The 57,671-nt window shown below is 51.4% G+C and carries 38 protein-coding genes and 1 tRNA gene (2 of these 39 cut by a window edge); 10 read left to right on the top strand and 29 right to left on the bottom strand.

The features are described from left to right. From ABD852_RS01370 to ABD852_RS01345, 6 genes are all read right to left on the bottom strand, one after another. Positions 1-745, bottom strand: the 5' end (the start) of a protein-coding gene (locus ABD852_RS01370) for a RagB/SusD family nutrient uptake outer membrane protein (protein ID WP_345026192.1). Its footprint begins 1,076 nt before the window's first position; the window shows 745 of its 1,821 coding nt (coding positions 1-745); the start codon lies at positions 743-745; the stop codon falls past the left edge of the window. Between the two features lie 90 nt (positions 746-835). Next, entirely contained in the window at positions 836-3,949 is a 3,114-nt protein-coding gene (locus ABD852_RS01365) for a SusC/RagA family TonB-linked outer membrane protein (protein ID WP_345026191.1), read from the bottom strand. A gap of 19 nt (positions 3,950-3,968) precedes the next feature. After that, a complete protein-coding gene (locus tag ABD852_RS01360) occupies positions 3,969-5,633 on the bottom strand; it encodes a RagB/SusD family nutrient uptake outer membrane protein (RefSeq protein WP_345026190.1) in 1,665 nt (554 codons plus the stop codon). A gap of 15 nt (positions 5,634-5,648) precedes the next feature. Next, complete coding sequence (locus ABD852_RS01355; protein ID WP_345026189.1) at positions 5,649-8,456, bottom strand: SusC/RagA family TonB-linked outer membrane protein; 2,808 nt, start codon at positions 8,454-8,456, stop codon at positions 5,649-5,651. Between the two features lie 429 nt (positions 8,457-8,885). Beyond that, complete coding sequence (locus tag ABD852_RS01350) at positions 8,886-9,599, bottom strand: DUF1003 domain-containing protein (RefSeq protein WP_345026188.1); 714 nt, start codon at positions 9,597-9,599, stop codon at positions 8,886-8,888. A 730-nt stretch (positions 9,600-10,329) separates the two neighbouring features. Continuing rightward, entirely contained in the window at positions 10,330-10,677 is a 348-nt protein-coding gene (locus ABD852_RS01345; protein WP_345026187.1) for a zinc ribbon domain-containing protein YjdM, read from the bottom strand. A 372-nt stretch (positions 10,678-11,049) separates the two neighbouring features. Between ABD852_RS01345 and ABD852_RS01340 the strand changes: the two genes are divergently transcribed. After that, positions 11,050-11,247: a CsbD family protein gene (locus ABD852_RS01340; RefSeq protein WP_345026186.1), complete on the top strand. Its 198-nt coding sequence runs from the start codon at positions 11,050-11,052 to the stop codon at positions 11,245-11,247. Positions 11,248-11,414: 167 nt separating this feature from the next. Then, a complete protein-coding gene (locus tag ABD852_RS01335) occupies positions 11,415-11,648 on the top strand; it encodes a hypothetical protein (RefSeq protein ID WP_345026185.1) in 234 nt (77 codons plus the stop codon). Positions 11,649-11,800: 152 nt separating this feature from the next. Here ABD852_RS01335 and ABD852_RS01330 read toward each other — a convergent pair. After that, a tRNA-Val gene (locus ABD852_RS01330) sits at positions 11,801-11,875 on the bottom strand. A gap of 179 nt (positions 11,876-12,054) precedes the next feature. Here ABD852_RS01330 and ABD852_RS01325 point away from each other — a divergent pair. Together ABD852_RS01325 and ABD852_RS01320 are read left to right on the top strand one after the other, a co-directional pair. Further along, entirely contained in the window at positions 12,055-12,525 is a 471-nt protein-coding gene (locus tag ABD852_RS01325; protein ID WP_345026184.1) for a hypothetical protein, read from the top strand. After that, the gene (locus tag ABD852_RS01320) at positions 12,515-12,721 is read left to right on the top strand and encodes a helix-turn-helix transcriptional regulator (protein ID WP_345026183.1); all 207 of its coding nucleotides are present in this window, start codon (positions 12,515-12,517) and stop codon (positions 12,719-12,721) included. Before ABD852_RS01325 ends, ABD852_RS01320 begins: the two co-directional genes overlap by 11 nt. A gap of 74 nt (positions 12,722-12,795) precedes the next feature. On the opposite strand, the gene ABD852_RS01315 is transcribed toward ABD852_RS01320, so the two are convergent. The 14 genes from ABD852_RS01315 to ABD852_RS01250 form a co-directional block, all read right to left on the bottom strand. Continuing rightward, a complete protein-coding gene (locus ABD852_RS01315) occupies positions 12,796-13,806 on the bottom strand; it encodes a 3-hydroxyacyl-CoA dehydrogenase family protein (RefSeq protein ID WP_345026182.1) in 1,011 nt (336 codons plus the stop codon). Then, positions 13,806-14,888 (bottom strand): Gfo/Idh/MocA family oxidoreductase, encoded by a 1,083-nt coding sequence (locus ABD852_RS01310; protein ID WP_345026181.1) that lies wholly within the window; start codon positions 14,886-14,888, stop codon positions 13,806-13,808. Before ABD852_RS01310 ends, ABD852_RS01315 begins: the two co-directional genes overlap by 1 nt. Before the next feature lie 85 nt (positions 14,889-14,973). Beyond that, positions 14,974-15,762: a 3-keto-disaccharide hydrolase gene (locus tag ABD852_RS01305; protein ID WP_345026180.1), complete on the bottom strand. Its 789-nt coding sequence runs from the start codon at positions 15,760-15,762 to the stop codon at positions 14,974-14,976. Positions 15,763-15,879: 117 nt separating this feature from the next. Then, positions 15,880-17,352 (bottom strand): hypothetical protein, encoded by a 1,473-nt coding sequence (locus tag ABD852_RS01300; protein WP_345026179.1) that lies wholly within the window; start codon positions 17,350-17,352, stop codon positions 15,880-15,882. Between the two features lie 42 nt (positions 17,353-17,394). Continuing rightward, positions 17,395-18,861, bottom strand: a complete 1,467-nt coding sequence (locus ABD852_RS01295; RefSeq protein WP_345026178.1) for a neutral/alkaline non-lysosomal ceramidase N-terminal domain-containing protein — start codon at positions 18,859-18,861, stop codon at positions 17,395-17,397. A 120-nt stretch (positions 18,862-18,981) separates the two neighbouring features. Next, on the bottom strand, positions 18,982-20,454 hold the full coding sequence (locus ABD852_RS01290) for a neutral/alkaline non-lysosomal ceramidase N-terminal domain-containing protein (protein ID WP_345026177.1): 1,473 nt from the start codon (positions 20,452-20,454) through the stop codon (positions 18,982-18,984). Between the two features lie 24 nt (positions 20,455-20,478). Continuing rightward, positions 20,479-23,439: a PVC-type heme-binding CxxCH protein gene (locus tag ABD852_RS01285; protein WP_345026176.1), complete on the bottom strand. Its 2,961-nt coding sequence runs from the start codon at positions 23,437-23,439 to the stop codon at positions 20,479-20,481. A gap of 259 nt (positions 23,440-23,698) precedes the next feature. Further along, positions 23,699-25,288 (bottom strand): hypothetical protein, encoded by a 1,590-nt coding sequence (locus ABD852_RS01280; RefSeq protein ID WP_345026175.1) that lies wholly within the window; start codon positions 25,286-25,288, stop codon positions 23,699-23,701. Positions 25,289-26,054: 766 nt separating this feature from the next. Continuing rightward, positions 26,055-27,686, bottom strand: a complete 1,632-nt coding sequence (locus ABD852_RS01275; RefSeq protein WP_345026174.1) for a RagB/SusD family nutrient uptake outer membrane protein — start codon at positions 27,684-27,686, stop codon at positions 26,055-26,057. 13 nt (positions 27,687-27,699) lie between these two features. Next, entirely contained in the window at positions 27,700-31,140 is a 3,441-nt protein-coding gene (locus tag ABD852_RS01270; RefSeq protein ID WP_345026173.1) for a TonB-dependent receptor, read from the bottom strand. A gap of 186 nt (positions 31,141-31,326) precedes the next feature. After that, positions 31,327-32,805 (bottom strand): RagB/SusD family nutrient uptake outer membrane protein, encoded by a 1,479-nt coding sequence (locus tag ABD852_RS01265; RefSeq protein ID WP_345026172.1) that lies wholly within the window; start codon positions 32,803-32,805, stop codon positions 31,327-31,329. A 153-nt stretch (positions 32,806-32,958) separates the two neighbouring features. Next, a complete protein-coding gene (locus ABD852_RS01260) occupies positions 32,959-36,264 on the bottom strand; it encodes a TonB-dependent receptor (RefSeq protein WP_345026171.1) in 3,306 nt (1,101 codons plus the stop codon). Positions 36,265-36,485: 221 nt separating this feature from the next. Beyond that, positions 36,486-37,565, bottom strand: a complete 1,080-nt coding sequence (locus ABD852_RS01255; protein WP_345026170.1) for a FecR family protein — start codon at positions 37,563-37,565, stop codon at positions 36,486-36,488. Between the two features lie 127 nt (positions 37,566-37,692). Beyond that, positions 37,693-38,283: an RNA polymerase sigma factor gene (locus ABD852_RS01250; RefSeq protein ID WP_345026169.1), complete on the bottom strand. Its 591-nt coding sequence runs from the start codon at positions 38,281-38,283 to the stop codon at positions 37,693-37,695. 547 nt (positions 38,284-38,830) lie between these two features. On the opposite strand from ABD852_RS01250, the gene ABD852_RS01245 reads away from it, so the two are divergent. Then, complete coding sequence (locus ABD852_RS01245; protein ID WP_345026168.1) at positions 38,831-38,986, top strand: hypothetical protein; 156 nt, start codon at positions 38,831-38,833, stop codon at positions 38,984-38,986. Between the two features lie 162 nt (positions 38,987-39,148). Here the strand turns inward: ABD852_RS01245 and ABD852_RS01240 are convergent, their stop codons facing one another. Beyond that, positions 39,149-41,500: an alpha/beta fold hydrolase gene (locus tag ABD852_RS01240; protein ID WP_345026167.1), complete on the bottom strand. Its 2,352-nt coding sequence runs from the start codon at positions 41,498-41,500 to the stop codon at positions 39,149-39,151. 149 nt (positions 41,501-41,649) lie between these two features. On the opposite strand from ABD852_RS01240, the gene ABD852_RS01235 reads away from it, so the two are divergent. From ABD852_RS01235 to ABD852_RS01220, 4 genes are all read left to right on the top strand, one after another. Beyond that, positions 41,650-43,071 (top strand): APC family permease, encoded by a 1,422-nt coding sequence (locus ABD852_RS01235; protein ID WP_345026166.1) that lies wholly within the window; start codon positions 41,650-41,652, stop codon positions 43,069-43,071. Positions 43,072-43,187: 116 nt separating this feature from the next. Continuing rightward, the gene (locus ABD852_RS01230) at positions 43,188-43,547 is read left to right on the top strand and encodes a DUF4180 domain-containing protein (RefSeq protein WP_345026165.1); all 360 of its coding nucleotides are present in this window, start codon (positions 43,188-43,190) and stop codon (positions 43,545-43,547) included. Positions 43,548-43,635: 88 nt separating this feature from the next. Further along, the gene (locus tag ABD852_RS01225; protein ID WP_345026164.1) at positions 43,636-45,981 is read left to right on the top strand and encodes a DUF2339 domain-containing protein; all 2,346 of its coding nucleotides are present in this window, start codon (positions 43,636-43,638) and stop codon (positions 45,979-45,981) included. Then, entirely contained in the window at positions 45,965-47,194 is a 1,230-nt protein-coding gene (locus ABD852_RS01220; protein ID WP_345026163.1) for a DUF3999 family protein, read from the top strand. The genes ABD852_RS01225 and ABD852_RS01220 overlap by 17 nt, the downstream gene beginning before the upstream one ends. Positions 47,195-47,265: 71 nt before the next feature. On the opposite strand, the gene ABD852_RS01215 is transcribed toward ABD852_RS01220, so the two are convergent. Continuing rightward, positions 47,266-48,099, bottom strand: a complete 834-nt coding sequence (locus tag ABD852_RS01215; RefSeq protein WP_345026162.1) for a hypothetical protein — start codon at positions 48,097-48,099, stop codon at positions 47,266-47,268. A 304-nt stretch (positions 48,100-48,403) separates the two neighbouring features. Between ABD852_RS01215 and ABD852_RS01210 the strand changes: the two genes are divergently transcribed. Next, positions 48,404-49,204, top strand: a complete 801-nt coding sequence (locus tag ABD852_RS01210; RefSeq protein WP_345026161.1) for a ThuA domain-containing protein — start codon at positions 48,404-48,406, stop codon at positions 49,202-49,204. Between the two features lie 262 nt (positions 49,205-49,466). On the opposite strand, the gene ABD852_RS01205 is transcribed toward ABD852_RS01210, so the two are convergent. From ABD852_RS01205 to ABD852_RS01180, 6 genes are all read right to left on the bottom strand, one after another. Further along, positions 49,467-52,622, bottom strand: a complete 3,156-nt coding sequence (locus tag ABD852_RS01205; protein ID WP_345026160.1) for an efflux RND transporter permease subunit — start codon at positions 52,620-52,622, stop codon at positions 49,467-49,469. A gap of 73 nt (positions 52,623-52,695) precedes the next feature. Continuing rightward, positions 52,696-53,760, bottom strand: a complete 1,065-nt coding sequence (locus ABD852_RS01200) for an efflux RND transporter periplasmic adaptor subunit (protein WP_345026159.1) — start codon at positions 53,758-53,760, stop codon at positions 52,696-52,698. Positions 53,761-53,809: 49 nt separating this feature from the next. Continuing rightward, positions 53,810-55,171 (bottom strand): TolC family protein, encoded by a 1,362-nt coding sequence (locus tag ABD852_RS01195; protein WP_345026158.1) that lies wholly within the window; start codon positions 55,169-55,171, stop codon positions 53,810-53,812. A gap of 122 nt (positions 55,172-55,293) precedes the next feature. Continuing rightward, a complete protein-coding gene (locus tag ABD852_RS01190) occupies positions 55,294-56,052 on the bottom strand; it encodes a LytR/AlgR family response regulator transcription factor (RefSeq protein ID WP_345026157.1) in 759 nt (252 codons plus the stop codon). A gap of 173 nt (positions 56,053-56,225) precedes the next feature. Continuing rightward, positions 56,226-57,302: a sensor histidine kinase gene (locus ABD852_RS01185; RefSeq protein ID WP_345026156.1), complete on the bottom strand. Its 1,077-nt coding sequence runs from the start codon at positions 57,300-57,302 to the stop codon at positions 56,226-56,228. A 90-nt stretch (positions 57,303-57,392) separates the two neighbouring features. Next, positions 57,393-57,671 carry the 3' end of a hypothetical protein gene (locus tag ABD852_RS01180; RefSeq protein ID WP_345026155.1) on the bottom strand. Its footprint extends 1,656 nt past the window's final position, so only the last 279 of its 1,935 coding nucleotides appear in the window; its start codon lies off the right edge, out of view; it ends in the stop codon at positions 57,393-57,395.

The following is a 57,671-nucleotide window of genomic DNA, read 5'->3' as shown; positions in this document are numbered from 1 at the left end:
AATCGTTCCAGAGCGGACTGGCCGCATACAGGAGCATGCGCGCCTTCAGCGCGAGGGCCGCACCCTTTGTTGCCCTGCCGTACTCTATTTCCGGATGCGCCAGGGGCAAATCAGCTGCGGCTTCGTCACACAGCTGGGCGATGTAAGCGATCGTTTCATCGAAAGAGCTCCGGGGAATCATCATCGACTGATCGGTAGGCGTAGCCACCTCTTTAATCAGCGGGAGACCGCCAAACTGCTTGGCCAGCTCCGCGAAATTGAACGCAAGCAGGAACTTCCCCTCCGCTTTCCTGATTTTCCTGGTATTTTCATTGAAGTTGTATTGCGGATCGGCAGGTACATTGTCAATATTGGCCAGGAAAAGATTGGCTGCCCTGATAGCGGCAAAACAGTTAACCCAATCATAGTACCAGAACATATTGGTAGAGGCCGCCGTCATGGTGCCCGAATTAAACATCCGGACGTTATTGCTCCCGGCCATAATCGTCGACCCGTTGTCGGTCGCTACCTCCAGGTGAGCCAGGTTCCGCCAGCGGGGACCCGCAAAATCGGTATGCGCCAATATGGGTATAATCTGGCGATAAACGTCCAGCAGAAAACGTTCGCTGTATTGCGGACTGGCAAACACGTCTTTTTCCGTCAACCCGGTAGTGACCGGATCGAGCAGGTCCGAACCGTCCTGGCAGGCCGAGAGGCAAAGGCTGATCGTGCAAAAGGCCAATGCTATCTTTTTCATCCTTTTCATCTGTATAAGAGGTTTGAGGGGTGAGGTATGAGGTTTGAGGCGTAAGGTGTGAGTTCTCCCTCACCCCTCAGACCTCACACCTCACCGCTATTAAAAAGTTGCGTTAAGTCCGATTGCGTAAAACTTGTTTTGCGGGGAATAAGCGCCTGTGCCCGCACCGTTTGAAGACCCCCGGTTCGTAAAATACTCCGGGTCTACGTTGTACTTTTTAAGGTGGTCGAACGTAAGCAGGTTAGAGCCGTTGACAAAAATCCGCAGGCCTGACATCCCTACTTTCTTGGCAAGATCCGCCGGCACGATATAACCGAATTCTGCCGTTTTAAGCCGCAGGTACTCGGCGTTCAGCAGGTTAAAGGTGGATGCCTCACGGGTATAGGTGGATGCACCGATCTGCAACGCCGGATAGGTGGCCGTCGCACGGGTATCAAGCCCGCGGTCAGGATCGTAGACCCAGCGGCCTTCCTTGTGGAAGGGCTGTACATTCGGCCCGAACTCGAAGCTCAGCGGCCCCGACAAACGCATGTTTACGTTAGACGCCCCCTGCCAGAACGAGGACAGGTAGAAGTTTTTATAGTCAAGGCTCAGGTTGAACCCGAATATTTTTTCGGGCATATCGGAATAACCGATGTAGGTACGGTCAAATGCGTCGATTACGCCATCCCCGTTCAGATCCTTGAACATCAGGTCGCCGGGTATTGGCGCTGCTCCCATAGGTTTGGGGATTTCCGGGTTGCTCAGCTCAGGCGTATCGTAGAACTTACCCGTCCAGATATAGCCCATAGGCCTGCCGATCGAGTTCCCGGCCTGGACCTGGTAGGCATATCGTTGCGGCACTTCCGCAATGTAGTCAATCGTGTTGCGCACGAAGGTATAGTTCGCCCCTACCGTAAAACCGAAGTCCCCGATCTGGTCACGGTAGCTCAATTCAAGTTCGTAACCACGGTTGGTGACGATGCCGATGTTCATGGCCGGCAACTTGGAAGCAGTCAACCCCGAGTAGAGCGGCAAATCATTACGCCTCGCGAGTACATTGTCGCGTTTTTCCCGGAAGAAGTCGGCGGTGAAGCTGAGCCTGCTGTTAAAGAAGCGCATGTCCACCCCTATATTCGATTTTTTGGCGATCTCCCACGAAACCTGGTCATTACCCAGCGGTCCTTCGATAAGCCCGATCTGCGGCACCGGCGATACGCCCAAGGCATAGTAGCTCGGGTTGGTATTGGAAGTAAGGGGCTCCGGCGGATTACTGAATTCGTACCGGTACAGGTACTGAAACCCTGCAATCTGGTCGTTCCCTACCTGCCCGTACGACCCCCGTATTTTCAGGAAATCGAGGAACTTTACCTTGTCTTTCAGGAAGCCTTCTTCAGAAACCACCCAGCCCAATGCGGCGGCGGGGAACAGTGCATAGCGCTTGTGTTTACTGAACCGGTCAGAACCGTTGTAACCCACGTTACCTTCTACCAGGTACTTGCCTTTGTAGCCGTAAGTTACCCTTCCGGAAACCCCGCGGAAAGAGTTTGGAATTTGATACTGGATTTCGTTTTTGTTCTGTATAAAAACCGCCATACCCGTCAACTGGTGTACTTCCGAAAAAGTACGGTCGTAGTTAAGCGAGGCCTCAACGTATTCCGTACGGCTATAATCCTGGAAGCCGCTATTGACCGAATAGGAAGGTACAATACGGGCACGATACATGGAATAAGTATCATTGGCCGGGTTATACTTCCAGATATCGGGCTGCGCGTAGAAGTACTTAGTTGCGCCCGATCCGAAGGAATTGGCGTACTTACCCCTGAACGAGAGCCCGGGGGTAACAAAATCCAGTTTCTGAGTCAAAGCAAAGTTCGCCTCCAGGGTGTTGAACAAGCGCCGGTAGAACCCGCCGTCGTAAAGGTCCGAAAGCGTATTCCAGCCCAGAACACCGTCTCCGGCGGCATACGTCCCGTTCGGGTTGTAAAGCGGGCTGGTATTGGGCAGCCTGTTTACAATATCACCCCAGGCAGTTGCATTGACCCGCTGACCGCTGCTTTCACCTTTCGCGGCAAAGTTAAGATCATTAAGCCGGGCGTTGATTTTTACATCGAGCTGGGTCGTGGGTGTGAGTGTGAAATCGAGGTTGCTCCTCAGGTTAAAGCGGCGGTATACATATTCATTCTGCTTGCTTCCTACGAAGAGCCCGCCGGCCTTATTGAATTCCCCGGACACATAATAGCGTACTTTTTCGGTACCGCCGGTAATATTCGCGATGTGCTGCTGCTCGGTAGTGTACTTTTTAACGAGGAGATCATACCAGTTCACATCCGGGTGAGTAAAGGGCTGGTCTCCCTTCCGGTAATGTTCTAGGTCCTCATCCGAATACATCGAAGAAAGGCCCATATTACGACGGGCTTCGTTATGCAGCGAAGCATAGTCATACGAACCGAGGAACTTCGGGAACTTGAGCGGCTGCAGGAACCTGAACTGGCTGATGATATTGATCTTGGGCTTGCCCACTACCCCCTTTCGGGTGGTGATCAGGATCACGCCGTTTGCTCCCCTCACACCGTATACGGCGGTAGCGGAAGCGTCTTTCAGGACGCTGAATTGCTCAATATCCTCGGGGTTGATCCTGGAGAATGATCCCTCAACCCCGTCAATGAGCACCAGCGGCGACTGCCCGTTGGTGGTTGCCTTACCACGGATAAAAAACTGCGCGTCGTCCTGGTCGCCGTTGCTGTAGCGGTTCTGCGTTCCGCCTATGGCGCCGTCCATCATACGGGTTACAACGCCCGGAATGCGCCCGCCAATGGCGTTGGTCAGGTTGCTTGGCGATGCCTTGCGGAGCTCTGTCATGTCCGCATTGGCGATGGCGCCCACCATACTCGCTTTTTTCTGGGTACCAAAGCCTACCACCACGACCTCGTTAAGCGACTGGTTGCTTTCCACCAGTGTTACGTCAATGCTCCGCCGTCCTTCCAGCGGGACCCGTTGCGTATCAAACCCGACAAAAGAGAAAACGAGGATCGCTTCCGCGTTATTGGGGACTATCGAATACTTTCCATTGAGGTCGGTCATGGTCCCGATGCTGGTTCCGTGAACCAGTACACTCACCCCGGGAAGCGCCGTTCCCGTATGGTCCTTGACGGTGCCGGATACCTGTCTTTCCTGCGCAAACAGGTGATTGAGGCCCAGACCGAATATCAAAATCATCAGAAATTTCTTCATAAGTATGACTGATTTTAAGCTACCAACCTAAATTTTGATTCAAGCTTGTATTTCTGCTCGTTTCCTCCTGCGGGAACGGATAGCGGTACATTTTCGGCTGAAACACCCGGTTCTCAACCACTTGCGCCTGGTAGGTAAAAGTGGTTTCGTCTACTTTTGTGATTTTCAGTCCTGATACAGGCTTGTTAAGCACCTCTTCCGCCAGTTTCCAGCGTCTCAGGTCCATATGCCGGTGCTCTTCAAACGCCAGCTCGATGCGCCGCTCCTTCCTGATGGCCTCCCGCATTTCTTCTTTTGTCGTGGCTGCGGCTACGCCCAGGTTACCGGTCAAACCCGCTCTTTTGCGGATCAGTGTCAGCGCCTCTCTGGCGGTCATGGTAAAAGCACCTGCATGGTCAGGGCCATTCACTTCGTTCATCGCCTCGGCATAATTGAGAAGGACCTCGCCATAGCGGAGAATCGGGAAGCAGTGATCGGCTACGCCGGTGGGCGCGACAAAGCGGGCGTTCTGGCTAAGGAATTTTCTCAGGTAAAAACCAGTGCGGGTCGCATTGATCGTCTGCCGGTCTTTTCCCCCCTCAAAGGTTTCAACCTTGGTATCCATCCAGGTTGCACCATTAAAAAGAATGCTCTTGGCCAACCTTGGGTCCCGGTTGGCGAACGGAGCTTCCGCATGCATAGGGTTGTTCCAGTCGAAAGGCGTTCCGTCTAACCGCTCGTAGGCATTCACCAGGTCAAGGGTAGGGTTGGTCCCTCCCATGCCCCCCACCAGGCTCACCAGGCCGTTCAGTCGCTCGAGGTTATTGCTTCTCACTTCCATCTTAGAGAAGATAATCTCTTTATTACCCGCCAGTACATTAAAGAATGCGTCATACCCGGTCCCGGCGGTGTAGAGATCGTAAACCTTGGCGCCGTTATCAGTGAAGCTGATTACCTTTTCAGCGGCTTCGGCGGCTGCCTGCCACTTCGCTACGTCGTCACCGGGGTTATTCAGCGGACTGGCGGCATACAGCAGCAGTCTCGCTTTGAGCGCCATAGCACTCCCTCTTGTGGCCCGGCCGAAATCGGCGGTAGGATAGCTGATGCGAAGCAACGGAGCCGCTTCATCGCAGAGGTCGGCAATGTATTGCACACACTCCTGGTAGCTGTTTTTAGGGATGGTCATATTGTCGGTCGGCTTGAAGGCCTGCCTTACAATCGGGTACTCACCGTAGCGCTTCAACAGCTCAAAATTCAGCAGCGCCCTGATAAACAATACCTGGCCGTAGTGGGCATCGCGCTCGGCCTTGTTCATTACCGCGTCCACGATAAACGGGTGCACTTCTTCCGAATAAACATACGTTGCACGTATACCCGTGTGGAGGAAAGCAAACATATCGTCTCTTTGCGTTCCCGGGGTAGTTCCCCAGGAGCCGGTTCCCCAAAGCTCGGCCTCGGAACCGCGGCTGGCGTGAACTGCCTCATCCGTAGCCGAAGCCACCATGGAGACCCCGCCCAGGCGATTGAACCCGCCCGGGATGTGCGTATACAGCCGGTTTACAGCCTGCGTGATGTACACCGTATTCCCGTACACAATGTCGGAACTGATATATTGTACCGGCTTGAAGTTGATATTTTCATTTGAGCATGACGATGAAAATCCGATCAACGCCAATGTCGAAAAGAAGTAAGCTATTTTTTTCATGATCAACAGGCTTGCTTAAAACTTGACATTCAGACCAAGGCTCACCGTTTTCAGGATCGGGTAGGCCAGACCGTTGTCCTGGATTTCCGGGTCTTTTTGTTTCACTTTATCCCACACCATCAGGTTATGGCCATTGAGGTAAATCCTGGCCCCTTTCACCCCTACTCTTTTCAGGAACCCTTCGGGCGTGGTATACCCGATCTCCATAAATTTGAGCCGGACAAAAGAATTGTCGCGCACCCAGAAAGAGTTGGCTACAAAATTGTTCGGATTGCTCAGGGTAAGCCTTGGATACCCGGCTGATTGCCCGGCGCCAGGGACCCAGCGGTCAAGGTGGTGCTCGGCGGCGTTCCCGGTCCGGCTCTGAAATTCCCAGAAGGCGCTGCCCGAGTTATACGTGGAGCTTTTGCCTGTTCCCTGGAAAAGTACGCTGAAATCAAAGTTTTGGTAACCGAATCCTACCTGCGCACCGTAATTGATCCGCGGCATTTTCGCATTACTAATTCTGGCTATATCGTTTTCGTCAATTACGTTGTCCCCGTTAAGGTCCTTGTATTTGAGGTCACCCGGCTTCTGGCTACCGAGCATAGACTGGTTAGGCAGCGTAGAAAGATCGTCATTCTCCGTAAAATACCTGTCAAACACATATCCCATTCTGATCCCGTAAGGCTGGCCGGTCTCGTACATCCAGGGATGCTCCCGCAATTGTTCTGCCATGTACACAATCTTGTTGCTGGCATTTGCATAGTGAACGTCAACAAAATAGCGGAACGACTTCACCTGGTCGTCCCAGCGGGCCCGCGCCTCAAAGCCTTTGTTCTCAAAAAGACCGCCGGGCGTATTGATAACCGCTCCGTACATCGATGATATCGCATTCGTAATCAGGATATCCTTGCTCTTCTCGCTGAAGAAATCAGCGGTAAGCGAGAGGCGCTGTTTCAGGACCGAAACGTCCAGACCTATATTGCTTTTGGTCGTTTTCTCCCAGGTTACAAATGGGTTGGCAATCTTGCTTTGGTAGATACCAATGGATGCAGCTGGTGTAGTACCGAAAACACCGCCCTGACTGGCTGCCTGCGTATAAGCACCCAGGTACTCAAAATAGGTATTGGCCGGCTTTCCTGTTTTTCCGTAAGAGCCCCGCAATTTAAGAAAATCGATTCCGGTGCTCTTCATAAAGGCTTCTTCCGACAAGATCCAGCCGGCCGAAGCTGCCGGAAAAAAGCCGTAGCGGCTTCCGGCCGGATATTGCTCGCTTCCTTCATATGCACCCGAAACATCCAGCAGGTAGCGGTCTTTCAACCGGTACGAAACATAGGCCCTGGGCCCTTGAAAATTCTGCGTCAGCTCAAGAGACCGGGCGTTGTCGATTTGTTCGCGGCGGTATTTTACCATTGCCGAGACGTGGTGACTACCGAAAGTCCGGTCGTAATTCAGGGCCAGCGAATGATCGTAAAGACGTACGATCTGGTCATAGTTGCCGCTGCTGGTAATCGGGCTGTTCAAGCCGATTTTGTCGTATCCACCACCTGCATTGGACTGGTATACCTCAAAAGTTTTGGTCCGGTTGATATAAAACTGCGTATAGTTCGTAAACCCGAATGACCCTTTTACGGAGAGGCCTTTTGTAAGCCCACCCAGATCGTAGGTCAGGTCGGTGAGGTTTGAAAAGGACGTGACCAGGTAATTGGAATAGCCGCGGTAATTAAGCATCCCGTAAGGGTTATTCCGGTAGTCGTTGGTACCGGCCAGGGACCCGTCCCGGTTCATGACAGGGTGGGCATTGGCGGGTGTGCTGTAAAGCGTTCCGAACAAACTTTCGTCATATGTGGCCGAATAAGCTCCGGGAGCGTTCCGTTTGTCTCTTTTTGCCCTTATTTCGGTAGATAGCAGCAAATTCTTCCCGACGTTGACCTCAACACTGGCCCGGGCATTCAACACGCTGATATTGGTATTGGTGTTATAGGTATTGACGCCTTTGTCTACGTTGAAAATACCACCGTCGCTCAGGTAACTGCCCGAGAAAAAGTACCGGGCTACGTTGTTACCCCCACTTATATTCAGATTATTACGAACCTGGAACGACTGTTTCTTCAGGAATTCGTCCAGCCAGTTTACATTGGGGTATCGGTAGGGGTCAGAACCGTTTTTATAAGCTTCCAGCGCCGCATTGTCGTATTTGACAACCGCAGTCGGGTCGTCATTCAGCATGGCCTCATTGTAGAGCGAGGCGTAATTATACGCATCAAGAAACTTCGGGAGCCGGGTTGGCTTTTGCAGCGAAGTCTGTACGTTGTATTCTATTTTAAGCCGCCCCTCCTCCCCGCGTTTGGTGGTGATGAGCACAATACCATTGGTAGAATTCATACCATACATGGCAGTGGACGCGGCATCTTTCAGGATGGTAATACTGGCGATGTCGTTCGGTTCGAGCATGGAAACATCATCTCTCCGCCCGTTGACCAACACTAACGGCGCGCTCGAGCCGCGGAAAGAATGATAGCCTCTGATCAGCATATTCACACTCTCAGCCCCGGGCAGCCCGTCTTCCTGGACAATTGAAAAACCGGGTATCCGGCCTGCCAGCGCATTCAACCGGTTTCCTCCGGGTGTAGTGCTGAGCTCCTGCCCGGAAACGGAAGACGTTGCCCCTGTCAGAAACCGCGGATCGATCGTTCTGTCTAACAGGGATACCCGCGCCGAGTCCGTGAACGGACGGGTTAGACGCCCGCCTATCTGCGACCTGCCCGCACCCGGGAAACAGGTTTGAAGAAGACATAGTGCGCCGAGCGAAATCAGGGTTTTGAAATTTCTCTCATTCATGAGTAATGGTTTATAAAGGTTGATCGTGCCGGTATAAAAATTACGCTATACGTATACGTAGGAGATACGTATCAACACTTGGACATACTTTCCCTGCTCAGGCAAACGAAACTTGCAGAGAAAAAATAAATCAGATCGCAGGAATGGGGCTAATAGTTGTCTCGGGTCATAGGCAGCTCGGGTTAAGGTAAAGGAACCAGGTAAGTATGTTTAAAGAATTAAACCGGTGTTGCGCAATCGTCGTACGGTTCGGGCTCGTTAGTTTATAAAAGGCTTATAAATGACGCAGGAACGTTCATCTACAGGCTGATCGGACGAGCGCGAATGCTTTGTAAAACAATTCCGTTTACTTACCGTTATCCCGTTCGCGGGCTGTAATACTCAGCGATCACGAAACTTTATTGGCGAAATATACAGAAGGCAAGACGATTATTCTCCTTTCCGATTGGTTTCCAACCTGCTCATGATGTCATTCATCATGTCGATCTGGACGCGCTGAACTTCCAGCAATTCTTGTTGCTGGTGGATAATCAGGTGATCCAGCTTCTCATGGAGGATCCTGATCTCCAGCTCCGATTTCAGGTTGATCATGTAGTCTTTCCGCGCCCGCTCGCGATCTTTTTCTTCCTGGCGGTTCTGGCTCATCATGATAACGGGCGCCTGAATGGCGGCAACGCACGACAGGATCAGGTTCAGAAGAATAAAAGGGTAAGGATCGAACCCCTTATTGGCCAGAAAAAAAACGTTAACAAGGATCCAAATGGCCAAAAACGAACCAAACGCAATAATAAACCCCCAACTGCCGCCAAAGGAGGCTACTTTATCAGCCAGTCGCTGACCCAATGTGGCGGAAGGGTCAGGCCCGTCGTTACCCAGGCTTTCCGTAAGTGAGGATCCTTCTGACATTGCTTTTAACACCGTTTTCTCCAGCATGGTCAGTTCACCGAGTTCGACACTTAAGTAATCAGAAATGAACCGCGCACGGAATTGGTTCAATTCATTGCGCGAGAGATGGTTCCGGACGGTAAAATCGGGGTGCTCCGATTGGATACACTTCAACAGGGACTCCCGTATGGAACCTCCTGAAACCCTTTCCTCCAACGGGAAATGCTTTCCTGAAATATCGCTTTTGAACTGCTTCATTGCTGACGGTCAATAGGGTCAAAGATAATACCGATAACCGCAAATATGAGAGTTTCTTTCAAGTGCACGGCATAGTCAATGAGAAAGAACCCAGTCATCCCGACCGAACGGAAGGAGCTCTCATTTATGCAGGGGGATTTCTCGCCGCGGTAGGGAGATGCCCCTTTCTGATACAATTTGGCCACGAATTCACGAATAAAATCCTTCGTGCTCTGTGGTAAAAAAAGTAAACCACAGAGAGCGCAAAGTGCACAAAGGCCGCTTGACAACCATCACAGAAAAATCTTCGTGCTCTTCGTGGCCTCTGCGGTAAAAAAGTAAACCACAGAGAGCGCAAAGTACACAAAGGCCGCTTGACAACCATCACAGAAAAATCTTCGTGCTCTTCGTGGCCTCTGCGGTAAAAAAGTAAACCACAGAGAGCGCAAAGTACACAAAGGCCGCATGACAACCGTCACAGAAAAATCTTTGTGCTCTTCGTGGCCTCTGCGGTAAAAAAGTAAACCACAGAGAGCGCAAAGTACACAAAGGCCGCTTGACAACCGTCACAGAAAAATCTTCGTGCTCTTCGTGGCCTCTGCGGTAAAAAAGTAAACCACAGAGAGCGCAAAGTACACAAAGGTTGCTTGACGACCGTCACAGAAAAATCTTCGTGCTCTTCGTGGCGAGACGGCCTGAACCGCGGGAATTCGTGGTTAGAAACTACGAGGTTCTTTACTAAGAAAAAAACTTACACCTTGCGTACAAACTCCGATTTCAGTCCCATAGAACCGAAGCCGTCTATTTTGCAGGCGATGTTGTGATCTCCGTCGGTTAGGCGGATATTCTTCACCTTTGTTCCTGCCTTAAGCGGTTTGGGAGCTCCCTTAACCGGCAGGTCCTTGATAATCAATACCGTATCACCGTTCTGCAAAATCTGCCCGTTGGCGTCTTTTACTACATTTCCTTCCACCGCAACCTCCTCGTTTTCAGAAGGGTTCCACTCATGACCGCATTCCGGGCACGTATACTGGTTTTCACCGCTTTCGTAAGCATAGGGCGAACTGCAAAGCGGGCAGGTTTTCATTTGATCTTCCATGCTGCGAATTTAAGCATATTTAAATTGATCCGGAAGACGCGCGCCAACCCCGAGGGGAAGGGAAGCCCATCCACTCTTTGGATGCACCGCGGGTGTCTTCCCGGGCGGATAAATTACTTCGTTGACCGTTTATTGATATTCTGCGAATTACTCCGTTAAGAAATCAGCTAAGCGACAGCGCATTACCGGAATAAAGTCCGATGCTGCGCCTGTCGGAATGTTAAAATATATGTATAGATTACAATCAAAGAAATTCTATTATAGGACAATTAGGTGAATTTCAAAAAAAGTGCCCCAAGCACTTTCATAAACGCCTGTAATTCACCAACTTTGAGACAATTACACAAGCTTATATCTTAAAAATCACACGTTATGAAACCGTTCGCTGAAAACCTGAAAGCCAATTGGAAAATCCTTAAAGGGAAATTAAAACAACGTTACGCCGACCTTACCGACGACGACCTGATGTACGTCGAGGGCCAGGAAGAAGAACTAATGGGAAGAATCGCCAAACGGACCGGAAAGGAACGTGAAGAACTGGAAGAAGAGATGGCCGGTTACCTGGTCTGACGCACTGCTACGATCGTCCCGTCCCTTCGGCCGGGATCGCCTGATGTAATTGAAATAATTCGATCGGTACTTAGAAAATTCTACGTATGTATGATCTATTTTTTATGCAGCCCACCGATAAAGAGATTAGTGAAACTTCTGCATTAATTCTCGAAAAGCTGAAGGGAATGCCTCGATCAAAAAAAGAGTCCGCGCGGCCAGGCTATAAAATCGCCTATACTATTTTAAAAAATGGCATCCGGGAAAGGTCCCGGATCCCGATGGCCCGATTAAGCGCCGGCACGAGAGCAATGGCGCTCCTCGCAATCGACTATCTTAACGGCGCCTGCGACCGGGACTTCCTGTTGAACAGGCAGGCCGCCACCGATAATCCAAGAACTCCCCGCCTGTGCCTGAAATGAATATCATCGGATATCATTCTAATAACATAGCGGGGAACCAATTAATGTTCAAGTACTATTGAACCTGCTGGAAGAATATGCCCGGTCCTCTTGGAGCGGGTATATTTTTTACACTAAAAACAGGTGAATACTGCGCGGCAGAAGAATGTTAGTAGGACATAGCGGGCTCGAACCGCTGACCTCCGCCCTGTCAAGGCGGCGCTCTGAACCAACTGAGCTAATGTCCTAAGCGATGGGAGTGCAAAACTAAGAATTTGTTGTTATAAAAAAAATCGTCTCGGCAATTTCGCTGAGAACGCCCGGAAGAAAGTTCAGGCCGTTTTTTTTATAAAAAAATATGTAAAGCTTGCTTTACTTTACGTAAACTACACTTTACATTTGAAGCAGAAAATTAATCACAGCCATCATGTACAAAATCCCACTGCTTCCCGGCTACTTCCGTTGGATAGGCGCCTCGTTGCTCCTGTTTACAATTTTGCTTTATCTGTTTGACTCTCAAAGACGAGGAATCCCTTTCAACATGCGTACTTTCGTACTGGTTAACGAAACGCCGTTCCAGGAAACCAGCATTCTCTCGATGAGCGAAGTGGACATCACACTTACAGTACTCCTGTTGTCGCTGCTGCTGGGACTCGCTTTTATCACTTTTGCCCGGAAGAAAGTGGAAGACGAAATGATGAATACCCTCCGGCTATACGCCTGGTCCTGGTCCATTATTTTCATAATGGCGGCCAACCTGATAGTTACGGTACTGGTGTTCGGCATCCCTTTCGCATCGTTTGCCATCCTGTTTCCCCATGCCCTGCTGGTTTGCCATCTCGCTATTTTCCACATCAGCCTGCGCCGCCTTAATGCAGGAGTCTCCTATGAAAAATAACCTGAAGGTGAACCGCATCATCAAAGGCTATTCGCAGGAGCAACTGGCCCAGCTTGCCGGTGTAAGCCGTCAGACGATCCATGCGCTGGAAGCAGGGAAGTATGTGCCCTCTACCACACTTTCGCTAAAGCTATCGCTGATACTCGGACAGAAAACGGAAGACCTCTTCGAGCTGGAAGAGCGTGACTGGCAGTAAAGCAACCTAAAAGAAAAACGCCCGGCCGCTGACAGCAACCGGGCATTTTCTTTTAAACCGTTAATACACCGGCCTCATTCACCGGCTCCGGCCGCTTCCGACTGACGCTCCGCAAGACGCTTTTTCACGATGTCTTCCGGGTAACGCAGCGCTACCTGCCTGATTTCGTAACTGAATTTTGTAAACGTTTCTTCCCACATCCTGGCTTCTTCCTCGGTATATTCATAAAACCCATTAGCGTTGGAAACGCCGTTCCCCCCCGTTTTCACAATATCGTCGATGAGTTTCGGCACCTCCGTCCCGTTATAAAGGGTGGGAAACAAGTCCTTCATTACCGTGTGGTAGGCCTTTACTCCCGTAAGGTCCATCCAGCGGAAAATCCCGACGAATGTCATGAAATAGCCGGCATTGTTGCGGCAGGAGCGGTCCACATCCTCAACCGTCGCGTAGCCGTTTTCCACAAGGTTGATCGCCTCGCGGTACATCGCATACATCAGCCGGTTGGTAATGAAACCCCTTATATCTTTGCGGACCAGGATAGGCTCCTTTTTCCAAAGGAGCGCCAGTTTTTGAAGATACTCGCCCTGGGCCACATCGCTGTCGTCGCCGCAGATGATCTCCAGGAAACGTGTCGTATGCGCAGGCTCGGCCCAATGCAGGCCCAGGAAACGCTTCGGATGCCGGGTTTGTTTCTGCAGTACGCTGATCGGGATGGCTGAAGTATTGCTGGTCAGCAATGCATCCTCCGCTATCACCTGTTCGATCTTGTCAAAAACAGATTTCTTAACATCGATATTCTCAATGGTACATTCCAGAACCAGCCTGCAGTCCTTCAGAAGCCCGTAATCTTCTGTAATGGTAAGGTTTGCCAGGATTTCTTCCGGCGTCCGGGTAATAAGCCCGTTCAGCAGCGATTTATCCAGGTGTTCCCGGATACGGCTTCCGGCGAGCTTCAGGTCAAGGTTAATAGGCGCGACGGCAACCACCGGATGCCCCGCGATGAGCAGACAGGTGGTGATGCTGCAACCCATTAGTCCGAGTCCAACCACCCCCACCTGTATGTTTTTAGCTTCCAGTTCCGCCATCAGAGTTTAACCACATTACCGGTTTTCACTGATTCGTCGCACGCAAATGCAATCCTGAGGCTGTTTACTGCATCCTGCATGTGATCGGTCAGGTCAATGTCCTCACGAATTGCCTTTTCAAAATAACGCTGCTCGCGGTTGCACAATTCCTGGTGATCCGGCTCGTCGTTCAGGTTAATCCAGGTATCTTCTTTGGCGAAGCGCTCAGCGCCGTCAAGCTCCGCATGATGAATCAGCAATGACTCGGTTTTGGTATGGGCTTCGATGGAATCCGACTTACCGGTTCCGCCCGCATCTTTCGCCACGATGGAAACCGACCCTTTCGGTCCGAATACGTCCTTTACGAAAAAAGCAGTCTCGCTGACCATAGGGCCCCAACCCGCTTCGTACCAACCTACGGAACCATCTTCAAAGCGGATCTGCAATTGTCCGTAGTTGTAGTTGTCGGCAGGAATTTCGTCCGTCAACCGCGCGCCGATGGCATTTACCTGAACCGGCTTGCTGCGTACCATCTGGCACATCACGTCAATATAATGGACGCCGCAATCTACAATCGGGCTCAGGCTTTTCATGAGGTTGCGGTGCAGGGTCCACATGGCCGTATCGCTCTGCTGATTGAGGTTCATGCGCATTACCAGCGGTTTTCCAAGCTTCTGCGCCTCTTCAATGAAACGCTCCCAGGACGGGTGGTGGCGGAGGATATAGCCAATTACCACTTTCTTGTTCAGTCTTTTCGCAGCAGCTACTACACGTGCCGCGGCTTCAACCGAGTCAGCTATGGGTTTTTCGACAAAAACGTGTGCCCCGGCTTCCATCGCCTGGATGGCAAAGGCTTCATGCGTATCCGGATAGGTGGAAATACAAACCGCATCGGGCTTGGTTTCTTCCAATGCCTGGGTATAATCGCTGTAGAGGGCATAACCGCCGCCCAGCTTTTCATTTAAGACTTCCTTACTTTTTCCTTTTGTGACGATCCCTACTATTTCGAAGCCGTCTTCCGTGTGATAGGCCATGGCATGAGAGCTTCCCATGTTGCCTGCTCCTACTACCAACACGCGCAAAGGTTTGGTTGATTCTGACATTTCTAAAAAACTATTTATGAGACAATAATGGATTCCTAGGCCACCTTTTAGGGACACTATCCTTCAAATATGGCGATTTTTTTTGTCAAAGAGGCGTCAATTCTACTTTTCGGACATACATTTCAGCCCCTTCCGACTGGATCTGGATACGGCCTTTTGAAGGCTTCACCTTGACTGCCTGGTTCACCAGCACGCCGTTCAGATAAAGGTCAATGTTATCGCCTTTGGCTATTACTTCCATCCGGTTCCACTTGCCAACAGCCTTCTCCACATCCTTTGCCCCCCTGAAATCGATGACGTCTTTCCATTCAGGATCGCGGTACAGCCAGTTGACCCGGCCTTTGTGAATGGTGGCCAATTGCCCCCCCGGCTGGTAGATATAGGAACCGTTCTGTTTCTCGGGCGCAACCGGACAGCTGATCGCAAAATTTTCGCTTCCGTCACCCACTACCAGGAAGTCACCGGTACCACCCTCAATAATCTGGCATTCAATAGAGTTCATCCACACATTGCCGTACCCGCCATCTTTACCCTGGGAATGAATCAGCACGCCGTTGTCCCTGGCCCGGTCCACACGAGGTGCAAAAGTTTTTTCACCCCATTTAAATTCGACTACCAGCTTGTAGTTTTCGTACTCTTCATTGGTAGTAATACAGCCATACTCCTCACCGGTAATCGCGATCAGCCCTTTCGAAACTGTAAATACACCCTTCGGGTCGCTGTTTTTCCCGGTGGTCCTCAGGAAGGTATACCAGCCGTCCAGGTTCTTGCCGTTAAATAATTCTATCTTCTTTTTCTTTTGAGCTTCGGCCTGAAAAGAAACTGCAAACATTAACAAAAGTGCTGCAGAAAGGGAATAAAGTCTGGTTTTCATGATTTTGAATGGGTTTGAGATCTGAGGTATGAGATCTGAGGTATGAGGTATGAGGGGTGCAAATCGGACGTCGGGCTTCAGCGGCTCAGGCCTCACTGCTCACACCTCAAACCTCCGTTAAGGCTTTTGTTTAAGTTGGTTAAGCAGTGAGAACAAAGTCGCGGTAATTTTTTCGGAGGCGTTTACCTCCAGGTAGCTGGATCGTGCGCGCCACGTTTCATAGCCGCCCCATGAATGTTGTTTCGGGGTGGGCAGGTAACCATTGTAACCATTGGCCAGCGAAATGGTGAAGTTGGAAGCAAACGGGCTCTTTTCCTTGATCTCAAGTCCGATCTCCACAAAAACTTCGCACGGAATGGCCGAAATCGCCAGGTCACCAATCTTGAACGCCTGGATGATCAACGGTACTTTGTCCGGGAATTTGTTGATCAGCACCGATTCGCGGGCATAAATCGCATCCCGTTTGGTCAGCACCTTTTCAGTCTCCTTGGCCAGAATGTCCTCAGCGCGTTTCAGCTCCGCCGGGGTAGGCTTTCTTACGCCCAGAGAGATTTCCTTCTGCATGGACAACAGCGGCACCCATTTCCGGTACTGCATTCCCTCAACTGCTTTATTGGCTTCAGCGGCTACCAGGTTCGCCACCCGGTTCATCTGGGCATACGCACCGGTCGGCTTCCAGCTTCCTGACCGCCAGTCGATATTATTGATATCACCGCTGGTGCCGTTGGACATAATGCCTACGAACGGACGGTGCGGGTTTCCTTCGCCCCGAAGCTCCTTCATTCTTTTGCCGAACATACCGAAATAATCCGCGGACAACTCCCCGCCGCCTGTTCCGCCCACATAGTGCAGGGAATAATTCCCAAGTACCGCAATGGGCTCACCTGCAAGCGAACGTACCGACAACACACTGATTTCCGGGTCGATAGGCCCTGCAGGTTCATTCAGGTTCGGATTTTGGATCCCCGGATTCATCCGCACTTTATCGACTCCGCCAAACGGGTTGGTCATCCCCTCATCCGACTTCATAAACCAGCGACGGTTGTGCACCTGCGTTGCCTCATAACCTTTCCCCCACCCTATTTCGGCAGGCACCAGGTTGTTATTGGCGCGTATCACTGCATCTGCTATCCGCTCCGACAAAAAGTCCAGATATTCCGGGGACGGATCGCTCTGGAAAACGCTGCAGGCGGTTCCGCTGCTATGGGTGTGCGTCGCGGACATCATCATGTTTTCTACCGGGATCCCCGAGTATTCGTGGGCCTTTTTTTTCGCCTTGTCAAGGGTTTCCTTGTACACCATGCAGAGATCCGACACTACAATGGCCAGCTTGTTTTCGCCGTCGTCAAGCACAATGGCCTTGGCATGAGTATCGTCATGTACCTGACGTATTTTCCCGTCCTGCATATTGCCGTTGATACTGTAACCGATCGGCGGCGTGATTACGCTCATCGCCGCTCCTGCTTTAAATTGCCTGGCTTCCTGTCCGCCGGCCTTTTGTTGTGCGGCGGCGGAATCGGGCCGGGCACACCAAAGCAGAACCAAGGCGGCAAAAAACAACAGCTGTTTCCTCAAAAAGGCGGTATTCATTAGGTTTTTAAGGTTAGTAAATACTTTGATTAGGTAAGGTGGCTATGGTTTTAAAGTGTTAAAATGCTCTAATATGCGCCTGACAATTTTGCGGGAGGCCTCGGTTTCGACACGGTTGGTTCCCAGCCAGGTTTCGTACCCGCCCAATTCATGTTGTTCGGGAGTGGGCAGGTAGCCGTACGCGCCATTGGCCAGCTCAATGGTAAAAGTGGATTTGAAAGGGCTCTTCGCTTTTAGCTCCAACCCGATTTCGGCGAAAGTCTCAAACGGTATGGCAGCGATGCCCAGGTCGCCGATACGCAGGGTCTGCATAACGGCATCAATTTTTTCCGGCCATCTTTCCTGCATCTGGATAGCACGGCGCGCGTAGGTCGGCTCCAGGGAGTGGTAAAGCTTAAGCCCCTCGGGATTGGCCACCACCTGCCGGGCCCTGGCCAGTATTTCAGGCGTGGGCTTGCGGACTTTCAGGTTAAGCTCGGAGGCAACCGCACCCAGTTTCACGTCCGTTTTGTAGGTAATTGTCCGGTACTGATCGAAAACCGCATTTGCAACATCTTTCGCCACCAGCTGCATTTTCTGATAGGCCCCCATCTTTTCGGCCGGGCCCCTGAAATTGATATTGTTGATATTGCCGGAAGTTCCGTTCGACATCATCGCCACGAAACCGGGGGCGCTTTTATCAGCTCCCACGAGTTGGCGGAAATTTTCGGCAAATGCACCGAAATAATCGGACGTAATATGGTCATTCGGAACTCCGCCCACGTAATGGAGCGAATAGTTGGCCAGCAACGCAATCGGACGCCCGTCTGTAGCCTGAACCGATACGAAGGATACCTGGGGATCGGTCGGGCCGGCAGGCTTGTCAAGCGCGGGGTTGCCCACCCCCGGGTTCATCCGCGCCTTATCCTGGCCGCCGAAGGGATTCGGAACGTCGGTTCCCGGTTTCATCAGCCAACGCCTGTTAAAGACATGCTGCGGAACATCCACACCGCCCCACCCGATCCGGGCCGGTTCCTTGTTATAAATGGCGCGCCGCACGCCGTCTGCAATGCGACGGGCCACAAAAAGCTGGTACTCGTCCAGTGGCTTTCCATAGTTATAGTTCATCCGCTCATCGCCCACACTGCTCGCGCTTACACTGGAATGGGTATGCGTAGAGGCCATTAGCATGTTCTCCTTTTTCATCCCTGTTTTCTCCTGGATCAGGTTTTTCGCGTAGTCGTATACTTCCCGGTTGATGGACAGGTTGTCACAGATTACAATGGCAATTTGTTCGTGACCGTCGTCTAATACCAGGCACTTTGCATACAATTCATCGTGAATGTATTTGGCCTCCGGCGGAACGCCGAAGTTCCCTACAATTCCGCCGCCGAGAAAGGGCGTAATATTGCTGAGCGCTGCTCCGGCCTTCAGCTCATATTTCTCCTGGGCCCGGGCGGAGCCGATCAGCCCCAGGCAGAAAAATACTGCCGCAATGCACGTACCGATTAAAAATGTTTCTTTTTTCATAAGGGTTTAGTAAGCGTCTGTTAGATCTACTTAACAATTTCAGGCATCCGGATATCGCCTTTTTCTTATTCCCGCCGGAAAACGTTGTCATCTTATCCAACTCCAACGGCTGCCCCTTCCCTACTTGAACGAGGACAGCTGTTTGAGAAGGCGTTCGGTAATTTTGCGCGAGGCCTCCTTTTCCACATAATTAGTGCCCAGCCAGGTTTCGTAGCCTCCCAGCTCATGGTGCTCGGGGGTGGGCAGATAACCGTACCAACCGTTGGCTAGTGAAACGGTAAAGGTGGATTTGAACGGGCTTCGCTTCTTAATTTCTAACCCGGTCTCAGCAAACGTTTCAAACGGGATGGAAGCAATCGCAAGATCGTCGATTTTCAGGGCGAGCATTACCGCCGGGACCTTTTCCGGCCAGCGTTCCTGTACCTGGATCAGGCGCGCCGCATAGGCAGGCTCAAGGGGGTGAAAGAGTTTGATCTGGCCGGGATCAGACACTACTTTCCTGGCGCGCGCCAGCATCGCCGGAGTTGGCTTCCGCACCTGCAGGTCCAGTTCCGAGTACGAAGCCGCCAGTTTTACGTCCGTTTTATACTGGATAGCGGCATACTGGCTAAAAATCTTGTCGGCTACGTCTTTCGCCACCACCTGCATTTTCTGGTAGGTCCCCATCTTTTCGGCAGGTCCGCGGAAATTAATGTTGTTGACATTCCCGGAGGTGCCATTTGAGATCATAGCCACAAATCCCGGTGCATTTTTATCCCCGCCGACCAGCTCTTTGAAATAATCGGCAAACACCCCGAAATAGTCGGAGGAGACATGATCGCCGGGCACGCCGCCCACATAGTGAAGGCTGTAGTTGGCCAGGAGCGCAATCGGACGATCATCCAGCGCCTTGACCGAAATAAAAAACACCTCCGGGTCTGTAGGTCCTGCGGGCTTGTCCAGGTCCGGGTTTGACACGCCGGGGTTCATTTTTACCTTGTCCTTCCCGCCAAACGGGTTGGTCATGTCAGCCCCCGGCTTCATAAACCATCTCCTGTTAAAAACGTGCTCGGGCGCAGCTACCGAGCCCCAGCCGATTTTTGCCGGCTCCCTGTTGTAAAAAGCCCGCGCCACGCCGTCGGCAATCCGGCGGGCAACAAAGTGCTGGTATTCATCCAGCGGCTTCCCATAGCTGAAATCCCCAAGCTCATTCCCGCTTTTGATCGCGCTGACGCTTGAGTGTGTATGGGTAGCCGCCATTAATACATTCTCTTTCTTTATACCTGTCCTTTCCAGGATAAGCTGCCGCGCTTCGTCATACACCTCCCTGGGGATCAAACAATTGTCGGCCATTACAATTGCCACCTGCTCCTGTCCGTTGTCCAGCACCAGTGTCCTGGCGTACAGCTCGTCGTGGATGTATTTTGCCACCGGTGATCCGAAACCGCCGATCAGGACATTGTCAAGAAAAGGCGTAATGTTGCTCGTCGATGCGCCTGCCTTTAAAGCAGTCTGCCCCGGCAGGCTCAGCGAGACGAAGCCCAGAATGCCGGCCATGAACCAGGCCGACATTCCGCGCGCAAAAATACAGGGTTTAAGAAAGGTAGTTTTCATCGGGTTCAGGAATAGGCAGCAGACCTAACTGGCTCCTTTCAGGAATGCGATCAAATCCAGTAAATCCTGGCTGCTCATGGTTTGTTCCAGTCCGTCCGGCATGAGTGACACGCCTGGATTGGTAAGCGTCTTGATATTTTTCCGTAGAATGGTTTCTTCCGTAGAAAAAGCGGTACGAATGGTAAGCGAATTTTCGGTTTCAGATACCAGCCACCCGGTGATCGTATTTCCGTCTGTAGTTTCCACGTTCAGCGCCTGGTAAGCCGGGTATACTTCGTAGTTCGGCACCAATATATGAAGCAGAATTGCATCGGGCGGCTGATTCCTGATACCGGAGAGATCAGGGCCCACATTCCCGCCTTCCGATCCGGCGTAGGTATGGCAGGCGGAGCAAGTCCTCTTGAATACCTCTTTTCCACGGGCGCCCACAGCGGGTTCGCTGAGCTTCGGCCTGAAGTCCTGGTAGATCTTCATACGACCTCCCGACTCCAGCTCTTCGAAGAATCCTGCGGCTTTCTTCGCTATATCGGCGTCAGCATGCTTGATCAAACGTGCGCGGTCATTCGAGGTAATTTCAGCCGGGCTGATCACTTTGCTTTCGAGGCCTTTAAACAACACCCCAATAAACTCCTTGTTCGACACCAGGGCCGCAATCACCGAATTCTTCACCCGCGGCGTATAACCCGACCAGGTTTTCTTGGCCGTCATAAAGCCCGCCCCTTCCGGATTGCCGAGTTTGGTAAGCGCGCTAACGGTTTCGATCTGCAGCTCCGGCGGGTTTTTCGCGTCGAGTGTCTTCTGCAGGGTTGTCTTTACCTTGTTGAAGTCATGGAAACCCAGCAAGGCCACCGCATCTTTCCGTTGGGTGACGGGCGCACTTTGCTGAAGTGCAACGGCGTTCATTTTTTGCATAAAAGTTTCCAGCAGCCTGGTCGCGGAGGCATCAGAGCCGGTTGCCAGAAGTGCCTGCAGTGCCGGTTTACCCTGGCTGCTAAACTCCTTTCTCCTGGCAATTCCGTCTGAAAGACCGAGGATAGTAGCGGCGCGCCAGTCTTCTCCGCCCTTCTGGCGAAGTGTCTCAACCAGCAATTCCCGGCAGGCGTCAACAGAAGCGGCATTTCCGAAAAGCCTGCCCATATCCTGCATCACGAGCGCATAGGCCTGTGCATCGCCCCCTTTCTGCTTCCTGAAATCAGCAAGAAATTCGGGAAGGCGGCCATTAATTCCACTTAATACTGCATTCCTGGCCCATTTGTCCTGCCCATCCTTGGCGGCTATTTTAGCAAGGCCCAGCGTGGCCCCCGGAGTCTGCACGTTACCCAGCGCAAGCGCAAGCAGAAAACGAACCCGCATATCGGAATCCGCTGTCAATGGTTCCAGTAGCCGGCTTTTCTGCGCACTCTCCAGGTCTGATTTGTCGATCAGCCTGATCCCCTGCTCCCTGACACCCGAATTCTCATCGGCTATGGCACGCTTCATCTGCGCCTCGTCCAGGCCTTGCAGGTGATAAAGCAGCCAATAAGCGGCAGCTCTGGATTCAGGTCGTACCGACTTGGAAGCCAGTTCGGCCAGGCCGGTTTTCAATTCCGGCTGCCTGTTCTGAAAGATCAGCCTGAAAGCCACCTGGCGGTGCCATTCGTTATCGGAGTCCAGCGCTTTAAGCAACTGAGCGGTTCCCGAGAGGTCGGGTGCTACACCTTTATCGTTCTTTTTGTCGTTGCTGAAAATCCGGTAGATCCGACCGTCGGTTTTACCGCTTTCAAAGTCCAGCAGATGCCGGGCCTCGGCCGGAACGTAAGACGGGTGATCAATTACTTTCCTGTACATGTCGGCCAGGTATAGAGATCCGTCGGGTCCGTGATTCAGGAAAACCGGCCGGAACCATTCATCCGTCGACGCCAGAAATTCTTTCTTGTCATACGCCAGCTGCGAGCGGAAGCCTGCTCCTTCCGGCTTCATTACCTGGCGCTGCACCAGGTTTTGGGCCGGCTCGCATATAAACGCATTCCCTTTATGCCCGGCAGACATCCTGCTACCGTTAAAAACAAGGATACCGCAAGCCGAGGTAAAAGTACCGGTATGAGATAGCCCCATCAGCTTTGGAATAAACTCGGCCGTAGTGACAGCGCCGCTGATAGGAAATACTTTCGCATTCGCTTCTACATCCGAAGCATTTTGATAGGTATCGGTAAACAGCAAAGACGGGTTCCGCTTCAGGTGCCACGGCTCCAGCATCATCTGCATGACCGGGTGACGGTTGGAAGTTCCGAAGCGCCTTCCAAAGGGATCAAATGCGAGCCCGAACTGGCTTCTGCCGCCCGTATTCTCAAACTCGAAAGTTTCCGGGTTAAACCGCCCGTCGGAGGAGGTAAAGTTCACCGCTTCTCTGCCCGGGTGCTTGGGCGAAGTTACCTTTCCGCCATTCAGCCCGCTGGTGACATAGACCCAGCCGTCAAGCCCCAGTTCCGGGTGGCTCACCCTGATCTGGGCGGTTTTGTCCGAATTGAAACCGGTAAGCACAATGTCCTTGATGTCGGCAACTCCGTCCCCGTCCGTATCCTTAAAGTAGTAGATATGCGGTGCGCAGGTCACAAAAATCCCTCCTTTCCAGGGCAATACGCCGTTGGGATAGGTAAGATTACTGACAAATTCGTGGCGTGTTTCATACTTGCCGTCCTTGTCGGTATCCCGCAGGAGGGCAATCCTGCCGATGGCCGGCGCTACCGAACCATCGATCGGGTCCGGGTAACCCCGGTCTTCAATCACGTACAAGTCGTTGCGCTCGTCAAAAGCAAAGGCAACCGGGTCGATCACAGTCGGCTCAGAGGCGACCAGCTCAATAGACAATCCCTCTTCAAGCTTAAAGCTGGCCATAGCTTTGTCGAGCCGATCATTTGAATCGGGAACGGGAAACTTGATGCCATTCTGTGTTTTGAGTGCCAGGCCCGCAACACAAACGGCCAGAAACAAAATTTTAGTTTTCATTAGAAACCAATCAAATTGACCGGACCCGCCTGACGGCGGCCGGATTTTTGAGAAAGAAAATCCGGAAAAACTTCTCCGGGGAACAAAAAGGTTAAAAAGTGCACTTTCAAAGGATTCAGGACGACTGAAATTTTCTATTACTTTTCCGAATAATTTTAGTAGATATGAGTGCTAAGAGACTAAAAATCAGCACAATGACCCCTAAAAACCATCCAAACAAGGGAATATAAACATTTACAGGCAAAACCAACCAAACGAATCAGCTTAGTTCCGGTCCGAGGCTTCCGTATTCCCAGGGGGTACCTTTATATTCCGGGGCACGCGCCGGTTGGGGAACTGCCCCCGGCTTCATTTTGCGGGCCTGTTCGATTCCCATGTTGGCGATCCGCGTACCGGCTTCGGGCACCAGGTTGCTATAGAAAGTCAAACGGGTTTCATAGCCGCCTCCTCCGGCAGAAAGCGCTTCTTCGGTCGGCACATAACCCACGCAGCCGTTGGCCAGCATGGAAATAAAAGTATACTCAAAAGGACTGTTCCTTTTAATGTCCAGCCCGAACTGGCAGAAATACTCGGCAGGATTGGTAATGATTGCAACAGGTCCGAGCTGAACCACCTGTACTTCAACCTGCACCTTAGGTTCACGTTTGGCTTTTGCGTTCAGCAGAACGGTTTCTTTCGCGAAGGTCCATTTGGTTGCCCCCACTTCTTCCGGCTTTTTCCTGACGGTTTCAAGCGCCTCCTTTACCTTCTGCGGCGACGGAAACCTCCTTTTCATCTCTTCGCGCTGAACGCTGTAGGCTACCGGCGTCAGCGTGCCGCGCGGCATGTCCAGCATCACTTTCACGGCTTCGGCGCCGACTCTCGCCCCTACAAACCGGGCCCAATCTTCACCGGCCCTGTTGACATTCGGGTTAAGGTTGTCTACCTGGGTGACGTCGCCCGCTGCTCCCTGCACAAAAACCACAACGCAATCCGGTCCGAAAGCTCCCCGGATCGTCTGTTCCAGGTAATACACCCAGTTGGCCGAGGCACCGCCCGGATTAGTAGTAGTGTGGCAGGTATAATTAACGATACAGCCGATGCATTTGCCTTTTTCGTCCCATGCGGCTACCACACCTACTTCCGGATCGATCGGCCCCGCTGCCCGGAGAATCTCGGGGTTGAGCTGGCCGGGATGTGTATAAGTGAGGCCGTTTTTCATAAAGAAACGGCGATTGAAAGCAACCTTATCTTCGTAACCGCGACCAACGCCGAGCTGCACCGTGTTTGCTTTGCTATGGGCATCTGCTACGGCTTCTACCATCATATCCTCTACTATCTTGAGGTACTTTGGATCCGCGCAGGAAGATTTCTCATAAGCCAGCTCTTTCACCAGCGCGTCAGCGAAGTCAAATTCATTGGGCGAAACCATGCAGGTAGGTCCGGAAGAGTGCGAATGCGTGGCACAAATCAGAACTGCATCAGCGGGAATGCCCGTTTTTGCCTGGATACGCTTCCTGGTAGCCGCCACAACCGGCGCATGGATCGCCAAAGCATCTACCGCCACAATTGCTACGGTGTTGGTCCCGTCGGCAAACACCGAAGCCCTTACCTTACAGGGGTCATGAATGACCTTGTGAAATACCTTTCCATATCCGCCGGGCTGCTCCATACCGATTTCGGGTGTAATGTCCCGTTCGGCAAAGCCGGCCTTCGTAGGCGCCAGGGCGGCAGGCGACGCTGTCTTCTGAGGGTTTGGGGCGGTCGAACCTTTCGCTTCGGGAATCTGGCCCGCAAGCCCTAAAGCTGAAGTTCCCAGGATTGATTTCCGGATAAAATCGCGACGGCTGTCTTTGTGACTAACTTTCATGTGTATTAAAGGTTTGGGCCATGAGGGATGAGGTATTGGGTGATTTTCCGTTTGCTCATAGCTATTTTAAAAAAATTGAATGGTTAAAGGTTGTCCGAGGGCTACCATTGGCAACAACAGGTTTGGAGCCGCACTAACCGGAGGGTCATCCCGACCGCAGTGGAGGGATCTCCCTCTCCCGTACCCAATCCCTTTTAGAGGACTTTTTATAGCAAGAGGAGATCCTTCGACTCCGCTGCGCTTCGCTCAGGATGACCGTCCGGGTGGTAGCCTCCGGCTACCATTGACGTCCATTGACAACATCTATTTGTCATCTCTGCTACCATTGACAACAACAGGTGTGGAGCCGCTCCAACCGGAGGTCATTCCGAGCGCAGCCGAGGAATCTCCCGCTCCCCGGACCCAATCCCTTCCAGAGGGCTTTTTTCTTGCAACAGGAGATCCTTCGACTCCGCTGCGCTCCGCTCAGGATGACCGTCCGGGCGGTAGCCTCCGGCTACCATTGACTACCATTGACTACCATTGACTTCCATTGACAACATCTATTTGTCATCTCTGCTCCAAGGTGTTTTGGTAAAAAACTTCTTTCTCGGAATAACAACTGACGACAGTCGGAATAACAACTCCCATCCACCCGGGCGCCCTCTTCATGACAAAAACGACGGATGGAGCCTCTTTATACTCATTGGGCAAAGCCTGAAATAAGCCAGCCTTCCGGAAAACCGGAAAAGCTGGCTACCTAACCTGACAAACTAACTAATCAACTTTAATTCCATCCCGGGTTCTGCGTTAAATTCGGATTCAGGCTGAGCTCCTGCAGCGGAAGCGGGTACAAATACAACTTGTCATTCCAGGTCCGCTGTGAATATCCCGGGTAGAGTACCCTGGGCTTCTGAGTAGCAGGGTCAACTGCCCCCAGAACGGTATTGGGATTTTCAAGGATCTTACCGGCCTTCCAACGGACTATATCGTCCCAACGGCCGCCTTCGGCACAAGTTTCGATACGCCTTTCCCGCCTGATTTCATTCAGGAGCGGCGAAATCTCCATTCCCCAGTTCGGCCAGTTAGGATCTGTAAAAGTCACCTTCTCTTTCATATGCGGCATCCCGACCCTGTCCCGCAGCTGGTTGATGGTCATATCCAGCACCTCCTGGGTGCATTCCCCCAACTCGGCTTTGGCCTCGGCATAGGAGAGCAAAACCTTACCGTAACGGAAAATAAAATCATCCGTGGTAGAGGTGCTTGGCAAACGATCGCGTTCGTAGGGACTGTAACCTTTAATAATGAAATAACTTGTGGGGCAGTAGTTGCTCTGGAACTCCGGCAGCGGCTTGTAGTTTGTGCTGCCGTCGTCGTAGATCCGGTAGGGTCTTTTGGTTTCATAAACGGACTGTGCCATACGCGGATCACGGTTAACAAACTCGTCTGCAAAGACCTTATCACCCTTGTACAACGGGCTGAGTTTAATGGGCAGGCCATCGGTACAGAGATAGGATTCCACAAAATCTTTGCTGTAGCCTGTGTAGGGTTCACCGAGTTGCCTCACGTTATTATGCATGCGTTTATCGGTAATGAAACGCTGCGCCATTATGGCTTCGGAGTTCCCTTTTAATTCATACTGAACAAAAAGATCGAAATAGTCACTCTGCGGCTTTCCGGTGGAATACACCTTAAATTTCCCCGATTTAATTATTTCGTCATAAGTCGTGGCGGCGGTCCTGATCAGTTCATTGAAATCGGTTCCCAGCTGCCGGTATTTCTTGTAAGTGCCTTCATAAAGCGCTATATCTCCCTTCAGATTGAGCGCTGCGTACTTGGTCAGGCGGTCCTCTCCGGAAGTTTCGGGCAAGTTGGCAATCGCGAAATCCAGGTCTTCAAGCATATTTTTCACCACCGTTTCCCGCGAGTCCCGCGGTGCGTTCAACGCTTCCGATTCGGGAGTGAGGGTTTCGGTCAGCCAGGGCACTTCGCCGAATTTCCTGAGCTTCTGGTAATAGAAAAACGCCCGGTAGAAGCGAAGTTCGCCATGCGCAATCTTCAGAGTAGCGTCTTCCGGAATCGTGCCGAGGCGCTCGAGCGCGTAGTTTACACGCCTGATCGGCCGCCAGTCGGCTTTTTCCCAACCTCCCCCCGACGAAGGGATCGGGTATTCACCCCAGGTGTAGGAGTTCCGCGTGCTCGGCACCTGGTTGTCGCTGAAGTTATCGTTGGTATACCAGGCCACGCGGGCGTCAAATAAACTCGGGTAAAATTGATTTACATACATTTTTACATCTGACCCTGACTTCCAGAAGCTGGCATCGCTAATCTTGTCGAGCGGATATTTTTCCAAATATTCGTCGTTACAGGAAGTGAGGAACAGAGCAGACAATACTCCAAACAATAAGACTTTTCTCATTTCTCAGGGAAGTTTAGAAATTGATGTTGGCGCCAACCGACAAGGATTTATACAAAGGATATGAGCTCGGCCCCCTCAGTTCCGGGTCGGATATCCTGATCATCTTTGTGCCCGTCCAAAGGTTGCTGCCGGTAAAGAAGACCCGTATCCTTTCCATTCCTATTTTCTGGGCTACCGCAACCGGAACGTTGTAACCGAAGGTCAGCTGTTTTAGCCGTACATAGGCGGCATTCTGCATGAAACGCGTTTGTACGGAGGTAACATCGGAAGCGCCGGAAATGATCGGCCTCGGGAAAAACGCATCCGGATTCTCGGGTGACCAGTAATCCATGGCTTCCTTTGAAATCCCTACCCATTCGTTTGAATATTGGGTAAGGTAGTATAGCGGCGTAATCCACAGATCCCGTTTCCCGACGCCCTGGAAGAAAAGGTCCAGGTCAAAACCCTGCCACTTCCAGTTGGTCCTGAAACCAAAGCTGTAGCGCGGCGTGCTGTTTCCGATAATGCTCATATCTCCAGGGCTGGCCAGGGTTTGCGCCCCGCGCGTAATTTTACCGTCGCCGTCCAGATCCACCATTTTCAGGTCGCCGGCCTGCCGTTTCCTGCCGGTGATATTGGACTGGTCAAGCTCCTGGGCTTCCGCATCGGTCTGGAAGATTCCTGCCGTAGTCAATCCCCAGATATTGTCGAGCTTTCCGCCTACATAATAATCCGAAATCAGGCCGGACGGGTTACTGTACTTGGTAATTTTGGCCGAATAATCGCCCAGTATAACCGACACTTCGTACTTTACTTTGCCAATCCTGTCTTTCCAGTCTATATTCAGGTCAAACCCGGAAGTCCGCAAATCGGCAGCGTTCGCGAGCGGCTCTGTTTCAGCCAGGACCGCCGCAAGCGTGCGCGATTTGGTAAGCATATTTTTGGTGTCTCTCCTGTAAACATCAAACGAGGCGGTCAGGCGGTTTTCAAGAATCGCCACATCCAGTCCCAGGTTCTGTTGTGTAACTGTTTCCCAGGTCAGCGACGAGCTCACCAGGCCGGGCGCATATACGGACATCGGCCGTTCTCCGTTGAGCAGGTAAGACACTTCGCCGGCGTCCATCGTCGCGATATAAGGATAAAACGCCCGTATATTCTGATTGCCGAGGTTCCCGTAGGAGGCCCGGATTTTCAATAAACTGAACGTCTTCTTCAGCCCTGAGAAAAACTGTTCGTTGTCCAGGCGCCAGCCTACAGAAAACGACGGGAAAAATGCAAAGCGGCCGGCCTTCGCAAATTTCGAGGAACCATCGTAGCGGCCATTGAACTCAAACAAATATTTATCGTCGAAACTGTAGTTAAACCTGGTGAAAGCACCCCTGATTGCATACTGGTTGGTGGTATCGGACGCAAAACGTTCACCGGACGCCAGGGTCATATAAGGAATGCCGTCAATGATCAGGTTTCTACGCTCTGCCCGCGTACGGTTGTAGGTAGCGTTCTCCTGGTTAAACCCGGCCATAAGTTTTATTTCATGCTTGTTGAAAACTTTGGTAATATCACCGTAAGCATTGAAAACATGGTACCGGTCGCTGTAAGCAGTCCGTATAACGCGGTTAGGATTTGATCCGCCGTAATAGCCGGATGTTTCACCCCGTACATTGTAGAAAGGTACCAACCTCAGGTACGACATCTCGTTGGCGTCCTTGGTATTGAACGAATAGTCGATATTGAAACTAACGTCCTTGATCGGGGTAAGGCGGGCGGAGCCGGTCAGCCAGATATCATTGGCTTTCCTGGTTCTGTAACCTCCCTCTTTGATAAACTGGGCAGGATTCGCAATAGAACCCTCATGTGTCCATTTCCCGTTAGGATCATACAAAGGCTGTGTTGAATACACATTCGTCTGGTAAATTGTCCCCTCTTCCGGGTAAGAATTCCGGAACTGGTCGTCGTTCGGCGGATACCTTTTGTCGATGTTATTGATTGAGACCTTGGTACCAATTTTCAACCAGTCCAGTACCTCGTAATTGAGGTTGGTCATAAAGTTGTACCGGTTGAATCGTTCGTTAAACAAATCCCGGTTGGTCAACCCCTTCTGATTGATGTAGGACAGTGAACTGTAGTAATCAAACTTGTCGCTCCCACCTGAAACGCTCACGCTGTGCTGCTGCATCGGGTATTTTTTGGCCATGAGCACATCCTCCCAATTGGTATTGGCTACCCCGGTCCACTCATTCGGGTTAGAAGGATGGACAATTGCAACGGGTTTGGTCGGGTCGTTGTAATGCGCCATCATGGCATTGACCATAATGTCATCGTAATAATTCCGTCCGTTTACGCGCATATAGGCCTCATTCATATAAGCAATCCGGTCTTTCGTATCAATGAAGTTCACGCGGGTTGCCGGCTGGTTGCTGGTAAAAAGGGTGGACAGGGAAACGCTGGGACGCTCTTTCTTTTTCCCGCTTTTGGTTGTTACCAGGATCACGCCATAGGCGGCACGCGCCCCGTAGATGGCCGCGGAGGCAGCATCTTTCAAAACTGTAACACTTTCAATATCACTCGGGCTGATCAGGTTTACGTCCATCGGGATACCGTTCACCAGGATCAGCGGTCCGCTTCCGCTGAGGTTGGTGTTACCACGGATGTTAAAGCTCGTTCCCTGCCCCGGGCTCCCGCTGCCGGGGTTGATATTCAGGTTGGAAACCACGCCCTGCAAGCCTTGTCCCAGGTTGGTAATAGGCCGGCTATCCAGTACGTCGGCGTTGACGGTCGACACGGCGCCGGTAAGGTTTACCTTCTTCTGCGCACCGTATCCCACTACCACCAGCTCCTGGAGGGACTTGTTGTCTACCTTGAGGCTGATTTCGATGGCGCTCCGGCTTTTGACGGGTACTTCCTCGCTGAGATAACCCACAAACGAGAATATCAGTACTTCCTCGCCACTGTCGACATTCAAGGAAAAGTTCCCGTTTTCGTCTGTGCTGGTTCCCCGCTGGGTACCTTTTATGAGGACGCTTACTCCCGGCAAGCCCTGGCCGCTTTCATCTTTGACCACGCCCTTTACCACGCGTTCATTGAGGTTTTCCGCCGGAAACGAAACGGCAGAAAAATTGCGCTCCGGCTCCATCGAATTTGCAGATACCGGTTTGGCCGGGCGACTGATAATAATGTGTTTTTCGGATAGTTCGTAAGACAGCTGCAACGGACCAAGCAACTTGTTCAGGGCGTCCGACAACTGCTCCTTTTTGACTTCCAGCGATACCCGCTGTGCAGGATTGACCAGGTTGGAGCTGTAAATAAACTTCACTCCCGTCTGCTTTTCCATTTTGTTCAGCACCGACTTGATTTCTTCCTGCTTTGCGGAAATAGAAATCCGGCGGGCCAGTAACTCCTGTGTACGCGCTTCATAGGCGCTCACAGCGCTTATGAAGACAACCGAGAACAGCGCTTGTAAAATGGTAATTCTCATCAATTTGATAGCTAGCCGATGGCGACAACAATCTTTTTCCATACATTTGAATGGTTTGTTGGGTTCAGAAATTTGACAAATCACGCTCCCGTGCCAGGGCCAACTGGGCGGGAGCTTTTTGTGGGTAATAGGTTTGAGGTAATAGGTTTGAGGTGTTAGGGTTGTGGTTTGGGTTTGTGGTTGGGGTTAATAGCCGTTGTTTTGCGAGAGCCTTTTTTGGCTGTCGTCAATTTCGGATTGCGGAATAGGAAGTACTTCGTTGATGCCTTCTCTGAAATTTTTTCCTTTTACTGTTTTGTATTTTTCTGCGTAGGCACGTAAGACTTTCCCGGCGCGGCCCTGGCGGACCAGATCAAAAAAGCGGTGGTTTTCCAGGGCGTATTCCACACGTTGTTCATGGTAAATGGCGTTCCTTAATTGTTCCTGGCCAGCGGCCGCGACGTCGGGAAGCACACCGGATTTACCCTGCCTGGCCCGGCGCCTGACTTCATTGAGGCTGCTGACAGCAGCGGTACTGTTACCGTTTTCGTTGGCCGCTTCGGCATACCACAGCAACAGCATACCATATCTCAGCTTGATCTCGTTTCTTGCCGAATGGATAGGATCTCCCGTCGGCGGAAAATCAGGGGCCAGCAGATAGGCTTTCTTGCTCATATAGCCGGTTTCGCTATTTCCGACGTCAGCGGTTTTCCCGTCCGGCATTTTGTCGCCCTGTTTGTAAACAGTCTGCCAAAGCCGCGGATCACCCGCTTCGAATTCGTCCACCAGGTCCTGGCTTGGATTACAAAACCCGTAGCCGTACATGCCGGCGCTGCCCTGCCGGATTGACCCCAGGTTTCTGGCAACCAGGTATTGCGCGCTGTACACATGGTTGATCTCGAATATGTTCTCCGGCCCAAACTCCCCCGCCAGCGTGAAAAGCGAAGCGTAGTCGTCTGCCAACCGGTACTCCTTCGAGTCAATAACTGCTTTGAACCACTTTTCGGCATTCACAAAATCACTTTTGTAGAGATAGACCTTCCCGAGATAAGCCTGAGCGGCGCCTTTCGTAATCCTTCCGTTCTCGGCTGCAGGCAGTGCACTCCTGGCCGGAAGTACCGCAATAGCAGCAGTAAAATCTTCAACAATAAAATCGTAGACGGCGGCTTTCGGGTCCCGGACTACTTCCGGAACCTTCACAACGGAAGTCTTGATCAGCGGTACATCGCCGAACAGCGTCACCAGGGTAAAATAATAATAAGCTCTCAGGAACCTGGCCTCTGCAATGATCCTGGATTTGGCTGTTTCATCCATTTCGATACCCGGCACATTCTCAAGCACCAGATGCGTTCTGAAGATGCCCAGGTAGCTGTTTTTCCAAACTTGCAGAGCTACCGTATTCGTAGAGGAAATCGTAAAATTGGCTATATCGTTGAAATAACTCCCGTCACTCGGTCCCTCGCCGCCCTTCAGTGCGTTATCGGTTACCATATCATAAATGGAATAACCGTCGTATCCCGGGTAATTGTATAACGGGTTGTAGGCAGCGCTCAGCGCTTTCATGGCGTCGCTCTCCGTCTTGTAACCGGACACTACCGACAAAGTAGCAAGCGGGTCTTTCTCCAGCAAGTTCTCACAGCTCAACTGTGACATCACCAGTATCAATAGTATCCAATATCTTTTCATCGGTCTTTTAGGTTTGGGCCTTGAGGTATGAGCCTTGAGGCATCAGCTTTATGGTCCCGCCGGTTAGTCAATCTTTATTTTTGCTTCAATACTTCGCCGCCTTTTATTCCACAGCACAAACGCCCCTCACCCCTCACCCCTCACGCCTCACACCTACAATCCCACATTCACGCCAAGCGTTATCACCCGTGGCTGCGGGTAGTAACCGTCATCGACGCCGATCCGGAAAGCAGCGGGGTCGGGATTACCAATTTCGGGGTCAAAACCGTTGTAACCTGTAATGGTAAAAAGGTTCTGACAGGACAGGTACACCCTGAGTTTACAGCCGCTCCCCCCTTTGCCGTCCAGCACGGCATAACCCACCTGCAGGTTTCTGAGCCGCAGATAGTCTCCTTTTTCAACAAAATACGAGGATGCCCGGAAGTTGTTGTTCGGGTCGTTTACGTTCAGCCGCGGCAGCCGGTTGCTACTCCCTTCACCGTTCCAGGCGCGGAGCATTTCGGAATCGAAATTGTAAAAATTGCTGCCCTGGGTGAAGTACTTCCAGTTGGCTACGATGTCGCTGCCGCTTACCCCGTAAAACAGGCTGCTCAGGTCAAACTTTTTCCACGAAAGATTTACCGAGAGCCCATAGTTAAAATTGGGCCAGGGGCTGCCGATAACAGCGCGGTCATCCTGGTTAATTACTTTATCCCCGTTCAGGTCTTTGAACCGGATGTCACCCGGTCCCGTCCCTCCTGCCTGGTAGGCATGCGCATCGACTTCATTCTGATTTTGAAAAATCCCGTCCATTACGTATCCGTAAAACGAACCCAGGGGAGCGCCCACCGATGCAATGGAATACGTTTCGGAGAAAATCATGGACTGGTTATTGGCCAACCCCGTTACTTTGTTGACATTTTTTGAAATATTACCCGAGATTTCATAGCTAAAACCCTGCTGTGTTCTGTCGCTGTAGGTAGCTATCAGCTCTACCCCCCTGTTTTGCAAGCTACCGCCGTTAACGAACGGTGCATTTTGGATGCCCGTAAAGGCCGGGACCGGCGCCCGCAGCAACATGTTGGAAGTATTCTTAATGTAGTATGCCGCCGAAACCGATAGCTTTTTCCGGAATGCGGAAAAATCCAGGCCAAATTCGGTTTCCCGGATCGACTCCCATTTCAGGTCGGGGTTGCCCACACTCGTCGCCGCCTGTCCCTGGGAAATAGCGCTGCCGAAGGCGTAAACCAGGTTAGGGGTCAGTGTATTGGCAAACGCATAGTAAGCCGGGAAGTTCTGGTTACCCAGCATACCCCAGCCCGCCCTGAGTTTCAGGTCGTCCAGAAAAGTAATACCCTTGAAAAATGCCTCGTCGGAGATGCGCCAGCCTGCCGAAACCGATGGGAAAGTGCCATAGCGGTTATTGCGGCCAAACCTGGAAGAGCCGTCCACCCTTAGATTGGCAGTTAACAGGTAGCGATCCTTGTAATCGTAGTTGACGCGGCCCAGGTAAGACAACATGCCATATTCGCCCGCTCCGCCGCGCGCGGAAAACCCGGACGTGGCCAAGTCCATATAGCGGAGGTTTTTGTCAAAATCGGCATTGGGCGGCAGGTTCTGACCTTGCGCGTAATACGATTCTACCCGGCTGTTCAATGCGGTAATACCGGCGAGCACTTCTAGCGAATGATCGCCGAAATCCCGCTGGTAATTGAGGGTATTCTGCCAATCCCAGTTAAGCGACTGCTCCGTGGTATTTTCAAGTGTATTGATCAGGTTTCTCTGAAGCGGGAAAACGTCAAAAACAGGGGTGTATGCAATTCTCTTCTTGTAACCTATGTTGAGGTTAAGCTGGGTCCGGAATGAAAAATAGTCGAGAAAATCTGCTACGAGATAGCCGCTTCCGTTCAACAGGTGCTCCCCCGCCGTATTGTTATTATAAAAGGCTTGCGCAACCGGGTTTTTCGTATCTGAGAAACGTGGAAACCCCCATGACCCGTCGTCGTTCTTTACCGGTACCGTAGGGTCCATATACCAGGAATTAGGGATAATATCACGCCCACCAAACTCCGGGATCTGGTTCCTTTTTCCGCTGGCAAAAGAAATATTTTCCCCGATCCGTACTTTCGGGGCAAGCCGGTACTCGGAATTTATCCGGAAAGAGATCCGCTTGTAATCAGACTTTAATACGATTCCGTCCTGGCTGAAATAGCCGCCTGACACGTAGAAGGTTCCCCGCTCTCCCCCACCACCGGCGGAGAGCTCTATGTTCGAAATCGGCGCCGACCGGTAGATCTCACGCTGCCAGTCGGTACCGGCGCCGAGAGTCTCCACATTTTTAAACAAAGGCTCTTTGCCACCGTTTACAAGCGCCGTATTGTATAGCTCGGCATATTGCCTCGCATTCACAACCGACAGCATCCGGTGCACTTTCTGAAAACCGGTATAGGCATTCAGCTGAATGGAAGGTTTTCCGGACCGGCCTTTTTTGGTAGTAATGATCACCACGCCATTGGCTCCCTGTGCTCCGTAGATGGCAGCCGCCGAGGCGCTTTTCAATATCTCGATGGTTTCTATCTGGCCGGGATCCACGCTGGCAGGACTCGCTCCGAGATTCCCGTCTATTACATAAAGCGGATCGCTGTTGTTGATGGTTCCCGCCCCACGGACCCGCACCGTAAGCGAAGCTCCCGGAGAACCGGAATTCTGAACTACCTGGACGCCGGCCACTTTCCCCTGCAACGCCTGTCCTACCTGCTGGACCGGCTGATTCGCGATTTCTTCCGAACTTACCGAAGCAATAGATGACGTCACGTTCCGCTTGCTCTGTACGCCGTACCCCACTACTATCACCTCTTTCAGCGATTTGTTGTCGACTTTCATGGTCAGTTCCACGGTGCCGTCGCGATCAACCGCCAGCTCTTCCGTGAGGTATCCCACGAAAGAAAAAACCAACACATCTCTTTCCTCATCCGTCGCTATGGAAAAACTGCCGTTTACATCGGTGATGGTTCCCCGTTGCGTCCCCTTGACCAGCACACTCACGCCGGGCAGACCCTGGCCGGTTTCATCTTTAACTCTTCCCGTGATCGCCCGTAAGCTTTTCACGGCAGAAGCGTTCCGATCAGCCGGCAGGGAAGGCCGCTCAAGTAACGGTATGAATATACGATTTATGATAATATGTCTGTCGGACACCTCATAGGTAAGCTGAAGCGGCCTGAGCAACTGTTCCAAAACGCCGGACAACGGCATTTTATCGGCTTCCAGCGTGACCAGCCGGTAGGGATCCACGACGTTGGAGCTGTAAAGAAATTTTACACCTATCTGCTTCTCCATTTTCAAGAAGACCGACTTGATTTTCTCCTGCCTGGCAGAGATTGAAACCCGTCTGTCCATCAGCTCCTGTGTCCGTGCTTCACGGGCATTGACAATGCCCATGAACGCCACTGCAAGCAGAGCCTGTAAAATGGTAATTCTCATAATTTTTAAAGCTAGCCCGCGGGCATAACAATATTCTCCCATTGGTGTATGGTGGGTTGGGTTCAGAAATTTCACAAATCATACTTCCGTCCGGGGCCAACCAGCCGGAAGCCTACCTACGATCGCCGAGAATCAAATGCCGGGAATTCGGGTTTATTGGGGCAGCGGGTGTGTCATAGTCGTCAAAATAGTTTAAAAAGGTTAGTTAAGCGAGTTAGGAATTAGTAAGTACAGCCTTCGGAAGATATAACAATGTCCCCGTCGACTACCTGGTAAGTGGCGTTCAACCCTTTACAAATCAATCTTATTTTTTCGTATAAAGTCTCGTCAGCAACAGCGGCGGTAATCCGACAATCCCGCAGGAGGCTCTCCGGGTAAATGATTTTCACGCCATAATGTGCTTCCAGTGCTTTAAAGACGTCCGATACCGACTTGTCGTCAAATATAAAAAGGCCGGGTTCCGGCGGGCCTCCTGCCGATGCGAGCTCCTCGAGCACCATGGCGCCACTGTTGCGGTTCAGCGTGATTCTTTGATCGGGATGGAGGATTTCTCCTTCAGGGTCTTTCGCTGTTCCCGACACGGCTGCATCGCGCGAACGGAACACCGTTACCCGGCCCGTCTTTACAGCCACTTCAACCTCCGACGCATCGGGAAACGCTTTGATATTAAAACTGGTACCCAGTACTTTCGTCACCAGCTCATTGGTATAAACATAAAAAGGTGCGTCGGGATTGGGCACTACTTCGAAGAAGGCTTCTCCGTCGAGATGCAGCTCTCTTTTTCCGTCCGCGGCAAAAGTACCCGGAGCGAAGCGAACCCGGCTGTCTTTCTTCAAAAGCACAGTACTGCCGTCCGGAAGATCGACCGGGAATACTGCATCTTTTGTGTTGGCAATCTCCTTCCACCCGGCTTCTTCCCTGCCTGCCAAAGGCAGACTGTCTTTACTCGCCGGGCGCTGACGCGATGGGTTCGCCAGCCACAAAAGCCCGAAACCCAATACAACCACCGCGGCCGCCCACCAGCTCCGGCTGCGAATGCTGCGAACGAAACCACCTTTCTCCGCAGAATACTCCAGCTCATCTTCAATTTTGTCCCAGAGCGCTTTCTTCCTGTTTTCCTCAAGCGTCTGTTCAGGAAAACGATCCGAAGCCAGCAATACCATCCTGGCCTGGTACAACGCTGCTTTCCGGTCGGCATGAGCCAGTTCATAGGCACGCCATTCCGGATCCTCGGGTCTTCTCCTGGCGAGTTGGACAAACTCGGGGTCGGTCAAAAAAAAATCTATCTGCGAGCGATCCATATCCGTAAAGGTATCCTTGAAGAACGGCTTCAAAAGTACCAAAGCAAAATCCGCAGAATTTAACTCAGAAGTTCAAAGATTTTTTTTCGCCCTCACACCTCATCCCTCACGCCTCACCTCTCATACCTTACATCTCGCCCCTCACCCCCCAACACAGCACCAGCAGATGCATCACGTGTCGCAACCGGTACAGGGAACGGTGCAGGATGTTTCGCACTGACTGCTCATTCATCTCCATAATCGAGGCGATAGTCGCCAGATCAAAGCCTTCGTAATAGTGAAGCCTGATGGCTTCCAGCTGGCGCGGTGTGAGTTCACGAAGGGCCGCTTCCAGTTCTTTCCACTGGCGGGCTTCCGATTCCTGTGCAATGATCTGCATTTCGGCAGAGGGCTCATTGGGCCATAACGCTTCTTCCCAAGCAGGGATCGGGCTTTCGGCCTTTCCGGAGAGCTTGACAATCTGCCGTCGCAAACACCTGAAAAGATAGTATTTAATAGAAGTAGTGGGCGACAACCTCTCCCGCGACTGCCATAGGACCACGAAAAGGTCCTGGATAGCGTCTTCCACAATTTGCCCGTCTCCCGAAATATGGAAACCATAATTATAGAGGGTACCCGCATAGCGTTCGTAGATCGAAGCAAAAGCAGCCTTGTCGCCAGATTTGAAATGGCTCCACAAGCTTGACTCGTCTGCTATGACTTCAGGATCAAATCTCATTATTCGGTACGTAAGACGCTCCTTTTACTATTGTCGAAAACTCTCCGGGCAATTTTTGAAAAACTACTTCCCTGGCCCGTCACCATGCCGGAAGTCCCCGTAAAAAAGCGGAGAAATACAAACTAACACAACACAATCCTAATACCAAACAAAAGAACAAGATTTCCTGAATTTACCGAACAAATATCCGTCGCCGAGCCAGTCATCCCCTCCGCAGACGGCGTCATCCCGACCACAACGGAAGGATCTCCCACTCCCATCTGACGACGTCATCCCGACCGCAGCGGAGGGATCTCCCACTCCCTGCACCCAACTCCTTTCAAAGGACTTTTACAACAACAGGAGGTCCTTCGGCTCCGCTGCGTTGCGCTCAGGGCGCCCTCCCGGCGGTCTGTAAATTTGCAGTTCAGCTGGGTTCGACATGCTCACCCACCATCCGGACGACATAAGCCGGACATCTGATTACCAGTCACTTTCACCTTGCTCTACAGAATACCGGAATAAACCATTCGTGCATTCTGTACAACAAAGTTACAGATGCCTGATAATGGAACGCATGGCTTCTATTGAATGGGTATCCAAAGATAAGCCTTCGACGAGCTCAGGCACCGTCCGGATGGCGCCTGCCGGACGGCGCCTGAGCTTGTCGAAGGCTGCCTACCGAAGGCTGCCTACCGGAGGCTGCCACCCGGATGGCGGGTGAGTCCGTCGAACCCCTTTAACACAATCTGCCGGATGTCTGATCCTCAACCAGGTCAAAAACCTAAGCGTTGTTTATTTAAATCAAAGCACCAAACGTGCTTCAATGGAATTCCCGGCTAAAATATTAACCCACAATTACTCTAACCCTCTTTCGCACCTCCGGTTATCTCCCCTTCAGCCATTCGAGCACTTTCTCCTGGTTCTCCTTTGAAAACCGGTTGTAATCATCCGGAACAAAAACGGAGAGCTCAGTTTCCTTCCCGTGCGCCGCATACACGCGTCCGGCACGTTCCAGGCAATTTTCCAGATCCGCTCCTGCATTGTCCTTGTCAAAGCGTGGCGTCACGGCCAGCACCGGACGTGGTGCGATCATTGCCAGCACTTCGTCGAAATCAAACGGGGCCCGGGCCTGCAACCCCAACCGCGGCATAAGACCGTGTAGATGCGAGTAATGCCTTAACATTTGCCCGGAGGCAAGCGGGGTAATACCCGAAACGGAAACAGCCCCGGCTATGCGCTCATCCAGGGCTGCCGCCAGGAGGCCGACCGTCCCGCCCAGCGCGTAGCCGCCTACATAGACACGCTTTGGGTCAAGTAAATCCATGCGGGTCAGGGCGTCCACGGCGCCGGTAACATCAGCGACCATTTTACCCATCTTGGACCATTTCGGGTACCGGTCATAAAAACGAGTTCCCTCTTCTATCCGGTTTCCCATGCCGATCATATCATAGGAAAACACAGCGTATCCCTGCGCTACCATTTTCGCAAAAAAGCTGCTGATCTCATGGTCCCGCCCCATAGCGCCGAATCCTTTGGAATAATCGTATTCATGCAGGTAAATCAATACGGGCAGTGGTTTCCGGCCGGGTTGTTTCTCCCAGTCCGCCGGATAGTACAGGCTACCAAACAGGTTGTCGCCGAACCCGTTATAAGGACTTACCGGCATGATTTTCATTCCGGCCGTCTCGTTCGGCCGCTGGATAAAGGTACCAAAACTGTCCTCCCCAACCCCTTTTTTCGCAAGACCGCCCGGTCCTTCGTTGGTCACCCCCGGCGGCATTTCGCCCAGGGTCCATTCCAATCGTTTCCTGATATCCGACCTGCGCGTCTCCCACGTCTTCCCGGAGACAGCTTTTTTCAGATCATCAGTGCCGGGCAGATCTTTCCGCACACCGGCAAACGGCCCTGACCCGGGCTTTTCCAGGGATGCTGCCAGCCACTTGTCAAAGCTGAAAGGATAGTTCAGTCGGTTTTCGGGCTTGTCCTTTGACCGCTTGAACACAAAATCAAAAAAGTCGATATATTCTTCGATGTCCTTGGCACTAACACCATGTTTCCCGTCGCGGGACCGTATGGCCAGGTTGGCGCTTCCGCCCAGGAAGTCGTACACTTTCCGGGTTTCCAGAAAAGCCTGTTCTATTCCCCAGGGATTGCTGGCGCTCTCGTGGATGGCGGTACTCAGCATAAGCCCCCGGGGGGCCACCAGTGCCATCAGCGAGTTTTGGTCTATCGGCAATTGGTCTTCTCTCCCGACGAAATAGCGCAACCGCGGATGGAACCAGGAGGGCTGCGCGCAGGTAAGCAGGGCCAGGTCTTCGATATCGTAAGGATGCGTCGCATAGCGCCAGGGAACTTCCCCGCCCGTACCCGAGCTGCTCGGGCACACCGCAGCTATTCTTTGATCCAGCGCCGCTGCCATCAGCGACATTTTGCCGTTGCGGGAATGGCCGGTAAGCGCAATTTTCATTTTGTCCACAACAGGCAACGTTTCCAGGTAGTCAATAACCCTTGAAGTGCCAAAAGCCCGGCGCATCAGGCGCGAGAAATCGTAATCAGGCCACCAGATCTTTGAATAGGCCTCAGTATCGTCCTTTGAGTCTGCCGCCGCGTACACACATCCTATATAACCGCGCCTGACTGCAATCTGCGCCCATTCGCGGTGGTTCCATTGGGTCAGGAAAACCGGTAGCGGACCTTGCCCGGGGGGGATCATCAGCTCTACGGTCAGCTTTGCCTGCCGGGCCGGTCCAAATGACAATTCTACCGTCCGCAATGTCACCGCACCGTCTTTTCTTTCGCTTAACACCCGGTGAGTGAGGTTTTGCGGGGATGGCGGCGTACTGCCGAGGATGTAGTGCCGTATCTCCTTCTCCATCATGACGCGCTTTTCTTCCCACTGCTTCCGGGTCTTTACAGGTATGTTCTTTCCGCCTTCGTCAATTATCAGGGGGTCCGGCAACGAAACAATATGGGGCAGCTTGTCAAAATCGGGCGGTAATTCTCCTGTCCGCTTTGCCCATTCCGCAAAAGTCACATCTTCCGGCGATACCGGTCCTTTACCGGTTTCATCGGCGGGCAACACCCGCAATACCCAATCCCGAACAGCTTTGCGTCGGGTTGAATCCGGATTTGCGGCCGCCGGACCCGCGGTAACAAGCGCCAACAAAAGAAGAAGCAGGCCGGACCGATACCCGGACCGGCATCCAGCGGCAAACGACCAGGAAAGAAACATCATAAGCAAAAACAGTTTTATTATATACTGTGAAGAACCATTATGCCTTACAGATACTCATCCGGAGCATCAGGCGCCCTGTCAAAAGTTCTTTCCCGCACGGGTACTTTCACAAAACTTTTTTCTACCTTAGGCGCCATAATCCGACTTTTATGGAAGTAAATGCTACTCAAGAAAACGAAATGAGGCGTGAACTGGGGTTACTCGACGGCACGATGCTGGTTGCAGGCTCCATGATCGGTTCAGGTATTTTTATAGTCAGTTCAGATATTGTGCGTAACGTGGGCAGCGCGGGCTGGCTCATTTTCGTCTGGGCAATTACCGGCGCCATTACGCTGGTTGCCGCGCTCAGTTACGGAGAACTTTCCTCCATGTTCCCCAAAGCGGGCGGGCAGTACGTATATCTCAAAGCGGCCTACGGCCGGCTGGTTGCCTTTTTATACGGATGGTCGTTTTTTATGGTGATACAAACAGGCACAATTGCCGCCGTCGGTGTGGCGTTTGCCAAGTTCTCCGCTTACCTCTTCCCCGAAATAGGCGAGAACAATATCATCCTGGCAACCGGGCTCGTCAATATAACCGCGGCACAGCTGCTGGCGATCTCGACCATTGTTTTATTGACGTGGCTGAATACGCGGGGAGTCAAAAACGGGAAAATCGCCCAAACTACTCTCACCATTGTAAAAATCCTTTCGCTCGGCGGCCTGGTAGTGCTGGGACTTACCTCGGGCTTTAACAGCGAAATATGGGAAGCGAACTGGCATGAGGCCTGGACCATGATGAGCTGGAGTGCCCTCACCGAAACAGCAGCCCCGGTTACAGGAACTGCCATTATAGCCGGGTTGGTATCTGCCATGGTAGGCTCCATATTTTCAAGCGACGCCTGGAACAACGTAACGTTCATTGCCGGAGAAATCAGGAACCCCAAACGCAACGTCGGCCTGAGCCTGTTTCTGGGCGTACTGGTCGTAACCATTATCTACCTTTCGGCTAACCTTATGTACCTGGCTACGATGAGCCTGAAAGAGATTGCTTTTGCACCCTCCGACCGGGTGGCAATCGTTGCTGCGCAGAAAATTTTCGGCCCGGTAGGTACTACGGTTATTGCCGTTATGGTGATGATCTCCACCTTCGGCTGCAACAACGGGCTAATCCTTTCCGGCGCACGCGTATATTATACCATGGCCAAAGACGGCCTGTTTTTCAACCGGGCCGGGGAGCTGAACCGGAACGAGGTGCCGGGCTGGGGCCTGTGGGTCCAGTGCGTCTGGGCTTCCATTCTTTGCCTCACAGGACGGTACGGAGACCTGCTTAATTACGTCATATTTGTGGTGCTCATCTTCTACGCGCTTACTATTGGCGCTGTCTTTATCCTCCGGAAGAAATACCCCGGGATGGAACGGCCTTACAAAGCGATCGGCTACCCGGTAGTGCCGTTTTTATACATCATTACCGCAATATCCATTTGCATCGGACTTCTTCTCTACCAACCCACCTACACCTGGCCCGGATTTGTCGTGATTGTACTGGGTATCCCGGTCTTCCTGATCTGGAACAAAGGGCCGAAGCAGTGAGTGGGGGAGGAAGTCGGAAGTCGGAAATCGGTGGTCGGAAGTCGGTGGTTGGAAATCGGAAATTGGAAGTCGGAGATTGGAAATCGGAGGTTGGAAATCGGAAATCGGAAGTTGAATTGGAGTTCAGGACAATTAGCCGGGATGGCGTAACAATAGGCGAGGTTATTTCGGATGAGATACTTTTCAAAACTGTTCCGGAAGGAACTGATTTTGTCGGGAACCTTTATTATGCAGGTTTCGATAACGTTGTTCTGGATGAACGGAACGTTTTTCCTGACTTTTTTGACCTAAAAACCGGGCTGGCGGGCGAAGTGCTGCAGAAGTTCACCAATTTCCGGATACGGGTTGCTATTTTCGGAGATTTCACGAAGTACGGTGGAAAAAGCTGGAAAGACTTCATGCTGGAAAGCAACCAATGGAGACAAATCTCTTTCGCTCCCTCCCGCGAAGCAGCGATTGACGCCCTGCTGAAATAAGTTTCAGTTGATCCGTGGCAAAAGTGTGCGTAGCTTTATTTGCCGTAATAAGCTTTTTCACGATTCCCGGTATAAGTCGCGCGTTTCTATGGACGAAAATCAAGAGCAGGTTGACCGTCTTCAACAACGGTTGGAAGCCCTGACCCGACAGCAAAACGAGTTTGCAAAGGAAATCAGTCAGCTCCGGCGCGACCTCTACGAGCTGAAATCCGGCAGCACACCTGTCCGGCCGCCCGTTCCCGGCGGGCTCTTCGATACGCCGGCTTCAAAATCTGCGCCGGCTGCCTCCCCGGTGCCCGGAACGGGCAGTCCCCGAAAGGGCGTACCGAGACCTTCATTTTTCAAAAAAAAGCCTGGACTCAGATCCAATTTTGAAAGGTTCATCGGTGAAAACCTCATTAACAAAATCGGCATCCTGATTACGGTAATAGGCGTCGGCGTAGGGGCAAAGTATGCCATTGATAACCAATTGATCAGTCCCCTTACGAGGATTATACTGGGATACGTGGTCGGCGCAGGGTTGCTGGGGTTCGCCATCCGGCTCAAGCAAAAGTACGAGAACTACAGTGCCGTTCTCCTCAGCGGAGCCATGGCAATTTTTTACTTTATCACCTTTGCTGCGTACGACTTGTACGGCCTCATTCCGCAGGAAGCAGCATTTGGTCTTATGGTGGTCTTCACCCTATTTACGGTGGTTGCTGCATTGAATTACCAAAAACAGGTAATAGCGGTGTTCGGGCTCGTAGGCGCCTACGCAGTTCCGTTTCTGCTGGGTGACAACAACGGAAGCGCAACGTTCCTCTTCTCCTATATGGTCATTATCAACGTCGGGATTTTGGCCGTCTCGTTGAAAAAATATTGGAAGCTCCTCTACTTCTCCTCCTTCGCTTTTACCTGGCTTATTTACCTGGTCTGGTATTGGACCGATTACCGCACCACCCGCGATTTCAGTCTCGCCCTGTCAATTGCTTCCATCTTTTTTCTTCTGTTCTACCTCGCATTCTTAGGCTACAAACTCATCCGGAAAGAAAATTTCGAAAAGCGGGACATTGTATTGCTGCTGGCAAATTCATTCATTTTTTATGGCATCGGCTACGCCCTGGTCGAGCAGCTGGAGTCGGGCAACCAAGTCCTGGGACTTTACACGCTTGCCCACGCGATTGTCCATTTTCTCGTCAGCCTGGTCATTTTCAAACAAAAACTGGCCGACAAAAACCTGTTTTTCTTTGTTACCGGCCTGGTACTGGTGTTCCTCACGGTAGCTGCCCCTGTTCAGCTCGACGGCAACTGGGTAACCTTACTCTGGATAGGACTTGCTACATTGGTTTTCTGGCTGGGCCGCACCAAAGAGATCCCGTTTTATGAAAAACTCGCCTACCCGCTGATCGTACTGGCTCTGGGCAGCCTGGCCGACGACTGGTCTTCGGCCCCCTACCATTACTACAACGGGCATCCGGAAACCCGGCTGAAGCCGCTTTTCAATATCAACTTCCTGACTTCCGCGCTGTTCGCCGCCGCACTCGGGTGGATCAACTACCTCCACCGTGATACAAGGTACCAACCATCCTTTAGCGGAAAAAAAATGGCAACGGCATTGGTTGATATCTTCCTGCCGGCTTCATTTTTGCTGACTTTGTTTTTCACTTTCCAGGTGGAGATCGCCACTTACTGGAACCAGCTTTACGCCGATTCTGCCGTTACCGTCAGAGCGTCCGACGGGACTTTGTCCAGCCCCGCCCACGACGAAGACCTACGTCGGTTTGAATCGGTCTGGCAGATCTGCTATTGCCTGCTTTTTCTCTCCCTGCTTGCCTTCATCAATCTTACCCGAATCAACAGCCGGTGGCTCGGGATGGTGAACCTGGCCTTACTGGTCGTCGCCATACTGTCTTTCCTGACCGACGGCCTGTATGAGCTGAGCGTGCTCCGAAGCAGTTACCTGGCGCCCGATGATACTTACGAAAAAGGAATGTCCTATCTCTCATTGCGGTACATTTCCTATGTTTTCGCAGGGCTTGCGCTCGCGGCGGCTTACCGGTATTTCAAAAGCCCCCTGATGCCCGGTCGCCTTAAAACCCTACCTTTCGAATTGCTGCTGCATGTATCAGTATTGTGGATCGCCAGCAGTGAACTGATTCACTGGATGGAAATGGCGCGTTCAACCCAATCTGACAAGCTGGGACTAAGCATACTTTGGGGAGTGTATGCGCTGCTCCTGATTTCTCTCGGGATCTACCAAAAGAAGAAGTACCTCCGCATAGGTGCGATCGCACTTTTTGGCGTCACTTTGGTCAAGCTATTTTTCTACGACATCTCCCACCTCGATACTATCGCCAAGACCATTGTACTGGTATCACTTGGTATATTGCTGCTGGTCATCTCGTTTTTATACAATAAATACAAACACCTGATTGCCGATGAAACGGAATCATAAGTCTCTAACTGCGTTCTTACTTCTGATTTCATTTCTTGCCAATGGCCAGACCGGCGCGTACCGGTACCAGCGTGCGCTCAGCGAGCCTTCCGGTCAATGGCACCAGGTCGCGCTCCCCGACGATATCTTTCAAAAAACGCGGGAAGACCTGGCCGACATCCGGATTTTAGGGATCACAGCAAAGGGTGATACCGTAGAAGCCCCTTACCTGCTCCGGACAACGGTTCAAAAGACGACGGATCGCGAAGTTTCATTCACCGTTCTCAATGCAACCAAAGGTGCGGGCGGCTATTACTTTACCTTCGAAGCTCCCACGCGGTCCACTATTAACCAGATCGACCTGAAGTTTCGGCAGAACAACTTCGACTGGACCGTAAAACTGGAAGGCAGTCAGGACCAGCATGAGTGGTTCACGCTTGCAGAGCATTACCCGGTTATGGCCATCAAAAATAACCAGACCGATTTCAAATTTTCAAGCCTGCATTTTCCCGCTGCGAGCTTCAGATATTTCCGGGTCTTTATTGACAGTTCCGAAAAACCTGAACTGGAAAGCGCACACCTGTCTCAACGCCTGAAATCTGCAGCAACCTATAAAACCTATATCACCGGTGCACCTACCATAAAAGAAGACAGGCAACGCAACGAAACCGTTATTGACATTGATCTGAAGACAACTGTGCCCGTCAGTATGATCCGGATTAACGCTGCGGACCAATTTGACTATCATCGGCCGGTCACCATACAAACGGTAACCGACTCCATGCAAACCGGTTCCGGATGGAGAAGGCGTTACGCTACCATTGCCGCCGGGATAATCAGTTCGGCAGACAGTAACGCGATTAATTTCAACAGCACGTTGTCCGGGAAGCTTAGAGTACTCGTACACAACCAAAACAATCCCCCCCTCAATATTCGCACCGTAGAAGTGAAAGGATACGTCTATAACCTGGTGGCACGGTTCACTGAAAAAGCGAGCTACTACCTGGTTTACGGGAACAAAGACGCGCCTGCCCCCGAATATGATCTCCGGTATTTCAGCAATAATATCCCGGTCGAGCCAAGTCTCCTCACAGCCGGTGAAGAAAAGGAAACCGGAGCAGCTCCAGGGTCTCCAGCGCCGCTTTTTGAAAACAAAACCTGGCTTTGGTCAATCATGGCGATCATTATACTGGCACTTGGGTGGTTTTCACTTAAAATGATTCAAAAACGCTGACACGATCGGACGCCTGTTCCAATTACGCGATGAATTGACAATTTACCGAAACAATGGAATGACAAGAAAAGCTAATCGTACTCAAAAACCCCGGTTACCGATTTGCTGTACTGAGGCATTTTCGGAACAGTAATTGTAGACTTTATCTTATTAAGACGCCTGTTGCTGATCTCACAAATATGCTCATCTATTTTATCAATATATGCCGCTTCGTTCCCGATTTGTACGGTACGTACAATCCTTAGCGGGTATTTCTTCATCCGGGTCATCACCGGCAGATTAAAAACGGTATAGTTCTCATACAACCCTACTTCTATAAAAATCAAAGGATTAAAATCCACCGGAGCGGAATATTGCTCGATAGTATGGGTAACAATCGAATTATCTCCGGTGGTTGTCGCTTTCATCAGATCGCCCGAAGAACTGTACTCGTACACAGTTTCCGTTTTAAGGTTTGTACCGGCTTCGTTAATGACAAAATACCTGAGCTTCGCCAATTGCCCGTTGCTTTTGTAGTCAAATTCCATTTTATAGCCGCCAGCGGACGTAGCCTGCCTGGGACTGTTTATAAAATGGCTGATCCTGCCGTCGGCATAATAATAGGTGTTTTTATTTCGCGACTCATCTTCGTACATCGACTTTACCCGCTTCCCCTCCCACTCAATTACGGTGGAACCGGCTACATTCCGAAAGCTGTACCTAATCCGGCTGAGCGTACTGTCCGCGTCATATAGCATAGAAGCCCGAAGCCCGTTATCCCACTGTATGGCACGGACCATCTCCCCGTAATTCACAGCGTTATCTCCCGGCGTGAGAGGACCTGGTTGCCCTTCGTTTTTCCGGCATGACTGTAAAAAAGATAACAGCCCGCAAAAAAATACCAGAAGCATAATATTTCTTTTCATACCGTTCTATTCGATCAGGTTGATTTCTTCATGTGTGCTTCGCCTCATTCCATCCCCACGGTACAGTTTGTTTTCTTTCAAAGATAGGCGTGCAGGTGAACTTTCGACCGACAATTCGACAGGCTGCTTTATTTGCTGTCAAACGGGTAAAATCCCTGACGAACTGTATACGGAATTGCCGGTAGGTCTTCAGTAAAAAGTTTCAGATGCTGCCGGTTGGCTGGTAAGCCGGGGAAAGAAAGAGCCCTTCGGTGCAAACGAAGAGATTGCATTAACTTTACCGTTTTAAACCCAGGAAAAAAAAATGAAAATCACTTTCCATTCTATTATAGGCCCGCTATGCCTGGCCGTTATCCTTAATTTGTTCTGCGGCCTGCCGGCCCGGAGCCAGTCGCACCCCAAGATTCCGCATGTCGTTTTCCTGATTTCTGACGACCCGATAAATTACAGTGCAGAAATCACCATACCCGCTTTCGCTGACAGTTTACAGAAGTCCGGGTTATTCAAAACCACGGTACTGAAAGGGCATGGCGAACATGAAAGCTATGGATTTAAAGGCTTGGAAGTACTCAATAAAGCAGATGTCCTGGTTGTTTTCTTTCGACGCTCGGCGTTGTCACACCGGCAGATGGACCAGGTTAAGTCCTATATCAAATCCGGAAGGTCAGTGGTAGGGATCAGGTCTGCCGATCACAGTTTTTCAGTAAGAGGAAAACCGGCCGCAGCCGGGTATGAGGGCTGGTGGGGTTTCGTTCCCGACATACTCGGGCATGAATATAAGGGTCACGACGCCGATGAGCTGGGTACCGTTATCAGCGTGAACCCTTCAAGCGCCGCACACCCTATACTGCAGGGGATTTCGCTGGCAAAAGAGTGGAAGAGCCGGGGCGGCACCTACCGGGTAAGTCCCCTGATAGATCCGAAATCCGTAGTTCTTTTGGAGGGGAGCAACCCCAATTTAAAGGAACCCGTGGCCTGGACGCGGACAAATGATTACGGCGGGAAGGTTTTCTACACGTCCTTAGGGCACCCCACTGATTTCGCAGAGCAGCGGTTCAGGCTATTGTTTGCAAACGCCTTGAAATGGGCGGGAAGCAAAATGTAAAGGTCTTTCTTCCGACAGTTCACGGGATGGTTGCCGCTTTATTGCGCCCAACCAAAAAAAACCGGCAGAATAACACTGCCGGTTTTTTACAACTACACGAACCACAATTAAAGCTTGTCTCCGTTGTGAGATCCCGTTTCGGAAAATATCAGAACCTGATCAAGCCATTGTCTCTTTTAAGCCCGCGAACGGGCGGCTTAACGCGTAGGTATCGCCATCCTTTCGCTGCTGCTGATCTATTGTTTGTTAATCACCTGTCTCGTTAGTATTCTTTGACTTCTACATGGTCATAGGCCTCCGACATCAGATCGTCAATCGGCATCGGCGCCTTGTTCAGGCCCAGACGGGTCAGCGCGCTGTCAAACATCTGGTACACAACCGGCACAAAAATCAGGGTCAGGAAGAGCGAGCTGATCAATCCCCCGATAATTACCCAGGCAAGGCCGTTTTTCCAGTCGGCGCCCGCGCCGGATGCCAAAGCAATCGGCAGCATCCCGAACACCATCGCCAGCGTCGTCATCAGGATAGGCCGAAGGCGGGCATGGTTAGCCAGGATGAGCGCCTCCCGCGTCGACTTTCCTTCGGCTTTCAGCTGGTTGGTAAAGTCCACCAGGATAATTGCATTTTTGGCAACCAGACCAATCAGCATGATAAGTCCCAGAATGGTAAAGATATTGAGTGTGTTGTTGGTAAGCGCGAGCGCCAGTAAGGCGCCGATAATCGACAGCGGAATCGAGAAAAGAACCACGAACGGGTGCACGAAGCTGTCGTAAAGCGCCACCATGATAAAGTACACCAGCAAAATCGCCATGATCAGCGCTACGCCGAGCGTACCGAAACCTTCACTTTGGTTCTCCATATCACCGGCCCAGATATAGCTCACTCCTACCGGCGCCTTTACGTCTGCCAATTGCGCCTCCAGATCCTGGATAATGGCGCTGGAAGGCCGGCCTACCGCCTGAGAACGTACTTTTACGGCTGAGCTTTTATCCCTTCTTTCCAATTGGCTCGGTCCGGAACTTTCGTGGATATTGGCAAACTGCGAAAGCTTGATCAATTCACCTTTGTCATTTACAAAAGTTACGTTGCCCACGTCGTCAATGTTTTTCCTGTTGTAATTATCAAACAGGATATTGATGTCGTACTCATATTCGCCCTGGCGGAATTTCCCGTCCGTATTCCCGTTGAAGGAAGTCTGCATAGTGGCGCCGACGGTTTGTAAAGTCAGTCCTAACGACGCCATTTTGTCCCGGTCCACCTCAATTGATATCTCGGGGTTGCCCGCCTCCGCCGACAACCGGACTTCGGACGAACCCGGTACTTTCTTTAAAAGCGTCAGTACCTTGTCGGCATACACGTTGATGCTATCCAGGTCCGAACCGACAATCACCATTTCTATCGGCGCATTCGCGGCAGTCCCCATGATACTGACCGGTACGGTCTTTATCTTAACGCCAACAAACTGCTTCTCCAGGTCCTGCTTCATTTTGGCGGCATACACGTCAGTCCGGTCTTGTCTCAACTTCTGGTCGACCAGTTTCACGGTAATCTCCGATTTGTAGGAGGTAGCCAGTGAAGCCCCCATCCCCTCGCTGGTATGTCCCACGGTGGTAATGGTTTTCACCACCTCGCCACGCTGACTCAGGTAGTCTTCAATCTCGCGGGTTTTCAGGTTGGTCTGCTCGATGCTGGCGTCCCGTGGGAGCTCCACCTGGACCAGGAATTCTCCCCGGTCACTCTGGGCGAAAAATTCTGCTCCGATATACTTGCCGGTAATCAGCCCGAAAGAGGCAAACAACAAACCCACTACCACTACGACCGTGATAATCTTGTGGTTAAGGCTCCACTCGAGCAGGCCGGAAATCCAGTTGGTAAATTTCTTGATCAGGTTTTCAAACCAGAGAATAAATTTCCCCATGATATTGTCATTCGACACGTGCTCCAGCTTCCCGAAGCGCGAGGTCATCAGCGGCACAATGGTAAAGGATGTGGCAAGGCTCAGCAAAACGGCGATAACGACCACCATACAGAACTCGCGCAGGATATCGGAAACCATCCCGGTACTCAAGGCAATCGGAAGAAATACCACCACAATTACCAGCGTAATGGAAATTACCGTAAACCCGATTTCTTTCGCTCCGTCATAGGAGGCCCGCACCTTATTTTTTCCCATCTCCATGTGCCGGTAAATGTTCTCGATCACCACGATCGCATCATCCACGAGAATACCTACCACGAGCGACAACCCGAGAAGTGACATCAGGTTAAGCGAAAAGCCCATCAGCGACATCCCGATAAAGGTCGAAATAAGCGACACCGGGATAGCGATCATTACAATGAGGGAGTTACGCAGGCTATGGAGGAAGAACAGCATAATCACCGCCACCAGTACGATCGCGATAATAAGGTCGAATACTACTGCGTTTGCCGAATCAAGGGTATAATCGGTTGAATCGTTGGCAATGTCAATCTTCAATCCTGCGTAGCCGTACTCTTCACTGAGGGTTTTGAGCAGTTCCTTCGTGGCGCGGCTTACCTCCACGGCGTTGGCATCAGACTGTTTTACAATCTGGATGGCAATGGCATTTTTCCGGTCTACCCGCGCAATTTTTTCAACATCTTTCTGAGCGTCCTGGACGTCCGCTATGTCTCCTAACCTCACCTGGATACCGCCTTTTCCCTGCGCGACCACCAGGTTGCGGAGTTCGTCTACGGATTTGTATTTTCCGGCAAGCCGGACCAATATGTCCTGGTCCTGCGATTTAACGCTACCGGTGGGGAAGTCAAGGTTGGAGCCGAGAATTTGCTGCTGTACCTGGAGAATGGAAAGTTGATACGCTTCCAGTTTGGTGGCATCTATGCTCACCCGGATTTCACGTTCTTCCCCGCCGATCAGGTTCACCTGGGCAACACCGCTCACGCGTGACAAACGCGGCTGGATCCGTTTGTCCATCAGGTCAAAGAAAGACACTTCGTCGAGGTTCGCAGTGGCCGACAGTGTAATAATCGGCAAATCGTCCAGTGAAAACTTATTCAGCGACGGCGTTTTTGCGTCGTCAGGCAAGTCCGAAAGAACGGAGTTCACTTTACGCTGCGCATCGTTCAGGGCAAGGTCCACGTCCGTTCCCGCATTCAGCGTAATTACCAGAACCGATAAACTCTCGTAAGAGGTTGCATCGAGCTTTTTGATATTCTCGAGCGAGGCGACAGCGTCCTCGATTTTCTTCGTAACCGTATTCTCTACCTCACTCGGGGAGGCCCCCGGGTACACCGTACTGATGGAAAGTACCGGCGGCGAGAATTTGGGTAGCAGCTCGTAATTGAGCGAAAGGTAGCTGATCAACCCGAACAAAGTCAGCGCGGTAAAAACCACGATCACAATGGAAGGGCGTTTTATAGATATTTCTGTAATTTTCATTTGTCTATACAGGTTTGAGCCGCGGCGGCAAGCCGCCGTGAGGTATGAGGTGTGAGCTGATTTGCGGTTGACCTCAGTTCTGTACCACTTCAACGGCGGTGCCGTCGCTCAGGTTGATTTGCCCCGAAATGATCACTTTATCGCCTTCTTCCAGGCCGTTCAGAATTTCAACGGTCTCGCCGAAAACGCTGCCCGGAACTACTTTACGGATAGCCGCGGTATTATTGGGCTGCAGTACATATACCTCACGGCTGTTTACGCTGCCCACGAAGGCGCTTCTCGGGATGGCCAGAACCGGCGCTTCCTGGTTAAAACGGAACATGGCATTGGCATACATCCCCGCCTTCACCGCTTCGCCTTTGGCATTGTTGACCTTAATTTCTACCGGGAAATTGAGTGAATTGTCGGCCTTGGCAGCGATAAAAGAAATGGTTCCGGTGAAAGTTTTGTCCGGGAAGACCGGCACTTTGATCTCTACCTGGCTCCCGGTTTTAAGAAGTACGACACGCTTCTCGTCCACGGCAACAACCAACTTCAGCGACGATACGTCAACAATATCGAAAAGAGCCGTACCGGGCGATACATACGCGCCCAGCTCGATGTGCTTTTTGTTGATTACTCCTGAAATCGGCGCCTTGATCACCGCATCCCCTAGCCGCTTTTCGGCCTGCTCCAGGCGCAGCTCGGCATTCCGGAGCTGTAAGGAAATATCGTCTACCTGCGACTGGGTCACGCCGCCTGTTTTCAGTGAGCTTTCAAAGCGTGCCTTGTCGGACTTGATTTTCTCATAAGAGTCTTTTGCAGACTGTACATCCAGGGTCAGGTACTTGTCTTCGATCCTGGCCAGCGTCTGGCCGGTCTGAACGCGGCTCCCCTCCTTCACCAGGATTGCGGTAATACGGCCCGCTGTTTCGGACATGAATTTCAGGTCCTGGTTCGGAACAAAGTTGCCGTTCGCCAGGAAGTCCAGTTGAATCGACTCCTTGTGAACCGAAAACGTCTTGACCGGCACCACCCCGCTTACTTTGCTTACCACGTCAATACGCGCCTGGTTTTCGGCTTTGTTATCGCTCAGTACCTTGGCAATACCCACTCCGGCGGCTGCCAGTACGACCAGGGTTATAATAATCTTTTTCATTATTTTATGGTTTTGTCTTGTGCTTTAAAATGATTCGGTAGTCCGGTGACTATTGATCCAAGAGCGTATTGATCTGCCCGTTTGCTTTCAGCAGCTCTATTTCTCCGATCTTGTACTGAAGCATGGCTTCGTTAAGGCTGCGCTGTGATTCCACCAGGCTCGATTCCGCATCCAGGAGGTCAGTCAGGCTTGCCAGTCCGTTTCTGTAGTTGTTTTGAACATTATCAAAAACCTCCTGTGCGAGGTCCTTGTTGGCACGCTGAACCTCAATGGTCCGAAGGCTATTGGACAGCTTGGTCCGTGCATTTTCGTTGTTCATATTCAGTGCGTTTGTTGTTCTGCGGATATCTTCCTGCAAGCTTTTGATAGCAATCGAATTCTGCTGCACCTTCGCCCGGCGTGTAAAGCCGTCAAAAATCGGGACGCGCAGGTTCAGCGTGATCGTCGCCATGTCGTAGTTCAAAGCCTTTCCTGTGTAGAGATTGAGGCGGCTGTTCTGCGTATTGTAGGTGTAATTACCATTCAATGAAAGCGTGGGAAAGGCTTCCGAGCGGGTCGCTTCGCGTTGCAGCGTAAGCAGTTCTTCCTGTTTTTTCAACACTTTGAACGAAAGCAGGTTATCCACGCCGAATTGTCCGGCAGACGCTGAAAGCTCAGGTGCTACCTGCATGGTAGCCGGATCAAGGACAGCCAGCTCGATCTGCTCCTCCACAGGCATTCCCATGTAGTATTTCAAAGCGTTCAGCTGCTGTTTCAGCCCGTTCTCGAGCAGGAGTTTCTGTGCATCCAGGTTGCTTTTATTTACCTTTACCCGGTCTACGTCAATTTTTTTCGCCAGGCCGTTGTTATACTGTCCGGTAATCATTTCCTCCAGTCGCTTTACGCGCTCCAGGTTGGCGTCGATCACCGCCATCTGCAACCCTGAAATCTGGACCTGGTAATAGTTCACCGCTACCTGCTGGAGCAGGTCTTCCTTGGTAAGGTCGTGTGAAATCCGGTAAAAATCTTCGGTACTTTTTGCAGCCTTCAAGCCGGTGAAGACCTGTTTGTTATAGAGCTGCTGCGAGAGCGTAACCTGTGTATTGGCGCTCCAGGGCTGGCCTGCCTTCAGGGCGATGAATTTTCCCGGCTCACCGCCAAGAAACTCGGCCGGAAGCGGCATCTGCATCACCAGTACGTTGTTATTGACCGCGCTGGTTACATTGACTTGAGGAAGAGCGGCGCCACGGGTTTCCTTCACTTGCTGGTACCCCTTTTCAATATCCAGGCCGGCCTGTTTCAGTACCTCACTGTTTTTGAGGGCGTATTGAACGGCATCTCCCAACGTCAGCGGCGATTGTGCCGGAAGCGAGCTGAAACTGATCAATCCGACACAGACGAGAATGATTCTTTTAATTGGTGGTGTTTTCATTTACTTCAGTTGAAATTACACCACAAAACTGACGAGAATCATTTCCTTAGCATATCACTTTCCGGGGGAAACGGACAAATCGAGGGGTGAAAATGCAGGTAGAAATAATAAAATCCGGAGGGTTATTCTGCCAGCCAGGTTAAAAACTGCGGCATTTTTTCCTTACTCACCGTAATCGTTTCGGAGAAAGGAACTGTCAGCGAAATTGAAAATTTCCGGGAAAGATAATTAGAGGCATCCACCACCGCCTTCCGGTTCACCAGGAACTGGCGGTTGGCACGGAAAAACATTCCTTCACTCAGCCGCTCCACTTCATCCAGGGTTTTGCTCACGAGGTAGGTCTTTTTGTCAAATGTGAGCAGGTGCGTGATTTCGTTCCTGATATAAAACAAGGCGATGTCATCCAGCTTAACCGGGATGATTTTCTCCTTGTAATGCACCAGTATCGATGAAGTTTTTTGAACCGGCCTTTCGCCCAGCAGCTTCAGGATTTCTGAATAGGGTACCGCCGAAGGCGCCATTGCTTTTTGCAAACTTTTGAATTTCTCAATCGCCAGCCGGATGGAAGCCGCTGTAAAAGGCTTTAATACGTACGCGATACCGTTGGTCTTGAAAGCATTTAAGGTATATTCGTCATAGGCCGTGCAAAACACGATCGGCGTCGAAATCGGCACTTTCTTGAAGATGTCGAAGCTAAGCCCGTCTCCAAGCTGGATATCACTGAAAATCAGGTCAGCCGAAGGCGCCTCCGACAGGTAGGCGACCGCCTCCTTCACCGAACGCAAAACAGCCACTACTCCGGCCGAAGGCTCAATTTCTTTGATGAGATCGACGAGATCGTCGGAAGCCAGCTTTTCATCTTCAATTACAATGATGTTCATGTGAGTAAAAGGTTATCGGCAATCAGCAACCGGCAATCAGCCGCGCAGCGGACCGCCCTTATTCATCGACATTCCTGAAGCCATTTTCATTTATTTAAAGCCCCACCGGCCCACTTCCGATTTCCGACATCCGACATCCGATTTCCAACCTCCGACTTCCGACCTCCAACCTCTCACTGCCGGTTCGAGATTTCCAAAAGCCTGATTTCGACAGAGAACTTGGTATCGGTCATTTTGATTACAATTTCATCACCCGACAGAATGCGGTATCTTTCCTTAAGATTAACCAATCCGTTGCCGGTGCTGTTCTCCACAAAGCTCTTGGGCTGCAGATCATTTTCCACTTTCACCCATCCGCCCTGGCTGCTGATCTCTATGTGGAGCGGCTGGGTCTCGGTTAGCTGGTTGTGCTTGATCGCGTTCTCGAGCAGAAGCTGTACCGAAAAGAAAGGCAGGAATAATTTCAAAGCCGGGTCGTCCCGGTCGATCTTTACCTGGTAATCAATAGAATTTCCGAACCGGATTTGCTGCATTTCCATGTAATCCTCACACAACTTCAGCTCCTGCTCCAGGGTAGCGGTGTCCGTTCGGCTAAGCGTAAAAGACGCGCGCAAAAAGTCGGACAACCGGACCAGGTATTCTTCGGCAGTCGAAGGATATTTACGGATCAGAGACTTCAGTACATTGAGCGCATTGAAAAGAAAATGCGGCTGGATCTGCTGGCGAAGCAGTTGGTTCGCGGTCTCAAAATTGGCCGCTTTCAACTCCGAAAGCTCCACGGCGCTCCTGTTTTTCTCAAATAATAGCAGTACGAAGTTGTGGAAAAAATAAACCAGTACATAAATGATAAACGTGATGAGCAGCGTATAGGACATCATTTGCCAGGAGAGCCCTGAATACAGCAGTTTGGATTCGTGATAGCTTTTAGGCAATATACCGCGTGCGGTTAATTCCAGGTTCACAAAATGCATCGCCGCCATAGGAATGAAGGCGAAAAAATAACCACAGACAAAACGGCGCGAAAAAAAGTCGGTAACTACCTCTTTTCCTTTTTTTTCAAAAGCAAGCAACAAGAAAATGCTGATCAGACAGCAGATAAAAAACAGGAGAAACGTCGTAGCACCCCGGTAAATCGGCAGGAGCCACGAAGTCTCCACCGTCGTTCCTGCCACCATGACGATACACCCTACCCCGACAGAAGTACGAAGACTGTACTTAATCAGGTTATTAATAGGAAGATTAGTTTGCATACACGCAAATTTCAGCAGGAATCACCCAGAAAGGCAAGTCTTTAGTCAGCGAAACGGACAAAATAGAAGCCGAAAAACAATATATTAACCTTAGTCCACATAAAACACCTGCAGCCTGTTTCCGGTAACCTGCGCTTTCAGGCCATTTTCGACGCTTATCTCCTGCGCCCCGGTCAGCCCTGTTCCGGGGTTCTGGTAAATAACGGCTTTCCCGTTTTTACCTTCCGTACAGATACAAATCGGGTATTGGTTTTCAAAAGCCGTTACAATCCAGTCCTGCCCCGGATTCTGAGAAACACGCGACGACAGCGACCTGTCTCCTTTGCTTCCGCCGGAAGGCCGGTAACTTTTCCCGTTTACGCTGAAATT

Source organism: Ravibacter arvi (genome assembly GCF_039540405.1).
Classification (GTDB): domain Bacteria; phylum Bacteroidota; class Bacteroidia; order Cytophagales; family Spirosomataceae; genus Ravibacter; species Ravibacter arvi.
Note: the sequence above shows the minus strand (reverse complement) of the source record. Positions and strands in the feature narration are given on the sequence as shown.

Excerpts from the sequence above, each read along its gene's own strand:
- ABD852_RS01245 (WP_345026168.1), top strand. The coding sequence starts at position 38,831 with ATGGAACGCATGGCTTCTATTGAATGGGTATCCAAAGATAAGCCTTCG.
- ABD852_RS01340 (WP_345026186.1), top strand. The coding sequence starts at position 11,050 with ATGAAACCGTTCGCTGAAAACCTGAAAGCCAATTGGAAAATCCTTAAA.
- ABD852_RS01195 (WP_345026158.1), bottom strand. The coding sequence starts at position 55,171 with ATGAAAACACCACCAATTAAAAGAATCATTCTCGTCTGTGTCGGATTG.
- ABD852_RS01365 (WP_345026191.1), bottom strand. The coding sequence starts at position 3,949 with ATGAAGAAATTTCTGATGATTTTGATATTCGGTCTGGGCCTCAATCAC.
- ABD852_RS01315 (WP_345026182.1), bottom strand. The coding sequence starts at position 13,806 with ATGGCGGAACTGGAAGCTAAAAACATACAGGTGGGGGTGGTTGGACTC.
- ABD852_RS01360 (WP_345026190.1), bottom strand. The coding sequence starts at position 5,633 with ATGAAAAAAATAGCTTACTTCTTTTCGACATTGGCGTTGATCGGATTT.
- ABD852_RS01290 (WP_345026177.1), bottom strand. The coding sequence starts at position 20,454 with ATGAAAACTACCTTTCTTAAACCCTGTATTTTTGCGCGCGGAATGTCG.
- ABD852_RS01355 (WP_345026189.1), bottom strand. The coding sequence starts at position 8,456 with ATGAATGAGAGAAATTTCAAAACCCTGATTTCGCTCGGCGCACTATGT.
- ABD852_RS01305 (WP_345026180.1), bottom strand. The coding sequence starts at position 15,762 with ATGAAAACCAGACTTTATTCCCTTTCTGCAGCACTTTTGTTAATGTTT.
- ABD852_RS01280 (WP_345026175.1), bottom strand. The coding sequence starts at position 25,288 with ATGAAAGTTAGTCACAAAGACAGCCGTCGCGATTTTATCCGGAAATCA.
- ABD852_RS01265 (WP_345026172.1), bottom strand. The coding sequence starts at position 32,805 with ATGAAAAGATATTGGATACTATTGATACTGGTGATGTCACAGTTGAGC.
- ABD852_RS01260 (WP_345026171.1), bottom strand. The coding sequence starts at position 36,264 with ATGAGAATTACCATTTTACAGGCTCTGCTTGCAGTGGCGTTCATGGGC.
- ABD852_RS01250 (WP_345026169.1), bottom strand. The coding sequence starts at position 38,283 with ATGAGATTTGATCCTGAAGTCATAGCAGACGAGTCAAGCTTGTGGAGC.
- ABD852_RS01310 (WP_345026181.1), bottom strand. The coding sequence starts at position 14,888 with ATGTCAGAATCAACCAAACCTTTGCGCGTGTTGGTAGTAGGAGCAGGC.
- ABD852_RS01225 (WP_345026164.1), top strand. The coding sequence starts at position 43,636 with ATGGACGAAAATCAAGAGCAGGTTGACCGTCTTCAACAACGGTTGGAA.
- ABD852_RS01200 (WP_345026159.1), bottom strand. The coding sequence starts at position 53,760 with ATGAAAAAGATTATTATAACCCTGGTCGTACTGGCAGCCGCCGGAGTG.
- ABD852_RS01255 (WP_345026170.1), bottom strand. The coding sequence starts at position 37,565 with ATGGATCGCTCGCAGATAGATTTTTTTTTGACCGACCCCGAGTTTGTC.
- ABD852_RS01205 (WP_345026160.1), bottom strand. The coding sequence starts at position 52,622 with ATGAAAATTACAGAAATATCTATAAAACGCCCTTCCATTGTGATCGTG.
- ABD852_RS01210 (WP_345026161.1), top strand. The coding sequence starts at position 48,404 with ATGAAAATCACTTTCCATTCTATTATAGGCCCGCTATGCCTGGCCGTT.
- ABD852_RS01185 (WP_345026156.1), bottom strand. The coding sequence starts at position 57,302 with ATGCAAACTAATCTTCCTATTAATAACCTGATTAAGTACAGTCTTCGT.
- ABD852_RS01350 (WP_345026188.1), bottom strand. The coding sequence starts at position 9,599 with ATGAAGCAGTTCAAAAGCGATATTTCAGGAAAGCATTTCCCGTTGGAG.
- ABD852_RS01190 (WP_345026157.1), bottom strand. The coding sequence starts at position 56,052 with ATGAACATCATTGTAATTGAAGATGAAAAGCTGGCTTCCGACGATCTC.
- ABD852_RS01270 (WP_345026173.1), bottom strand. The coding sequence starts at position 31,140 with ATGAGAATTACCATTTTACAAGCGCTGTTCTCGGTTGTCTTCATAAGC.
- ABD852_RS01320 (WP_345026183.1), top strand. The coding sequence starts at position 12,515 with ATGAAAAATAACCTGAAGGTGAACCGCATCATCAAAGGCTATTCGCAG.
- ABD852_RS01335 (WP_345026185.1), top strand. The coding sequence starts at position 11,415 with ATGCCTCGATCAAAAAAAGAGTCCGCGCGGCCAGGCTATAAAATCGCC.
- ABD852_RS01345 (WP_345026187.1), bottom strand. The coding sequence starts at position 10,677 with ATGGAAGATCAAATGAAAACCTGCCCGCTTTGCAGTTCGCCCTATGCT.
- ABD852_RS01275 (WP_345026174.1), bottom strand. The coding sequence starts at position 27,686 with ATGAGAAAAGTCTTATTGTTTGGAGTATTGTCTGCTCTGTTCCTCACT.
- ABD852_RS01285 (WP_345026176.1), bottom strand. The coding sequence starts at position 23,439 with ATGAAAACTAAAATTTTGTTTCTGGCCGTTTGTGTTGCGGGCCTGGCA.
- ABD852_RS01220 (WP_345026163.1), top strand. The coding sequence starts at position 45,965 with ATGAAACGGAATCATAAGTCTCTAACTGCGTTCTTACTTCTGATTTCA.
- ABD852_RS01235 (WP_345026166.1), top strand. The coding sequence starts at position 41,650 with ATGGAAGTAAATGCTACTCAAGAAAACGAAATGAGGCGTGAACTGGGG.
- ABD852_RS01325 (WP_345026184.1), top strand. The coding sequence starts at position 12,055 with ATGTACAAAATCCCACTGCTTCCCGGCTACTTCCGTTGGATAGGCGCC.
- ABD852_RS01295 (WP_345026178.1), bottom strand. The coding sequence starts at position 18,861 with ATGAAAAAAGAAACATTTTTAATCGGTACGTGCATTGCGGCAGTATTT.
- ABD852_RS01240 (WP_345026167.1), bottom strand. The coding sequence starts at position 41,500 with ATGATGTTTCTTTCCTGGTCGTTTGCCGCTGGATGCCGGTCCGGGTAT.
- ABD852_RS01300 (WP_345026179.1), bottom strand. The coding sequence starts at position 17,352 with ATGAATACCGCCTTTTTGAGGAAACAGCTGTTGTTTTTTGCCGCCTTG.
- ABD852_RS01215 (WP_345026162.1), bottom strand. The coding sequence starts at position 48,099 with ATGAAAAGAAATATTATGCTTCTGGTATTTTTTTGCGGGCTGTTATCT.